The organism is Klebsiella sp. K-3, assembly GCF_051207495.1.
GTDB lineage: Bacteria > Pseudomonadota > Gammaproteobacteria > Enterobacterales > Enterobacteriaceae > Klebsiella > Klebsiella aerogenes.
In genome coordinates this window covers 1-57,671 of sequence record NZ_JBPNXF010000012.1, presented here as the reverse complement: position 1 = coordinate 57,671, position 57,671 = coordinate 1, and the positions used below count along the sequence as shown (strand labels likewise).

The 57,671-nt window shown below is 53.6% G+C and carries 45 protein-coding genes and 2 pseudogenes; 16 read left to right on the top strand and 31 right to left on the bottom strand.

Annotated features, from left to right (window positions below; all coding sequences use genetic code 11):
- Nucleotides 1–162 precede the first annotated feature (162 nt).
- The 3 genes from ACSEMK_RS19715 to hslJ all read left to right on the top strand — a co-directional run bounded on the left by ACSEMK_RS19715 (nucleotide 163) and on the right by hslJ (nucleotide 2,347).
- Entirely contained in the window at nucleotides 163–663 is a 501-nt protein-coding gene (locus tag ACSEMK_RS19715) for a DedA family protein (protein WP_316424025.1), read from the top strand.
- A gap of 146 nt (nucleotides 664–809) precedes the next feature.
- Entirely contained in the window at nucleotides 810–1,799 is a 990-nt protein-coding gene (locus ACSEMK_RS19710) for a 2-hydroxyacid dehydrogenase (protein WP_015366323.1), read from the top strand.
- Between the two features lie 125 nt (nucleotides 1,800–1,924).
- Complete coding sequence (gene hslJ / locus ACSEMK_RS19705) at nucleotides 1,925–2,347, top strand: heat shock protein HslJ (protein WP_087859451.1); 423 nt, start codon at nucleotides 1,925–1,927, stop codon at nucleotides 2,345–2,347.
- A 16-nt stretch (nucleotides 2,348–2,363) separates the two neighbouring features.
- Here hslJ and ACSEMK_RS19700 read toward each other — a convergent pair whose 3' ends face one another.
- A complete protein-coding gene (locus ACSEMK_RS19700) occupies nucleotides 2,364–2,630 on the bottom strand; it encodes a putative hemolysin (protein ID WP_032711780.1) in 267 nt (88 codons plus the stop codon).
- A 655-nt stretch (nucleotides 2,631–3,285) separates the two neighbouring features.
- On the opposite strand from ACSEMK_RS19700, the gene nifJ reads away from it, so the two are divergent.
- The 4 genes from nifJ to ttcA all read left to right on the top strand — a co-directional run bounded on the left by nifJ (nucleotide 3,286) and on the right by ttcA (nucleotide 10,044).
- Nucleotides 3,286–6,813 carry a pyruvate:ferredoxin (flavodoxin) oxidoreductase gene (gene nifJ, locus ACSEMK_RS19695; RefSeq protein ID WP_316424026.1) on the top strand — a complete coding sequence of 1,176 codons (3,528 nt, stop codon included), beginning with the start codon at nucleotides 3,286–3,288 and terminating at the stop codon, nucleotides 6,811–6,813.
- Between the two features lie 360 nt (nucleotides 6,814–7,173).
- Nucleotides 7,174–8,316 carry a porin OmpC gene (gene ompC / locus ACSEMK_RS19690; RefSeq protein WP_087859449.1) on the top strand — a complete coding sequence of 381 codons (1,143 nt, stop codon included), beginning with the start codon at nucleotides 7,174–7,176 and terminating at the stop codon, nucleotides 8,314–8,316.
- Between the two features lie 144 nt (nucleotides 8,317–8,460).
- On the top strand, nucleotides 8,461–8,895 hold the full coding sequence (gene uspF / locus ACSEMK_RS19685; protein WP_316424027.1) for a universal stress protein UspF: 435 nt from the start codon (nucleotides 8,461–8,463) through the stop codon (nucleotides 8,893–8,895).
- Nucleotides 8,896–9,108: 213 nt separating this feature from the next.
- Nucleotides 9,109–10,044, top strand: coding sequence for a tRNA 2-thiocytidine(32) synthetase TtcA (ttcA, locus tag ACSEMK_RS19680; RefSeq protein ID WP_015366315.1), 936 nt, complete (start codon nucleotides 9,109–9,111; stop codon nucleotides 10,042–10,044).
- A 47-nt stretch (nucleotides 10,045–10,091) separates the two neighbouring features.
- On the opposite strand, the gene dbpA is transcribed toward ttcA, so the two are convergent.
- From dbpA to zntB, 3 genes are all read right to left on the bottom strand, one after another.
- Nucleotides 10,092–11,465 (bottom strand): ATP-dependent RNA helicase DbpA, encoded by a 1,374-nt coding sequence (gene dbpA / locus ACSEMK_RS19675; protein ID WP_087859635.1) that lies wholly within the window; start codon nucleotides 11,463–11,465, stop codon nucleotides 10,092–10,094.
- 14 nt (nucleotides 11,466–11,479) lie between these two features.
- Nucleotides 11,480–11,671, bottom strand: coding sequence for a proline-rich small protein YnaL (gene ynaL, locus ACSEMK_RS19670; RefSeq protein WP_087859447.1), 192 nt, complete (start codon nucleotides 11,669–11,671; stop codon nucleotides 11,480–11,482).
- 278 nt (nucleotides 11,672–11,949) lie between these two features.
- Nucleotides 11,950–12,933 carry a zinc transporter ZntB gene (zntB, locus tag ACSEMK_RS19665; protein ID WP_045397470.1) on the bottom strand — a complete coding sequence of 328 codons (984 nt, stop codon included), beginning with the start codon at nucleotides 12,931–12,933 and terminating at the stop codon, nucleotides 11,950–11,952.
- A 180-nt stretch (nucleotides 12,934–13,113) separates the two neighbouring features.
- Here zntB and ACSEMK_RS19660 point away from each other — a divergent pair, with 180 nt between their 5' ends.
- Entirely contained in the window at nucleotides 13,114–13,557 is a 444-nt protein-coding gene (locus ACSEMK_RS19660) for a GNAT family N-acetyltransferase (protein WP_435336631.1), read from the top strand.
- Between the two features lie 403 nt (nucleotides 13,558–13,960).
- On the opposite strand, the gene ACSEMK_RS19655 is transcribed toward ACSEMK_RS19660, so the two are convergent.
- From ACSEMK_RS19655 to ACSEMK_RS19640, 4 genes are read right to left on the bottom strand one after another with little or no spacing between them, the layout of a single operon-like run.
- Nucleotides 13,961–14,878 carry an ROK family protein gene (locus ACSEMK_RS19655; protein WP_430915373.1) on the bottom strand — a complete coding sequence of 306 codons (918 nt, stop codon included), beginning with the start codon at nucleotides 14,876–14,878 and terminating at the stop codon, nucleotides 13,961–13,963.
- Entirely contained in the window at nucleotides 14,875–15,735 is an 861-nt protein-coding gene (locus ACSEMK_RS19650; protein WP_087859443.1) for an ABC transporter permease, read from the bottom strand. The genes ACSEMK_RS19655 and ACSEMK_RS19650 overlap by 4 nt, the downstream gene beginning before the upstream one ends.
- Nucleotide 15,736: 1 nt before the next feature.
- Nucleotides 15,737–16,657, bottom strand: coding sequence for an ABC transporter permease (locus tag ACSEMK_RS19645; protein WP_430915372.1), 921 nt, complete (start codon nucleotides 16,655–16,657; stop codon nucleotides 15,737–15,739).
- Between the two features lie 24 nt (nucleotides 16,658–16,681).
- The gene (locus tag ACSEMK_RS19640; RefSeq protein ID WP_430915371.1) at nucleotides 16,682–18,214 is read right to left on the bottom strand and encodes an ABC transporter substrate-binding protein; all 1,533 of its coding nucleotides are present in this window, start codon (nucleotides 18,212–18,214) and stop codon (nucleotides 16,682–16,684) included.
- A 232-nt stretch (nucleotides 18,215–18,446) separates the two neighbouring features.
- Between ACSEMK_RS19640 and ACSEMK_RS19635 the strand changes: the two genes are divergently transcribed.
- From ACSEMK_RS19635 to ACSEMK_RS19615, 5 genes are all read left to right on the top strand, one after another.
- The gene (locus ACSEMK_RS19635; RefSeq protein ID WP_213316221.1) at nucleotides 18,447–19,580 is read left to right on the top strand and encodes an ROK family transcriptional regulator; all 1,134 of its coding nucleotides are present in this window, start codon (nucleotides 18,447–18,449) and stop codon (nucleotides 19,578–19,580) included.
- Between the two features lie 13 nt (nucleotides 19,581–19,593).
- Entirely contained in the window at nucleotides 19,594–21,045 is a 1,452-nt protein-coding gene (locus tag ACSEMK_RS19630; RefSeq protein ID WP_087859441.1) for a M81 family metallopeptidase, read from the top strand.
- Between the two features lie 3 nt (nucleotides 21,046–21,048).
- Nucleotides 21,049–22,866: an ABC transporter ATP-binding protein gene (locus tag ACSEMK_RS19625; protein WP_430915370.1), complete on the top strand. Its 1,818-nt coding sequence runs from the start codon at nucleotides 21,049–21,051 to the stop codon at nucleotides 22,864–22,866.
- A gap of 187 nt (nucleotides 22,867–23,053) precedes the next feature.
- The gene (locus tag ACSEMK_RS19620; protein ID WP_271032671.1) at nucleotides 23,054–23,800 is read left to right on the top strand and encodes a DeoR/GlpR family DNA-binding transcription regulator; all 747 of its coding nucleotides are present in this window, start codon (nucleotides 23,054–23,056) and stop codon (nucleotides 23,798–23,800) included.
- A 13-nt stretch (nucleotides 23,801–23,813) separates the two neighbouring features.
- Nucleotides 23,814–24,896, top strand: coding sequence for an oxidoreductase (locus ACSEMK_RS19615; RefSeq protein WP_271032672.1), 1,083 nt, complete (start codon nucleotides 23,814–23,816; stop codon nucleotides 24,894–24,896).
- Between the two features lie 39 nt (nucleotides 24,897–24,935).
- Here ACSEMK_RS19615 and ACSEMK_RS19610 read toward each other — a convergent pair whose 3' ends face one another.
- The gene (locus ACSEMK_RS19610; RefSeq protein WP_316424033.1) at nucleotides 24,936–25,568 is read right to left on the bottom strand and encodes a helix-turn-helix transcriptional regulator; all 633 of its coding nucleotides are present in this window, start codon (nucleotides 25,566–25,568) and stop codon (nucleotides 24,936–24,938) included.
- On the bottom strand, nucleotides 25,565–26,542 hold the full coding sequence (locus ACSEMK_RS19605; RefSeq protein ID WP_087859436.1) for a threo-3-hydroxy-L-aspartate ammonia-lyase: 978 nt from the start codon (nucleotides 26,540–26,542) through the stop codon (nucleotides 25,565–25,567). Before ACSEMK_RS19605 ends, ACSEMK_RS19610 begins: the two co-directional genes overlap by 4 nt.
- 248 nt (nucleotides 26,543–26,790) lie before the next feature.
- Here ACSEMK_RS19605 and ACSEMK_RS19600 point away from each other — a divergent pair, with 248 nt between their 5' ends.
- Complete coding sequence (locus ACSEMK_RS19600) at nucleotides 26,791–26,985, top strand: hypothetical protein (RefSeq protein ID WP_015366303.1); 195 nt, start codon at nucleotides 26,791–26,793, stop codon at nucleotides 26,983–26,985.
- An 80-nt stretch (nucleotides 26,986–27,065) separates the two neighbouring features.
- Here ACSEMK_RS19600 and ACSEMK_RS19595 read toward each other — a convergent pair whose 3' ends face one another.
- Nucleotides 27,066–27,824, bottom strand: coding sequence for a hypothetical protein (locus ACSEMK_RS19595; protein ID WP_435336630.1), 759 nt, complete (start codon nucleotides 27,822–27,824; stop codon nucleotides 27,066–27,068).
- Between the two features lie 461 nt (nucleotides 27,825–28,285).
- On the opposite strand from ACSEMK_RS19595, the gene ACSEMK_RS19590 reads away from it, so the two are divergent.
- Both ACSEMK_RS19590 and bdcA read left to right on the top strand, forming a co-directional pair.
- Nucleotides 28,286–28,852, top strand: a complete 567-nt coding sequence (locus ACSEMK_RS19590; protein WP_113373199.1) for a DJ-1/PfpI family protein — start codon at nucleotides 28,286–28,288, stop codon at nucleotides 28,850–28,852.
- Between the two features lie 162 nt (nucleotides 28,853–29,014).
- Nucleotides 29,015–29,728: an SDR family oxidoreductase gene (bdcA, locus tag ACSEMK_RS19585; protein ID WP_316424038.1), complete on the top strand. Its 714-nt coding sequence runs from the start codon at nucleotides 29,015–29,017 to the stop codon at nucleotides 29,726–29,728.
- Nucleotides 29,729–29,778: 50 nt separating this feature from the next.
- Here bdcA and ACSEMK_RS19580 read toward each other — a convergent pair whose 3' ends face one another.
- From ACSEMK_RS19580 to ACSEMK_RS19485, 20 genes and pseudogenes are all read right to left on the bottom strand, one after another.
- Nucleotides 29,779–31,125 carry a VasL domain-containing protein gene (locus tag ACSEMK_RS19580; protein ID WP_087859432.1) on the bottom strand — a complete coding sequence of 449 codons (1,347 nt, stop codon included), beginning with the start codon at nucleotides 31,123–31,125 and terminating at the stop codon, nucleotides 29,779–29,781.
- Nucleotides 31,126–31,146: 21 nt separating this feature from the next.
- A complete protein-coding gene (tssE, locus tag ACSEMK_RS19575) occupies nucleotides 31,147–31,590 on the bottom strand; it encodes a type VI secretion system baseplate subunit TssE (RefSeq protein WP_430915368.1) in 444 nt (147 codons plus the stop codon).
- A gap of 1 nt (nucleotide 31,591) precedes the next feature.
- Entirely contained in the window at nucleotides 31,592–32,128 is a 537-nt protein-coding gene (tssJ, locus tag ACSEMK_RS19570) for a type VI secretion system lipoprotein TssJ (RefSeq protein ID WP_430915367.1), read from the bottom strand.
- Nucleotides 32,109–33,134: a type VI secretion system baseplate subunit TssG gene (gene tssG, locus ACSEMK_RS19565; RefSeq protein ID WP_395226337.1), complete on the bottom strand. Its 1,026-nt coding sequence runs from the start codon at nucleotides 33,132–33,134 to the stop codon at nucleotides 32,109–32,111. The genes tssJ and tssG overlap by 20 nt, the downstream gene beginning before the upstream one ends.
- Before the next feature lie 29 nt (nucleotides 33,135–33,163).
- Nucleotides 33,164–34,927, bottom strand: a complete 1,764-nt coding sequence (tssF, locus tag ACSEMK_RS19560; protein WP_213793906.1) for a type VI secretion system baseplate subunit TssF — start codon at nucleotides 34,925–34,927, stop codon at nucleotides 33,164–33,166.
- Nucleotides 34,928–34,965: 38 nt separating this feature from the next.
- Nucleotides 34,966–36,537, bottom strand: a complete 1,572-nt coding sequence (tssA, locus tag ACSEMK_RS19555) for a type VI secretion system protein TssA (protein ID WP_430915366.1) — start codon at nucleotides 36,535–36,537, stop codon at nucleotides 34,966–34,968.
- The gene (locus tag ACSEMK_RS19550; RefSeq protein ID WP_430915365.1) at nucleotides 36,537–39,983 is read right to left on the bottom strand and encodes an ImcF-related family protein; all 3,447 of its coding nucleotides are present in this window, start codon (nucleotides 39,981–39,983) and stop codon (nucleotides 36,537–36,539) included. Before ACSEMK_RS19550 ends, tssA begins: the two co-directional genes overlap by 1 nt.
- A complete protein-coding gene (locus ACSEMK_RS19545) occupies nucleotides 39,970–41,139 on the bottom strand; it encodes a hypothetical protein (RefSeq protein WP_435336629.1) in 1,170 nt (389 codons plus the stop codon). Before ACSEMK_RS19545 ends, ACSEMK_RS19550 begins: the two co-directional genes overlap by 14 nt.
- Nucleotides 41,140–41,143: 4 nt before the next feature.
- Nucleotides 41,144–41,410, bottom strand: coding sequence for a PAAR domain-containing protein (locus ACSEMK_RS19540; protein ID WP_087859424.1), 267 nt, complete (start codon nucleotides 41,408–41,410; stop codon nucleotides 41,144–41,146).
- A 167-nt stretch (nucleotides 41,411–41,577) separates the two neighbouring features.
- Nucleotides 41,578–44,466, bottom strand: coding sequence for a T6SS effector BTH_I2691 family protein (locus ACSEMK_RS19535; protein ID WP_411325007.1), 2,889 nt, complete (start codon nucleotides 44,464–44,466; stop codon nucleotides 41,578–41,580).
- Nucleotides 44,467–44,479: 13 nt separating this feature from the next.
- Nucleotides 44,480–45,475: a DUF4123 domain-containing protein gene (locus tag ACSEMK_RS19530; protein ID WP_430915363.1), complete on the bottom strand. Its 996-nt coding sequence runs from the start codon at nucleotides 45,473–45,475 to the stop codon at nucleotides 44,480–44,482.
- 10 nt (nucleotides 45,476–45,485) lie between these two features.
- A complete protein-coding gene (locus ACSEMK_RS19525; protein WP_430915362.1) occupies nucleotides 45,486–47,864 on the bottom strand; it encodes a type VI secretion system Vgr family protein in 2,379 nt (792 codons plus the stop codon).
- A 104-nt stretch (nucleotides 47,865–47,968) separates the two neighbouring features.
- A pseudogene (gene tssH / locus ACSEMK_RS19520) lies at nucleotides 47,969–50,599 on the bottom strand (type VI secretion system ATPase TssH).
- A 171-nt stretch (nucleotides 50,600–50,770) separates the two neighbouring features.
- Nucleotides 50,771–51,262, bottom strand: coding sequence for a type VI secretion system effector Hcp (hcp, locus tag ACSEMK_RS19515; protein ID WP_047067878.1), 492 nt, complete (start codon nucleotides 51,260–51,262; stop codon nucleotides 50,771–50,773).
- 5 nt (nucleotides 51,263–51,267) lie between these two features.
- Entirely contained in the window at nucleotides 51,268–52,977 is a 1,710-nt protein-coding gene (locus ACSEMK_RS19510; protein WP_316424047.1) for an OmpA family protein, read from the bottom strand.
- 3 nt (nucleotides 52,978–52,980) lie between these two features.
- Nucleotides 52,981–53,634, bottom strand: coding sequence for a type VI secretion system protein TssL, short form (gene tssL / locus ACSEMK_RS19505; RefSeq protein ID WP_430915361.1), 654 nt, complete (start codon nucleotides 53,632–53,634; stop codon nucleotides 52,981–52,983).
- Nucleotides 53,631–54,971, bottom strand: a complete 1,341-nt coding sequence (tssK, locus tag ACSEMK_RS19500; RefSeq protein WP_087859418.1) for a type VI secretion system baseplate subunit TssK — start codon at nucleotides 54,969–54,971, stop codon at nucleotides 53,631–53,633. The genes tssL and tssK overlap by 4 nt, the downstream gene beginning before the upstream one ends.
- A 15-nt stretch (nucleotides 54,972–54,986) precedes the next feature.
- The gene (tssC, locus tag ACSEMK_RS19495; protein ID WP_087859632.1) at nucleotides 54,987–56,522 is read right to left on the bottom strand and encodes a type VI secretion system contractile sheath large subunit; all 1,536 of its coding nucleotides are present in this window, start codon (nucleotides 56,520–56,522) and stop codon (nucleotides 54,987–54,989) included.
- 41 nt (nucleotides 56,523–56,563) lie between these two features.
- Nucleotides 56,564–57,055 carry a type VI secretion system contractile sheath small subunit gene (tssB, locus tag ACSEMK_RS19490; protein WP_087859417.1) on the bottom strand — a complete coding sequence of 164 codons (492 nt, stop codon included), beginning with the start codon at nucleotides 57,053–57,055 and terminating at the stop codon, nucleotides 56,564–56,566.
- Nucleotides 57,056–57,581: 526 nt separating this feature from the next.
- A pseudogene (locus ACSEMK_RS19485) lies at nucleotides 57,582–57,671 on the bottom strand (carbohydrate porin); the annotation flags it as partial.

The window sequence follows — 57,671 nt, the reverse complement described above, 5'->3', positions numbered from 1 at the left end:
TATAAGCCGATAGGCGCCTATTGTGGCACGTTCGACCCGCGAGTGAAAGTTAACGTTCTGATTAAGGATAGTCGCACTCATTTCTGCTGAATAACTATTTAGTCTTCGTTTAAATTGTGCCTGCGACACTTGGAAAAACAGGTAATAAGGAGCCGTTATTTCGTGGAGCTCATTATCTCGCTGATCGAACGCGCGCAGAGCCACTATTCATTGGTATTACTGATTGTTTTTCTACTGACGTTCAGTAAATCCTGCGCCCTCATCTCTTTTGTGATCCCCGGCACCTCCGGTTTGCTGGTGCTCGGGGCGCTGGCGTCAACCAGCATCGGTCATTTCCTGCTAATGTGGCTAAGCGCCAGCCTGGGCGCAATCGGCGGATTCTGGCTCTCATGGCAAATTGGCCGTCGCTATCAGCATCATCTGCCGCGTCTGCGCTGGCTCAGTGCCGAGCGAGTACTGCGCAGCCAGCTATTCCTGCGCCGTCACGGCGGTTGGGCAGTATTCTTTGGCCGCTTTCTGTCGCCGCTGCGCGCAACGTTACCGCTGGTCACCGGCGCCAGCGGTACCTCGCTATGGCGTTTCCAGGTTGCCAATGTGGCATCGGGTTTACTCTGGCCATTTATCCTGCTGGCGCCGGGGGCATTCAGCCTCAGTTTTTGGTGAAACGTATTGTCTTTTAAAGAGATTTCTTAAGACTGCGATATGCTCTAGAATTAATATCATAACCTGATGATTAAACTAATTTTTAATATTTGTAAGATTATTTTAATTATGCTACCGTGACGGTATTATCACTAGAGGAAAGCCTTATGAAAATCGCTGTTTATAGTACCAAGCAGTACGATAAAAAGTATCTGCAGCATGTTAACGACGCATACGGCTTTGAACTGGAATTTTTTGACTTCCTGCTGACCGAAAAGACCGCGAAAACGGCCAACGGTTGTGAAGCGGTATGTATCTTCGTTAACGACGACGGCAGCCGCCCGGTGCTGGAAGAGCTGAAAGCCCACGGCGTGAAATACATCGCGCTGCGCTGCGCCGGGTTTAACAACGTCGATCTTGACGCGGCTAAAGAGCTGGGCCTGCGCGTCGTGCGCGTTCCGGCCTACTCGCCGGAAGCCGTTGCTGAACACGCCATCGGTATGATGATGTCGCTAAACCGTCGCATCCACCGCGCCTATCAACGTACCCGCGATGCCAACTTCTCGCTGGAAGGGCTGACCGGCTTCACCATGTACGGTAAAACCGCAGGGGTGATCGGCACCGGCAAAATTGGCGTCGCAACGCTGCGGATCCTCAAAGGTTTCGGTATGCGCCTGCTGGCGTTTGATCCCTATCCGAGCGCGGCGGCGCTGGATCTTGGCGTTGAATATGTCGACCTGCCGACGCTGTACGCGCAGTCCGACGTCATCTCTCTGCACTGCCCGCTTACCAACGAAAACTATCACCTGCTCAATCAGGCGGCGTTTGATCAGATGAAAGACGGCGTGATGGTCATTAATACCAGCCGCGGCGCGCTTATCGATTCACAAGCGGCTATCGACGCGCTGAAGCATCAGAAAATCGGCGCGCTGGGAATGGACGTGTATGAAAATGAACGCGATCTGTTCTTTGAAGATAAATCGAATGATGTCATCCAGGATGACGTGTTCCGCCGGCTCTCCGCCTGCCACAACGTGTTGTTTACCGGTCACCAGGCGTTCCTGACCGCTGAAGCGCTGATCGGTATTTCCGAAACAACGTTGGGTAATCTGCAACAGGTTGCTAAAGGCGAAACCTGCCCGAACGCGCTGGTCTAAGTATCTTTCCCCTTTTGTGCTCCCCGCTAGCGGGGGGCACATTCAGACAATCCCCACAGATCCTGCCTGCATTACAGTTACACTGTTTTTCGTTTTATTGATATGACAAATGTTTTGGAGTACGAATGAATAAGTTTGCTGCACTGCTGGCGGCGGGCATGCTGCTATCGGGCTGCGTATACAACAGCAAAGTTTCTACCAACGCCGAACAACTACAACATCATCGTTTTGTGCTGACCAGCGTTAACGGCCAGGCGCTACCGGCAAGCCAGACGCCGCCGCCGGAAATTAGCTTCGGCGAAAAAATGTATGTGTCAGGCACGATGTGCAACGGCTTCAGCGGCCAGGGCAAACTGTCAGACGGCGAGCTAAAAGTTGAACAGCTGGCGATGACGCGTAAGTTGTGCGCGGATCCACAGCGGAACGCGCTGGATAATACCCTCAGCAAAATGCTGCGCGATGGCGCGCAGGTCGATCTGACGGAGAATCAGCTCACGCTGGCGACCGCCGACCAATCGCTGGTGTATAAACTCGCCGATTTAATGTAGCGAGACGCCTTGCGTACTAGTAGTTTCCGCAGCTTCCGCCCGCTAATGCCTGCTCGCTGCAGCGTTTACCATTCGGTAGCGCGCACATACCAATAGCGCTGCCATCAAGCTGGCGGGCAACGGATAATGAACCGCCAACCATCGCGCAATTCGCCTGGCCGCTGTCGCTCATCGCCGCGCGCATGCCGGGCGGTACGTGTGCCGCAGTGGCTTGTTGCACCGGCTCGTTGCTACAAGCCGACAGTAATAACGCAGCGCACCCCACTAAAAACGCAGCTCGCATTCTCTCCCCCTTTCAGAAACATCTTAGAATAAACAAACTCAAGAATAATAGGCAGCGCAGCGCCTGCCGTCGAGAGGCGAAATACGTATTTATGCGCCTCATTAACATTTTCTAGCAAATTTTCCGCTTAAAGCTTGATCTCGTCAGGCAAAGCGCAGCCCCCGCGCGGCTTTTATCCCAGCCCGAAATATTTTCCCGACGAAAAAATCACGCTTGCAGCGACCGGGCGGCATAGTTTGCGGGTGGTGATTGCGGTGCCGGGTGCCTCCCGGTGAATTAGCCAGTTCGAACTAATTCGCGTGCTAATTTTCGCCAACAGGAGACTGAACTGAACGCTCCGCCGCAGAGGGGAATTCACCGCAGCAAATAAATATCATGCGATTGCCGGTTGGCTAAAAGCTATTAAATTTAAAAATATATTTTGCTTTATTTAAGTGGTGCATCGCCGGTATCCGTCACTACCTTTTGAGCCCTCTGGCCAGACACTTTTCTGTTTTTCCGCCAAAAAATTGATCCAAACATAGATAAGGACATTCCCAAGGACACAAATGCGAAAATGGTCGCGGCGGGCGTTTGCTAAAATATGGAGATAACAACAGGACTCGTCGCCGTTTCACGAGTCCCTTCTTTTTGCGCAATGTAAGGGTGTCTTCTTATGATTACGATTGACGGTAATGGCGCGGTCGCTTCAGTCGCGTTTCGCACGAGTGAAGTTATCGCCATCTACCCGATTACGCCCAGTTCAACGATGGCGGAGCAGGCCGATGCCTGGTCTGGCGATGGGCTGAAAAACGTCTGGGGCGACGTCCCCCGCGTGGTCGAAATGCAGTCGGAAGCCGGGGCTATCGGCGCCGTGCACGGCGCGCTGCAGACCGGCGCCCTTTCCACTTCCTTTACGTCATCGCAGGGCCTGCTGCTGATGATCCCAACGCTATACAAGCTGGCCGGCCAGTTGATGCCCTTTGTCCTGCACGTCGCCGCCCGTACCGTCGCCACTCACGCACTATCAATTTTCGGCGATCATTCCGACGTGATGGCCGTGCGCCAGACCGGCTGCGCGATGCTGTGCGCCAGCAGCGTCCAGGAAGCGCAGGACTTCGCGCTGATTTCCCATATCGCCACGCTGCAAAGCCGGGTGCCGTTTATTCATTTCTTCGATGGTTTCCGCACCTCGCACGAAATCAACAAAATCGCGCCGCTGGCGGATGACACCATTCGCTCCCTGCTGCCGCAGGATAAAATCGCCGAGCATCGCCAACGCGCCCTTAACCCGGAGCATCCGGTCATTCGCGGTACATCAGCCAACCCGGACACTTATTTCCAGTCCCGTGAAGCGACCAACCCTTGGTACGACGCGGTATATGAGCACGTAGAAACGGCGATGAATGATTTCGCCGCCGCAACCGGTCGTCAGTACAAACCGTTCGAATTTTACGGCCACCCGCAGGCGGAACGGGTTATTGTCATCATGGGGTCCGCTATCGGTACCTGTGAAGAGGTTGTTGATGAACTGCTGAGCCGTGGGGAAAAAGTCGGCGTGCTGAAAGTTCGCCTCTATCGGCCGTTCTCCGCCGCGCATCTGCTGCAGGCCTTGCCGGAGAGCGCCCGCGCGGTTGCCGTACTGGATCGCACCAAAGAACCCGGCGCGCTTGCCGAACCGCTGTACCTCGACGTGATGACCGCGCTGGCGGAAGCCTTCAACCGCGGCGAGCGCGAAACGCTACCGCGTACTATTGGCGGCCGCTATGGCCTCTCCTCCAAAGAGTTTGGCCCGGAATGCGTGCTGGCTATCTTTAATGAATTACAGGCCGCACAGCCAAAACCCCGCTTTACCGTTGGCATTTACGATGATGTGACGAACCTTTCGCTGCCGCTGGCGGAAAATACGCTACCGGCAGAAGCGAAGCTGGAAGCGCTGTTTTACGGCCTCGGCAGCGACGGTAGCGTCTCTGCGACCAAAAACAATATCAAGATTATTGGCAATTCCACGCCGTGGTTCTCACAGGGCTATTTTGTCTATGACTCGAAGAAGGCCGGCGGCCTGACCGTCTCGCATCTACGCGTCAGTGAAAAACCGATCCGTTCGTCGTACCTTATCTCGCAGGCCGATTTCGTCGGCTGCCACCAGCTGCAATTTATCGACAAATATCAGATGGTCGAACGGTTGAAGCCCGGCGGCATTTTCTTGCTCAATACGCCCTACAGCGCTGATGAGGTATGGTCGCGCCTGCCACAGGAAGTACAGGCCGCGCTGAATCAAAAGCAAGCACGTTTTTATGTGGTCAACGCGGCGAAAATCGCCCGCGAGTGCAGCCTTGGCGCGCGCATCAACACCGTTATGCAGATGGCTTTTTTCCATTTAACCCAAATCCTGCCGGGCGACAGCGCGCTGGCCGAGCTACAGGGCGCGATTGCCAAAAGCTACAGTAGCAAAGGCCAGGAGCTGGTGGAACGCAACTGGCAGGCGCTGGCTCTGGCCCGCGAATCGCTGGCGGAAGTGCCGCTGCAGCCGGTTAACGCCAGTAGCCCCAACCGTCCGCCAGTGGTCTCCGATGCCGCGCCGGACTTTGTCAAAACCGTCACCGCAGCGATGCTTGCCGGTCTTGGCGATGCGCTGCCGGTCTCCGCGCTGCCGCCAGATGGTACCTGGCCCATGGGCACCACCCGTTGGGAAAAACGCAACATTGCCGAAGAGATCCCAATCTGGAAGGAAGAGCTGTGTACCCAGTGCAACCACTGCGTCGCCGCCTGTCCGCATTCGGCGATCCGCGCCAAAGTGGTCGCTCCGCAAGAAATGGAAAACGCGCCATCCAGCCTGCACTCGCTGGATGTGAAATCCCGCGATATGCGCGGGCAGAAATACGTTCTGCAGGTCGCGCCGGAAGATTGCACCGGCTGCAACCTGTGCGTTGAAGTGTGTCCGGCGAAAGATCGCCAGAATCCGGACATCAAGGCCATCAATATGATGTCGCGCCTTGAGCACGTTGAAGAAGAGAAAGTCAATTACGATTACTTCCTCAACCTGCCGGAAATCGATCGCACGAAACTTGAGCGTATTGATATTCGTACCTCGCAGCTGATTAGTCCGCTGTTTGAATACTCCGGCGCCTGCTCGGGCTGCGGCGAAACGCCGTATATCAAACTGTTGACCCAGCTGTATGGCGATCGGATGTTGATTGCCAACGCCACCGGTTGTTCGTCCATTTACGGCGGCAACCTCCCCTCAACGCCTTATACCACTGATGCTAACGGTCGCGGTCCGGCGTGGGCCAACTCGTTGTTTGAAGATAACGCTGAATTCGGCCTGGGCTTCCGCTTAACCGTCGACCAACACCGCCAGCGTGTGATGCGGTTGTTGAGCGAATTTGCCGATAAACTCCCGGCTGAACTAAATACCGCGCTACATGCGCAAGCGACGCCGGAAGCGCGCCGCGAACAGGTAGCCGATCTGCGTCAGGCGCTGACGGGCGTCGCCGGGGCCGAAGAGCTGCTCATCGATGCGGATGCGTTAGTCGAGAAGTCGGTCTGGCTTATCGGCGGTGATGGCTGGGCCTATGATATTGGCTTTGGCGGCCTTGACCACGTGCTGAGCCTGACGGAAAACGTCAATATCCTGGTACTCGATACCCAGTGTTACTCCAACACCGGCGGGCAGGCATCGAAGGCGACGCCGCTCGGCGCGGTCACCAAATTTGGCGAGCACGGCAAACGTAAGGCACGCAAAGATCTCGGCGTGAGCATGATGATGTACGGTCATGTCTATGTGGCGCAGATTTCGCTCGGCGCGCAGCTTAACCAAACGGTGAAAGCCATTCAGGAAGCGGAATCCTATCCGGGTCCTTCGTTGATTATCGCCTATAGCCCGTGCGAGGAGCACGGTTACGACCTGGCGCTAAGCCACGACCAGATGCGTCAGCTAACGGCCACCGGCTTCTGGCCGCTGTATCGCTTCGACCCGCGCCGCGCCGATGAAGGCAAGCTGCCGCTGGCGCTGGACTCACGCCCGCCATCAGACGCGCTGGCTGAGACGCTGCTTAACGAGCAACGCTTCCGCCGCCTTAACGCCCAGCAGCCGGAAGTAGCCGAGCAGTTGTGGAAAGACGCGGCCGCCGATCTACAAAAACGCTATGACTTCCTGGCCCAGTTGGCAGGTAAAGCGGAGAAACCGACAACCGAAAGCTAAACCGGCTGACGGAAATCTGGCGCTATAAAAAAAGCCCGAATAGTAAATCTATTCGGGCTTGTCATTTTCCGACAAATTAATCATTCAATATGAATGAGACGGCAATAATATAAATTCTCAATGACAATAAAGGCATATAACGCAGGCAGAATACGATATTCAACCTATATTGTATAATTTTTATTTTATATATATCAACCCAAAACATTCACGCTGAAAATTGTCATTACTGTATATTTATTTGCTTTAGAATTTACTTATATTGTAACAATTGATACTTATCATATCAGAATGCGCTCCTTTAGCATGGCCGTACTTCCACCCAGGAAGTTAAAACAAAAAAGTTAAAGGAATATCCAAATGAAAAGAAAAGTACTGGCATTGGTTATCCCGGCATTATTGGCTGCCGGCGCTGCTCACGCGGCAGAAATTTATAATAAAGATGGCAACAAATTAGATCTCTACGGCAAGGTAGACGGTTTACATTATTTCTCCAGCGACTCCAGTAAAGACGGCGATCAGACCTACCTGCGCTTCGGCTTTAAAGGTGAAACGCAAATTAACGATATGCTCACCGGCTATGGTCAGTGGGAATACAACGTTCAGGCTAACAACACCGAAAGCTCTGGCGATCAGGCGTGGACTCGTCTGGCGTTCGCCGGGATCAAAGCGGGTGACTACGGTTCATTCGACTATGGCCGTAACTACGGCGTCCTGTACGACGTAGAAGCCTGGACCGATATGCTGCCAGAGTTCGGCGGCGACTCTTATACCCAGTCCGACAACTTTATGACCGGCCGCGCCAACGGTGTCGCAACTTACCGTAACAGCGATTTCTTCGGCCTGGTTAACGGCCTGAACTTCGCGCTCCAGTATCAGGGTAAAAACGAAAACCAAGCCAGCCATGAATTTAATTCTTCCGCCAGCCAGGAAGGAACCGCTAACGGCGATGGCCGCAGCGTGAAAAACTCCAACGGCGACGGTTTCGGTATCTCCTCTACCTATGATTTAGGTATGGGCGTCAGCCTCGGCGCGGCCTACAGTTCTTCTGACCGCACCAACGAACAGACCCATCAGTCTACCGCGGGCGGCGATAAAGCCGATGCCTGGACCGCAGGCGTGAAATATGATGCGAACAACATCTATCTGGCGACCATGTATTCAGAAACCCGTAACATGACGCCGTACGGCAATCAGAACGGCACCATTGCTAATAAAACGCAGAACTTTGAAGTAACCGCACAGTATCAGTTCGATTTCGGCCTGCGTCCGGCAATTTCCTACCTGCAATCCAAAGGTAAAGATCTGGTTTACAAAGGTCAGTATGCCGATCAAGATCTGGTTAAATATATGGATGTCGGCGCGACCTATTACTTCAACCGTAATATGTCTACCTACGTTGATTACAAAATCAACCTGCTCGACGGCAATGACGACTTCTATAAAGACAACGGTATTTCTACCGACAATATCGTAGCACTGGGTCTGGTATATCAGTTCTAATGCTTGCGCCCGCCGTTCACGGCGGGCGCTTCACTTAAACCAACAATAAATTGCCAGTTGTCGTACCAATTTGTGATTCACGCTATAGTAGAACCTCAATCCTGATGGCATACTGTTTTGGTGGTTATTAAAACAGGAGGTTTTATGAGTAGAATGATTCTGGTACCCATCGATATTTCTGATAAAGAATTTACTCAACGTGTGATCCGCCACGTTGAATCCGAAGCACGCGTCGATGACGCGCAGGTGCATTTCCTCACCGTTATCCCTTCGCTACCCTACTACGCCTCTCTGGGTATGGCCTATACCGCTGAACTGCCGGCTATGGATGAACTGCGCGCCGAATCGGAAGCACAGTTGCGTGAGCTGGCAAAAGGCTTCGCCATTCCGGAAGACAGAATGCATTTCCATGTTGCCGAGGGCTCGCCAAAAGATAAGATTCTGGCGCTGGCTGAATCGCTGCCCGCCGACCTGGTCATTATCGCCTCGCATCGCCCGGACATCACCACTTATCTGCTCGGCTCTAACGCCGCGGCGGTGGTGCGCCATGCCGAGTGCTCGGTGCTGGTCGTCAGGTAATCGCAAGCCCGCCGCCCGGCGGGCTTTATTATCTTTACTCCTCGCGGATTAAAGTGCCGGAAAGATGCTGACATTGCCCCCCCGAATCCGTACCATACACGCCACGGTTTTCTATCAGACCTCACTCATTGCTACGCGCCAGCGGGAATTGATCCAGCGACTGGCACAACGCGTGCTCTTCTGATGCCACACTATGAATTGAGCCACTATTAAATGCTGCAAAATCAAGAAATTAGCAAAAAAGAAAAATACAATATCGACAAACTGCAGAAACGTCTGCGCCGCAATGTCGGTGAGGCGATCGCCGACTTCAACATGATTGAAGATGGCGACCGCATTATGGTCTGTCTTTCCGGCGGCAAAGACAGCTATACCATGCTGGAAATTCTGCGTAGCCTGCAGAAAAGCGCGCCTATTTCTTTCTCGCTGGTGGCCGTTAACCTCGATCAGAAACAGCCGGGCTTCCCGGAACACATTCTGCCGGCCTATCTGGAACAGCTGGGCGTTGAGTACAAGATCGTCGAAGAGAACACTTACGGCATCGTTAAAGAGAAAATCCCGGAAGGCAAAACCACTTGCTCACTGTGTTCTCGTCTGCGTCGCGGCATTCTCTACCGTACGGCGACCGAACTGGGCGCAACCAAAATCGCGCTCGGCCATCACCGCGACGATATTCTGCAGACGCTGTTCCTCAACATGTTCTACGGCGGCAAAATGAAAGGTATGCCGCCGAAACTGATGAGCGATGACGGCAAACATATCGTTATCCGCCCGCTGGCCTACTGTCGCGAAAAAGATATCGAACGCTTCTCGCAGGCCAAAGGCTTCCCGATTATTCCTTGTAACCTGTGCGGCTCCCAGCCTAACCTGCAGCGTCAGGTGATCGCCGATATGCTGCGCGATTGGGATAAACGCTATCCTGGCCGTATCGAAACCATGTTTAGCGCAATGCAGAACGTGGTGCCGTCGCACCTGAGCGACGTCAATCTGTTTGATTTTAAATCCATCACACACGGTTCTGCGGTAGTTGACGGCGGCGATCTGGCCTTTGACCGCGAAGAGATTCCGCTGCAGCCTGCGGGCTGGCAGCCGGAAGAAGAAGACGCTCAGTTAGATGAACTGCGTCTGAATGTGGTTGAAGTAAAATAATACGCAACGCGTCTCCGGCAACCGCCGGAGACCGTCACTTGCCGCCCTTACTTCAGCAAACGTACGCGGCAGGACTTGCCTTTGATCTTGCCGTTTTGCAGCTGCTTATAGGCCTTTTGCGCCACGCCCTGACGAATAGCGACATAAACATGCGCGGGATGAACGTTGATCTTACCGATATCGGCGCCATCAAACCCCATATCGCCAGTTAACGCCCCCAGCACATCGCCCGGACGCATTTTCGCCTTCTTACCGCCATCAATACACAGGGTCGCCATCTCCGCCTGCAGCGGCGCAATATTATTACCCGCCGGCGCGTTAACCCAGTTGAGTTTGATCTGCAGCATTTCAGCAAGAATGTTAGCGCGCTGCGCCTCTTCCGGCGCGCAGAAACTAATCGCCAGGCCGCTTTCACCTGCGCGAGCGGTTCGCCCGATACGGTGAACGTGAACTTCAGGATCCCACGCCAGTTCAAAGTTAACCACCAGCTCCAGCGATTTGATATCCAGGCCGCGCGCCGCAACGTCGGTCGCCACCAGTACGCGCGCGCTACCGTTGGCAAAACGCACCAACGTCTGATCGCGGTCACGCTGCTCCAGGTCGCCATGCAGCGACAGCGCGCTCTGGCCGGCAGCATTCAACGCATCGCATACCGCCTGACAGTCGCGCTTAGTATTACAAAATACCACGCAGGAAGCCGGCTGATGCTGGCTGAGCAATTTTTGCAGCAGCTTGATTTTACCGCTTTGCGAAACGTCGAAGAACTGCTGTTCAATAGACGGCAGCGCATCAACGCTATCGATTTCAATCGTCTGCGGATCCCGCTGCACCCGGCCGCTGATGGCGGCGATAGCTTCCGGCCAGGTCGCGGAGAACAGTAATGTCTGGCGCGAAGCTGGCGCATAACGAATCACTTCATCAATAGCATCGCTGAAGCCCATATCGAGCATACGATCGGCTTCATCCATAACCAGCGTCTGCAGCGCATCCAGCGATACGGTCCCCTTCTGCAGGTGGTCAAGCAGGCGGCCAGGCGTGGCGACAATAATATGCGGCGCGTGCTGTAAGGAATCGCGCTGGGCTCCGAAAGGCTGGCCGCCGCAGAGGGTTAATACTTTAATATTTGGCAAAAAGCGCGCCAGGCGACGCAGTTCGCCAGCGACCTGATCCGCCAGTTCGCGGGTCGGGCACAGCACCAGTGATTGGGTCTGGAACAGACCGGCGTCAACGTGCTGTAGCAATCCCAGACCAAAGGCCGCCGTTTTACCGCTGCCGGTTTTCGCCTGTACGCGCACATCCTTCCCGGCCAGGATAGCCGGCAATGCGGCGGCCTGCACCGGCGTCATCGCGTGGTATCCCAGTTCGTTAAGGTTGTTCAGTTGAGCTTCGGGCAAAAGGTTCAGTGTTGAAAAAGCGGTCACAATGTTTTCTCGCATTAAAGGGCGGACAATCTGCAGGCGCGTATCCTCGCAGATCTCCGCTCTTGATGCGACAATTTAATCGGATCATCGTCCGGCGGCGGGTCGGGAAGCGGGTGCGGACGGGGCCGCGGATCGGGTACGGGCACCGGGTCGTTGGGCTCAGGGCCGATGGGTATCGACTGCAAGGAAAGCGCCAGGTTACGCATAGTTTATCCCCTCTCTTTACAGGACTATTCTTTAAGCGTAGAAGTTAGCTGGCAGAGCGCAAAAAAAAAGCCGACTCAATGAAGTCGGCGTCGTACGAATCAATTGTGCTATGCAGTAATTCAAAAAAGGAAGTAAGACAATATGGAGCGCAACGCCCATCGCTTGACGTTGCATTCACCTGCGAGAGAGATATTGCCCTGAATGGGTAGATGGTTTATTGATTTCGCTCAAATATTGCCGGGGTTTCAGCGGCAAAATCGCCTGAAAAGACAATTTCTTACAACCATTTACTACGATGTAACCACCAGGTAACACCACCGATTAGAACGACTAACATTACGCAAAATATCGAAAAACCAAGATGCCAGCTGTTACCCGGGATACCGCCAAGGTTGACGCCAAACAGTCCGGTCAGGAAGGTGCTGGGCAAAAAAACCATCGCCATCAACGACATCGTGTAAGTCCGTCGCGACAGCGACTCCTGCATAATCTGCGCGATTTCATCGCTCATGATTGCCGTACGGGCAATACAGCTGTCAATCTCATCAAGACCGCGGCCAAGGCGGTCGGCAATATCCTGCATCCGGCGACGGTGATCGTCACTCATCCACGGCAAGCGCTCACTGGCAAGACGGGCGTAGACATCGCGCTGGGGAGCCATATAGCGGCGCATCACGATGAGCTGCTTACGCAGCAGCGCCAGAAATCCGCGCGGCGGCACCTGCTGGTCGAGCAGGTCATCTTCAAGGTCGATAATCCGGTCATGCAGCTGTTCGATAAACTCGCTGGCGTGATCGGTCAACGCATCGCAGATTTCCACCAGCCAGCTGCCGCAATCCGTCGGCCCGTTGCCCTCCTGCAGATCGCCCAGCACGTCATCCAGCGCCAGCACCTTGCGCTGACGGGTAGAGACAATCAGCCGCTCGTCCATATACAGACGCATCGCCACCAGTTGATCGGGGCGTTCATCGGTGCTGCCGTTGATACAACGCAAGGTAATCAGCGCGCCATCGCCGATGCGCGTCACCCGCGGACGAGTGCTTTCCCCGGCCAGCGCGTCACGAACGTTATTCGGCAACAGCGGCGTGGCGGCTAACCAGTCGGCGCTGTCGGTATGGGTATAATTGAGATGTAGCCAGCAGGGATTGCTCTTATCGATATTATCGTTATCAGCCAGCGGCTTTACGCCGCCCTGCCCGTCGAGCACCCATGCAAAGATGGCGTCCGGCACTTTCAGCTCCGAGCCCTTAATCGCGTCCACTGAACCTCCATTAATGCATGCCTGTAAAAAGCGTGAATAATCCATAAGGTACGCTATTCGGCTGAATTTCGCCTCCCGCAATCGTCGCAATCGCCTAACAAATACGCAGCATAGCGCGTTTGGCGACAGCTGATCATATTTGTATTACAATTACATCCGTAATTGTAATGAGGTTTTAGTATGAATATTTATCAAGCCCAGCCCCAGGATGTCGATACCGTCCTGCCGCTGTATCTCGCCTATCGTCGTTTCTATCAGGTCGAAGAAAATCTCGTTCAGGCGCGGGAGTTCATCCTTAAGCGCCTGCAACTGAATGAGTCGGTCATTTTCTTCGCAGAAGTGGACGGCAAAGCGGTGGGCTTTACCCAGCTCTATCCCCTGTTCTGCTCGCTGGAAATGAAGCGCATCTGGCTGCTTTACGATCTGTACGTTGATGAGTCTGCCCGCCAGCACGGCGTGGCGCAGCAACTGATTGCCCGTGCCGAACAACTGGCAAAAGAGAGTGATTCCGCATTTATTATGCTCAGCACGGCAACCGATAATACTAAAGCGCAGGCGTTATACGAGCGTAGCGGCTTCGTACGTGATATGGATTTTTACGTCTATAACAAAATGCTCAAGTAAGTTGTTCAGGCCATCAGAAAGGGAGAACCCGCCATTGGCGGGTTCTTATTAGTTCGTATCAGTCGTCGGCTAATCCACAGTATTAACCCTTGCCATCGTCTGGGCGGGCGCAGGGCAGGATTAGCAGGAAGCGTTCATTTTTTCTCTTCCGCATAGCGGCGGGCGTTATCGTGTAAATTGGTGCACATGGTTATTACTCCATTTTTATAAGCAGACTAAGAGCCTATCCCATTAGGGCTATTTTACTTGCCATTTTGAACCAGGGCAGTGCTCGAAATCCTCACGTACTACGTGTACGCTCCGGTTTCTGCGCGCTGTCCGTGTTCAAACTGGCTGCGCCAATTACGCCTACTGGGATAGGCTCTAATCCTAGAAGCTTCCGTCAGATTTGCCACATTCCTGGCTAAAATTTTTCCCAGCCCAGCACCGATGCCCCCAGTAATCCCCCTTCGCGACTAAATTGCCCGGCGACCAGTAGTGGCTCAGCGCTCTTCAGCAGAATCTTTGCCCGCAACGCTGTATCAAGGCGCGCCAGCAACGCCGTTTCACCCGCCAGCCCGCCGCCAGCGACGATTTTATGCGGCCCGAGAATGTTCACCGTATGGGCCAACGGTTCGCTTACCAGATCGAGCCATACTTCGAGGGTCAACACCGCAGTCTCTTCCCCCGCCTTGCCTCGCGTTACAATCTCGACACTGCTTAGCGTCTGGCCGCTAAGTAGTTGGTGCAGCCGCTGCATCCCTTTTGCTCCGCCAAGGGTATCAAGACACCCCTGCTGTCCGCAGCCGCAGGTTAACCGCGGTAACTCAATTCCCCGTAGATGAGTACGCGTAATGGGTCCGTGCCCCCACTCGGCGCCGATTCCCTGATTGCCGTAGAGGATGTTACCGTTGATGGCAATCCCACCGCCGATCCCGCTGCCGAGGATCACGCCCAACACCACCGGCAGATCTTTTGCCGCGCCGAAACGCGCCTCGGCTAAGGTAAAACAGTCCGCATCGTTGGCCATCGTCACCGGACGCCCAAACTCAGCCTGCAGCGATTGGGTAATATCAATACCGGCGAACGGCGGAATGTTGCTCGACAGAATACGGTCATTGGCGACATCCACCACTCCGGCGCAGGAGAGCGCCAGTGGACTCTGTTCACTAATCGCATCGCCATATTGCGCGATAATCTCCTGCACGGCGCAAACGAAGTCGGGCCAGGAGCTTAGCGGCATCGCCCGCTGGCGCGGCATAACCAGTTTCCCCGGCGCTTGAGAAACCGCGCTTTTAATAAAGGAGCCGCCAATATCCAGACACAGCACGCTGTTACTCATAGGCGCGAATCCATTAAATCACGCAGGCCATCTCCCAACAGGTTGAAGCCCAATACCGAAAAGACAATAGCCAGTCCCGGCCATAGCGAAATTCCCAGGCTGATGCCAAGGAAGTTACGCCCGTCGCTCATCATTGTCCCCCACTCCGGCATCGGCGGTTGCACGCCCATGCCGAGGAAGGACAGCGAAGCCGCGGCGAGGATCACCGAGCCGCCGGTCAATGTCGCCTGCACGGTAATCGGCCCCAGGGTATTACGCAGAATGTAGTGAATTATCTGTCGGCGGTAGCCAATCCCCAGCGCCCGCGCCGCTTCCATGTACTCCATATTCTTGATGCCCAAGGTAAGGTTACGGCTGAGACGCGCGTAAACCGGCACCGAGAAGATAGCGATCGCCAACAGCATATTCATCAACCCTGCGCCGAGGACGCTGACCAGCAGGATAGCCAGCACGATGCCGGGAAAAGCGAAAATGACATCCATCACCCACATAATCAGGTGGTCGACACTTTTACCGCACAGGGCGGCGATAATGCCCAGAGGCAGCCCCATCAGTAGCGACAGCGCCACGCTGACCACCACTTCAATCAGCGAGATCCTGGCGCCGTAAATGGTGCGGGAAAAGATATCGCGGCCATAGTCATCGGTGCCCAGCCAGTGGTCGGCCGACGGCGCGGAGAGAATATTCAGCAGGTCCTGCGCATAGGGATCGTAGTGGCTTAACCACGGCGCGAAGAGCGCACATACCAGGATTAAGGCGACGATGATGCCGCCAAGGGTCAGCGAGGGATGCTCCATCCCCCAACGCAGGCCGCTGAGAACGCCGCTGCGCGATTTGGCGAGTGAAATTTCCGACATATCAGTCAAACCTTATTTTCGGATTGATTCTGGCGATAATCATCTCGCCAACCAGGTTCATCACCACCACGCTTGTCACCGTAATCATCGTCACTCCCTGGATGACGGGGTAATCGCGATAGCGTACCGAATCCACCAGATAGCGGCCTATCCCAGGCCAGTTAAACACCGACTCGGTCACCACCGCGCCGCCGATCAGGCTGCCGAAGTTCAGTGCGATAATCGTCACGATGGGGATCAGCGCATTGCGCAGCGCATGCTTGAAATAGACCTGAAACGGCGCCAGCCCTTTGGCCCGCGCGGTGCGGATGTAATCCTCTCCTAATACGTCAACCATACTCGAGCGGGTCATCCGCGACATCACCGCCATCGGGAAAATCCCCAGGCAAACCGACGGCAGGATATAGCTTTTCCAGCCTTCGGCGCCCAGTAGCGGCAGCCAACCCAGCTTCACGGAAAAGGTATCCATGGCGATCAGCGCTAGCCAGAAATTGGCTATCGACGCGCCGGCAATCGCCACCAGCATCAGCACATGGTCGGCCACATGATTGCGGTAAATCGCCGCGCACATTCCCATTGGAATGCCGAGGATCACCGCCATCATCCACGCCAGCAATGCCAGGCCTAAAGTATAAGGAACCCGTTCGCTCATTTCGGCGGAGACCGGCTGGCCGGACTTCAACGAAGTGCCAAAATCCCCCTTCAGCATTCCGCTAACGAAATGGCCATACTGCACCGCCAGCGGATCGTCCAGACCGAGGCGCGTATGCATCCGGCTGACATCATCCTGGGTGGCCTGCGGCCCGGCCATCAGGCGGGCCGGGTCACCGGGGAGCATTCTGATCGCCATAAAGACAATCAGCGATGCCCCCAGTAGGATCAGCGGCAAAGAAAGCAGTTTTTTAATCACATAAGCTTTCATAACAACTCCACGCTGGCCCCAGCGTTATGGTTTTTGCGCTTCGGTAACGATAATTTCGCCGCCCGGTTCCATTCGCACGCCTTTAATGGTGGCGCGGGTGGCGTACAAATCGTCCTGGAAGTAGAGCATCACATGCGGCGCGTCCTGCATAATGGCCTTTTGCGCCGCCACATATTCGGCGATACGCGCGTTGTCATCCATGGTGGTCGCCGCTTTGTCTAACAGCTCATCCACCTGCGGGTTGCGGTAGAATCCGAGATTGGCCCCAGCCGGCGCGGCGCTCTGCGAATAGTAAAGCGGGCGCAACTGCAAATCAGATCCATTAAGCCCGGAAGACCAGGAAGCCAGCACCGCATCGGTACGGTTGGCCAACTTTTCCGCCGCCGGGGCAAACGCCGCTTTGCTCCAGACGCCGCTCTCCATCTGCTGGATATTGAGCTTGACGCCAACTTTAGCCCACATCGCCTGCAGGATTTGCGCGGTACGCGCATCTGGTCCCTGCACGGCGATGTTCATCTCAAAGCCCTGCGGATAACCGGCCTCTTTTAATAGCGCTTTCGCTTTATTGAGATCCCACGGATAGTCGTTGAGGGTTTTATCATATCCTTCGTTCACCGGGGCCAGCGGTGAGTTGGCGGCAGAAGCAAACCCAAACATCACCGCCTTCAGCAGCGCTTCTTTGTCGGTCGCCAGGTTCAGCGCCTGACGCACGCGGACATCATTTAGCGGTTTTTGCTCAACGTTGAGCGCCACCCAGAATACGGATGCACCCTGCCCCTGCTCCAGCTTCACCTGTGGGTTGCTTTTCAACTGCAGACCAAACTGCGGCGGTACCGGGTTAATCACATCGACCTGACCGGAAAGCAGCGCCATGTTCATCACCGACGGCTCAGCGCTCCAGGTCCACTTAATCTCATCCGGGCCGTGATTCTCGCCCCAGTATTTCGGGTTTTTCTTCTCCAGCACGTATTCACCGGTTTTATACTCCTGCAGCATATATGGGCCGGTACCGTCCGCTTTCCGGCCAATGGTACCAGCTTTCGCCGCCGCAGGGCTCACCATCTTCGCCGAGCCGCCGGTCAACAGATTGAGGAAAGAGGGATAGACCTTTTTCAGCGTAATCTCGACGTTGTCATCATCGAGCTTCTTCACGAATGCGATCACGTTGCGCATCCGCGAACTGGCTGCCAGTCCGCCTTTCGGGTCGATATGTCGTTCGATATTGGCGACTACCGCATCGGCATTGAACGGCGAGCCGTCATGGAAAGTGACGTTTTTACGCAGGGTAAAAGTCCAGACTTTACCGTCATCGCTGACCTTCCAGGCGGTAGCCAGCGCCGGGGCGATTTTGAAATCCGGCGACAAATCCACCAGACCTTCATACATCGGTTTTAATACGGTATCGGTAAAGGTCGCGGTTTGGTCGCCCGGATCCATGCTACGCGGAGGTTCGTTTTGCATCACGTTCAGCGTTGCCGCCTGCAGCGCCGTCGCTCCGCCGGCTGCCAGTAAGCCTGCCAGAATGGCAAGTCGATATTTATTCATAATTGCCTTCATCCGTTAACCCCTACCTGTCTGTTATGTCGCCAGTTGTGGCTGTTATGTTGCGATTAGGTTTTCTTTTTACCCAAAACAGAGTCCCATAAATGTGATATTAGCCATGATTAACGCTTAATTAGGTAATAAATTTAACTTATATGTGATGGTTTAGTTATTTTTGAAAATAAACTGATTGCTAAAGCGCCAGTCCGCGATTATGTTCAGAAAAAAGCGTTATGGCTGAGTAACTATGCTGAACAAACTCCACCAACAATTGATTCATCTGGTCTGCAGCGAGGAAGGCGCCAGCCGCGCAGATCTCGCCCGCCTGACGGGTATGAGTAAGGCGGCCATTGGCGCACTGGTAAAAGAGATGCTGGCTGATGGTCTGCTACAGGAGAGCGATATGGCCGCTTCCGGCGGTCAGGGACGCCCCTCCGTCACCCTTTCGCTGGCGCCGGACGCCGCTTACGCCATCGGCATCTCGCTGATTGATAACCAGTTGGTGTTGGTACTGATGAATGCCAGCGGTGAGAAAATCGCCGAGCGCCTGCTCACGCCGCAGCTTGAAATTCCCGACGTAATCCAGCAACTGGCGGGTGAAATCCGCAGTTTGTTAAACGATACGCTCATTGAGCGCCAACGGCTGGTCGGCATCGGTTTTGCCCTGTCTGCCTTTGTCGACGCTGCGCAATCGGTCTGCGTACAGTCGGCGTTGCTCGGCTGGCATCAGGTGCCGCTGGCTGAACTGTTAAGCCGCGCGACCGGCGGGATCCCGGTATTTATTGAAAACGACACCCGGGCGCTGGCGAACTGGGAGAAAACGTTTGGCCATCTACGCAAGCTGGAGAGCGCAGTGGTGATATCGCACGGCAGCGGCATCGGCAGCGCGGCGGTTATCTATAACCGAATCTGGCGCGGCGCCCACGGCGGCGCAGGCGAAATAGCCCACTGCACCATCGTGCCGGCGGGCACGCCTTGTCGCTGCGGGAAGCGTGGCTGTCTCGACACCATCGCGTCTCTCACCGCCATCTTTGAACAGGCGCGCATGGCTGGTATCGACACCGACCACCTGGATGAACTGGAGGCCATGGCGCGTAAGGGCCACACCGCCGCCATCCAGATCCTGCATCGGGCCGGCGACGCCTTAGGATTGGCTATTTCACATCAGATCCAGACCCACGATCCGGCGGCGATCATGCTTGCCCACCAGCCGGATAGCTTTAACGGTTTACTGAATACCGTGATGCAACAAGCCATTGAAACCAACCTGCTGCCGGGGATGGCGGGGAAAACGCCGCTTATCTATCGCCCGCTGGCTCCAGATAGCTGGGCGCTCGCCGCGGCGAGCGTCGCTCTGACTCACGTTCTCTTTCCAGGATAATTTCGAGGTCCCTATGCGCATTGCCGTTGGTGGAATACATATTGAATGCAGCACGTTTAACCCGGTACTGACTCATGAAGCAGAGTTTCGCACCGTCAGAGGCGATGCCCTGCTGCAGGCGCCCCACTTTCAGTTTTTACGTGAGTATCCGGCGACGTTTCTGCCGACGCTGCACACCCGGGCGATTCCCGGCGGCCCGGTAGCACGGGAAACTTACGAACAGTTCAAGGCCGAATTCTTAAGCCGTCTGCAGGCGCAACTGCCGATCGACGGCCTGTACCTCGCGATGCACGGCGCAATGTACGTTGAAGGTATGGAAGACGCTGAAGGCGACTGGATCGCTGCTGCCCGCGCCTGCGTCGGCGATGACTGCCCGATTGCCGTCAGCTACGATCTACACGGTAACGTGACCCAGCGCATTATCGACGCCATCGACATGTTCTCAACCTATCGCACCGCGCCGCATATCGATATTGAAGAGACCATGCGCCGTTCGGTCAGTATGCTGGTAGATAGTCTGCAAAGCGGCGTGCGCCCGGGCATAGTGTGGGCTCCCATCCCGGTATTACTCCCTGGCGAGCGGACCAGTACGGAAGATGAGCCAGCGAAAAGTCTCTATGCCATGCTGCCAAACAGCGACCAGATAGACGGCGTACTCGATAGCTCATTAATGGTCGGCTACGTGTGGGCCGACGAACCGCGCGCCACCGCCGCGGCCATTTTTACCGGCACCGATCGCGCGGTGCTGGAGCAACAGGCCGCGAAACTGGCGCAGGCCTATTGGGACGTGCGGGAAGATTTTGTTTTCGGCTGCCGGACGGGCAGCGTCGCCGAATGCGTCGCTCAGGCTATCGCCAGCGCCACGGGCCCGGTTATCCTGGCGGATTCGGGCGATAATCCCACCGGCGGCGGCGTCGGCGATCGCGGCGACGTGCTCGCTGAACTGCTACGTCAGCAGGCGCAAAATACCCTTGTCGCCGGCATTACCGACGCGCCGGCAACACGTTCGGCGTTTGAAGCCGGCATCGGCGCAGAACTGCAGTTAACGGTCGGCGCCAGCCTCGATCCGACGGGCGTCAGCGCGAGCGCGCGTTTTACCGTCACTGGTCTGCTGGCGGCGGATCCGCAGCGCCCGGCCAATCAGGCGGTGCTACAGACAGATGGGATTACCGTAGTGGTGGCCGACCGTCGTCGTCCGTATCACGATATCGCTGACTTTAGCGCGCTGGGACTCGACCCGCGGCAGGTGAAAATTCTGGTGGTCAAATCCGGCTATTTATCGCCGGAACTGGCGCCGCTGGCCAATCCGAATCTGATGGCGCTCTCGGAAGGGGTGGTCGATCAGGATATTGAACGGGTGGCGCGCCTGCGAATGCTGACCCCCACCTGGCCGTTTAAGCGTGACCTCGAATTCACTCCACTGGTGCGGGTTTCCGCCCGCGCGCCCTTTGCCAGGGAGTCCTGAGTCATGAACCGTGAAACGCCTGCGCCAGTGCTGGCCGTCGACAATCTGAGCGTCTCATTCCGCCACGGCGAGAGCTGGCAGAAGGTGGTGCGTAATATTAGTTTTAGCCTTTATCCTGGTAAGACGCTGGCGATTGTTGGCGAATCCGGCTCAGGCAAAAGCGTGACGGCGATGGCCATTATGCGCCTGCTTTCTACCCGCCATAGCCGTACCGAGGGACAGGTGCTGCTCGGCGGTAAATCACTGCTCGAGATTCCTGAAGAGGAAATGCGTCGCGTACGCGGCGCCGAGGTAGCGATGATTTTTCAGGAGCCGATGACCAGTCTCAATCCGGCATTTACCATTGGCAACCAAATAGCGGAAGTCTTTATTCGCCATCAAGGTTTATCGGCGCGCCAGGCGAAACAGGAGGCCATCGCCCTGCTGGATAAAGTCCGCATTCCGCATGCTGCGCAGCGTTTCGATGAATATCCGCATCAGTTTTCCGGCGGTATGCGCCAGCGCGCGATGATCGCGATGGCGCTGGCCCTGAAGCCTAAACTGCTGATCGCCGATGAACCCACGACCGCGCTGGACGTCACTATCCAGGGGCAAATCCTTGATCTGATCAAAACCCTGCAGGCAGAAAACAATACCGCGGTGCTGTTTATTACCCATGATATGGGCGTAGTCGCGGAAACCGCCGACGATACGCTGGTGATGTTCCGCGGCGATGCCATCGAATGCGAGCGCACGCCGACGCTATTCGCCGCCCCGCAGCAGCCCTATACCCGCGCGCTGCTGGCCTCGGTACCCGCGGCAGGTGAAATGGATATGAGCTCGACACCCTGTAAGTTCCCATCGGTGAACCTACAAACGGGGGACATTCGTCGTTTTCCGCCAGAGCCAGACCTTAGCCTGACCAGCAACGAACCGGTGTTATCCGTCAAAAACCTGGTCACCCGGTTTCCGGTTAAAAAAGGTTTTTTTAATCAGTTAGCCGGGCATATTCACGCCGTAGAAAACGTCAGCTTTGATTTATGGCCCGGCGAAACGCTATCGCTGGTGGGCGAATCAGGTTGCGGTAAATCGACCACCGGTCGCAGTCTCATTCGTCTGGTCCAGGCGCAATCCGGTCATGTTCGCCTGAATGGCTATGACGTCCTGCAAGCCGGGCGCCAGCAGCAAAAGCGGATGCGCCAGGATATCCAGATGATTTTTCAGGATCCGTTCGCCAGTCTGAATCCACGGCTGAAAATCCAGGAAACGCTGATTGAACCGCTGCTGGAAAATGGCCTTGCCACCCGCCAGCAGGCGCTGGCGCGCGCCCATGAATTAATTGAGAAAGTGGGTCTCAGCGTCGCGGTGCTTAACCGCTATCCACATGAATTCTCCGGTGGTCAGCGCCAGCGCATCTGCATTGCTCGCGCGCTGGCGATGAATCCCAAGGTGATTATCGCCGACGAGTCGGTGTCGGCGCTGGATGTATCGGTCAAGGCGCAGGTGGTCAATCTGATTATCGAACTGCAGCGAACGATGAAAATCGCGTTTCTGTTCATCTCGCATGATATGGCGGTGATTGAACGCATCAGCCACCGGGTGGCGGTGATGTATCTTGGTGAAATCGTCGAAATTGGCCCACGGCAGGCCATTTTCGCTAATCCGCAGCACCCGTATACGCAAAAGCTGATTGCGGCGATCCCGAAAACCGATCCGTCTCGTCGCCATCTGTTGCGTGAAGTCAATAACGATGAACTGCCCTCGCCGTTTCGCGATAAAGACTGGCAGCCGCCGACCCGCCGCTACGAACAAGTCGGTAATCAGCACTGGGTAATGCGCTGAGCGCATTATATTTAAATAGACCGGTTGAACGCGTCTCAGGCTGCGCTAAGCCGGTCCCCCTTCCCAAAAAGCGATGCACAATCACCCTTTTAACTGGTAACGCATTTTTTGCTGTTTATTGCGATTCACATTCCCACATCATGCTGTATTATGCAGGTTATTGCAGTATTTTGCAGGAAAAGCGATTATGCATAAAACCGCACGACAACAGTTTTTGCTCGAACTACTGAGCGAAAACGGTCAAATTAGCATCAGTGAACTGGTTGAACGATTGCAGGTCTCGCCCGATACCGTCCGCCGCGATCTTGGTGACCTGGAAAAACGCGGACTGGTGCAGAAAAACCATGGCGGCGCTATCGCTCTCGATCTTCCGGCCATGAATCGCCAGGGGCGCAATGCGCTGCTGCCCGAGACTAAACAGCGCCTCGGCGCGCTGGTCGCCCGTGAAGTTCCACCGGGAGCAACACTATTTTTAGACGCCGGCAGCACGGTACTTGCCGTCGCCGCTCATCTAAAAGGGCCGCTGACGGTCATCACCCCTTCGCTGGATATTGCACAACTATTTAGCGAACGGCCCGATATCGAGTTGGTTTTACTCGGCGGTAAATGGGATATGCGGCAGCGGTTGTTTGCCGGTAGCGCTACGCTTACGCTGCTTTCCCGTTACCGCGCGGATATCGCCATTCTGGGCGCCTGCGCGATCCATGCGCGGCAAGGGCTTAGCGCCAGCCAGGAAGCAGATGCGGAAGTAAAACGCGCCATGCTGGCAGCCAGCATCGAGCACTGGCTGGTGGCTGACCATCTAAAACTTGATCGCTGCGAGCCTTACCTGGTCGCCGAACTGAAACACATCGATCGTCTGTTCCTCGACAAGCCGTGGCACGCGCTTGGCGAAGACAATTCAATGCAGGTCAGCATTGCTGACGCTGAATAACGTGGAGAAAGTCATGCATAAAGTTATCACCGGCGCAGGTAAACCCATTAATATTGCGCTGATCGGCTATGGATTTGTCGGCAAAACGTTTCACGCGCCGCTCATTAACTCGGTCGAAGGGTTAAAGCTTGCCGTCGTCGCCTCCCGCGATGAAGCCAAAGTGAAGCAGGACCTGCCGGATGTCACGGTAATCGCTTCGCCGGAAGAGGCCATTCAGCATCCGGACGTTGACCTGGTGGTACTCGCTTCGCCAAACGCCACCCACGCCCCGCTGGCTCGCCTGGCGCTCAATGCCGGTAAGCACGTAGTGGTAGATAAACCTTTTACTCTCGATATGCAGGAAGCGCGCGAGCTGATCGCGCTGGCTGAAGAAAAGCAACGCCTGCTTTCAGTATTCCATAACCGCCGTTGGGATAGCGATTATCTTGGCATTAAGCAAACCATCGAGCAGGGGCTAATCGGCAAGGTTAAGCATTTCGAGTCGCATATCGATCGCTTCCGCCCGGAAGTACGCGTCCGCTGGCGCGAGCAGAACGTGCCCGGCAGCGGCCTGTGGTTTGATATTGGCCCCCATCTGATCGACCAGACGCTACAACTTTTCGGCCTGCCGCAAACTGTACAGGGCAATATCGCCACCCTGCGACAGGGTGCGGAGATCAACGATTGGGCGCACGTGGTACTGAACTATCCGCAGCACAAAGTGATTCTGCACTGTAGTATGCTGGTTGCCGGCGGCGTCTCGCGTTTTACGGTCCACGGCGATAGCGGCAGCGTTGTGAAACTGAAAGCAGACCAGCAGGAGAGCCAGCTGCTGGCTGGGGTCATCCCAGGGAGCGAAAGCTGGGGCCAGGATGACGACAGCATGACGCTGTTCGATGCCAGCCTGCAGACGCACACGCTCGCCACGCCGAAAGGCGATCAGCGCCAGTACTATATTCAGGTTCGCGATGCCCTGTTGGGCAAAATCGCCAACCCGGTGCCGCCGCTACAGGCGCTGGCGGTAATGGCGGTGCTGGAAGCCGCCGTTGCCTCATCAGAAAGCGGCAGCGTGCAAAAGCTGGCGTTAACCGCCGACGAACTGGCCGGGCTTCAGTAAATATCCAGATGGAATAGCGGCTGCACCTCCTCGCGGCCGCTAGGCTTCTCTCTCCTGCCGGGCGTATAAATAAGCTGTCGCACGCGAAATACCAAGATGCTGCGCAACCATTTCCATCGACTTGCGCAGATCTAATAGCCCCTCTTTACGCAACTGTTGAATGACCATTTTACGATCCGCTGCGCTCAGCGCCCTGGCTGTCGTCGCCCGCTCGGCGGCAAATGCATCAATTCGTTGGCGAATGGCCGCCGCACCGCCGGGTTCAAGATGTTCGGTCACCGCGGCGCTTTCCGTAGCGGTAAAACGCGTTAACGCGCTTTGCATACCGCGAAACAACGTGATATCGACGTTAAGACAAAGCGCGGCTACATATTCACCACTCTCCCCTTTAATACCGATAGAGGTACTTTTCACCGCACGACCGTCAGCAAACTGATTAGCATAGTTGGCGACAACGGCCGGGAACTCGGCGCTGGCAATCCGCGCTAACCCCATCTCGGTCGCCGCTTGACCAACCTCTCTGCCCGAGAGGTTATTGTGAATTGATAAAATGGCGTGCTGAGGATGCGTGAGGTCATGCACGACCACTTCGCAAAACGGCGCAAAGGTTTCGCTTAACCCCTGAGCGAGGATATCAAGCTGCGCCAGCAAGGGTGACAACTCACTACTCATAAGCCGTTCCCGGTGCCTAATAAGGCGCTATAACGGCTCATATCCACATTACCGCCGCTGATGATAATGCCGACTTTTTTACCCCGCAGCTGCGCCATAGCGTTCCGGGCGGCAGCAAAACCCAGACAACCTGTCGGTTCAACCACCATTTTCATTCGCTCAGCGAGAAATTTCATCGACGCGACTAATTCATCGTCACTCACGGTCAGGATATCGTCGACGTGTTGCTGTATTAGCGGAAAAGTATATTGCCCCAGATGCTGGGTTTGCGCGCCGTCGGCGATGGTTTTCGGCGTCTCAATGTGCACAATGCTTCCGCAACGAAACGACTGCTGGCCGTCATTGCCAGCTTCAGGCTCTACGCCATAGACTTTACACCCCGGAGACAGATGACGTGCCGCCAGCGCCGAGCCTGACAGCAGACCACCGCCGCCGAGGCAGACAAACAGCGCATCGAGCGGACCGACCTCTTCTATTAACTCTTTCGCCGCTGTCCCCTGCCCGGCAATCACGTGCGGATGATCGTAAGGAGGGATAAGCGTAAACCCATGCTGCTGCGACAGGTCACGTCCGATCTGTTCGCGATCCTCCGTGTAACGGTCATAAAAAACCACTTTGCCGCCGTAGTCCCGGGTGGCGGCGACTTTCGCCGCTGGCGCATCATGTGGCATCACGATGGTTGCCGGAATGCCCAGCAGTTTGGCCGCCAGCGCGATGGCCTGCGCATGATTGCCAGAAGAAAACGCCACTACCCCGGCCCGTTTTTGCGCTGGGCTAAACTGTTGCAACGCGTTCATTGCGCCGCGAAATTTAAACGCCCCCATGCGCTGAAAGTTTTCACACTTTAAAAACAGCTGCGCTGAGTATCGTTCATCCAGGGTACGCGAGGTCATCACAGGCGTTCGGTTGGCGTAGTCGGCAATGCGCTGCGCGGCTGCCGCCACGTCGCGATAATCGGGGAGTTGTAGAGTCATTGTTTCGCCTTGTTGATCAATGGATAGCCATCTTTAATACATTTAGTCTAATTAAATACATTATGTATGATCAACAATCAATCGCAAATGGTATAGATCGCAACCAGAGGAAAATGTGCCCCGCCGGGCTATTGCCTGCTGGAAATTTCCCACATTTGGGAGCAGGATATAATCAAATACCTGATTATTGTGGTAACGCCCCATTAGCTTCTGCGGACGCAGCCCGACACACTGGACAGGAGAATGTCATGTATTACACGTTAGGAGAAAAGACCCTCCACTTTTATCGCTATCAGTGCCGTTACTACGTCGCCCATTGGGACGGCGGCCACGTGATGACCGAGCAGTTCAAGCCTTTTATCGCCGGGATCAGCGAAAAGACCGGCCTGGAAGCAAAGCGTGTGGAAGCGGTCGCTCGCGATTACTTTACCAACGTGGATTAACGCAACGCTTCAGTATCACCAGAAAATACTAAAACGGCACCTTAAAGGTGCCGTTCTACATTCACTTCACTGATAAATAATCACGCTACGGGGATTTTTGAAATAATATATTCTAATGATTCATCAATATTCTCACCTGCCAGCATTTTCTTGCGCACGTCAAACACCCGTCCGGTACGCAAGAATTTTAAAGAAACCTTATCATTATTCACCCCTTTATCGGTTAATACGACTTCACTCAACGGAACGATAAAGGTATCTGAGTACAACTTTGGTTTAACTATCAATTTATCGCCAGAAAGACCGATTATAACGCGCTCCTTGAGGCGTACCCCATTCCAGATATTGAGAACTCCTACTGCGACCAATAAGTAGCCAATTCCCACGCCCATCACCAGAACAATAACCCCCATGCATAAAGCAATAGCTCCGGTAGGAACAAATCGGGATGTATCGCATGTTAATTTATAACTTTTGTCTTCAGGCTTCGATATATCAACCGCAGTTTTAGTGCTGTAAATATCAAGACCTGCGTTGCAGTATCGTTCGTAGCTAAAAAGATAACCGATTAAAAACACCAAACCAATCGGCACCATAGTAATTCCACCGATATAAGCAAACACAATACCAACACGCGGAGCTTTCGGTAATAACAGAACGCTTGCAACCTGAGCAACTATAGCAAGGGGAAGTACTATTGTGACCAAATCTTTAATCAAACGCAGCGTTCGATCGTAGCCATAATAATCTGAAAGCGAGTTAACCTCATTGAGCACCAAAAGAAACATGGCTAAGTTAATAATAATACCAATCAATGTCAGGCGGTGAATTTTATTCATTCATGCTCCATTATGCTTACTCATCGTAAAATATTACTTTAAATAATAAATTTACACTATATCGGCAATATTAAATCCATTATTAACGCCCACCAACGCTCAACCACTCGAGATACCCGAATATATTCACAGGTGTGAAAAATGGAAAGCATATATACGGCAGACAGTATATCCCAACGGATTACCCCCCAATTAAATAGAGAACAAGCCGATATTAACAAATACATTGCACCCGTCAACCAAAAAGCAAAACTTAGAAAATAGAAGTTATTTATTTATCGATAAATTTTTTGCCACTCCATTTAATTCATATTTTAAATTTATTAGACATTATCCAATACACCCAAACTATATTTTATCGCTATTGTCGCTATCCTGTCTTATTCATACGTTAACTGTTGGCATTGTTCATTTTACCAGGCTATACCTTAGGCATCATTATTCATCAAGGAGCTGTCGCAATGGGCAAGAAAATATTGATGCTGGTGGGCGATTACGCCGAAGATTACGAAACCATGGTACCGTTTCAGGCGCTACAGATGATCGGCTATCAGGTTGATGCCGTTTGTCCTGATAAAAGCAAAGGCGACTATATTTTGACGGCGATTCATGATTTTGACGGCGCGCAAACCTACAGCGAAAAACCCGGTCATCGCTTTGTGCTGAACGCCGACTTCGAAAGCGCAGAAGAGCAAGACTACGACGCGCTGCTCATCCCCGGCGGCCGTGCGCCCGAATATTTACGCCTGAATGAGCAGGTAATTAAGCTGGTACAGGCTTTTGACGCTGCGCAAAAGCCGATTGCCGCCGTCTGCCACGGCCCGCAAATTCTCGCCGCGGCGGGGATTCTCAAAGGCCGTACCTGTAGCGCTTATCCGGCTTGTGCCCCGGAAGTGCGGCTGAGCGGAGGCCAGTATGCGGATATCGGCATCGACCAGGCGCACGTTGACGGTAATCTGGTCACCGCCCCCGCCTGGCCCGCGCACCCACAGTGGCTGGCTAAATTCATCGAATTACTCCCGCAGTAAGGTTCTGGTCTTATCAGGGACTGGCATTCATTATCGCGTATCTGCTGTAGTGCCAGTCCTGCTAATCACGGACATTTTGTATCACTCACTATATTATTTCTTGACAGCTTTCACCGCTGAACAATATTGTATCGATCACTACAATATAGTGAGGCAAAGGTCATGGCTGTATTTGATAACAAATCGGTACTGGTATTGGGCGGGAGTCGCGGCATTGGCGCGGCGATTGTACGGCGCTTTCGTGCCGACGGCGCGTCGGTGGCTTTCAGCTACGCGGGTTCAGGGCAAGCGGCACAGCAGTTGGCTGGCGAAACCGGCAGTACCGCGGTATTTACCGATAGCGCCGATCGCGATGAAGTGATCAAGCTAGTTCGCGATAGCGGGCCGTTGGATGTACTGGTCGTTAATGCCGGTATAGCCCTCTTTGGCGATGCGCTGGAGCAAGATAGCGATGCGATCGACCGTCTGTTCCGCATCAACATTCATGCCCCCTACCATGCGGCCGTCGAGGCGGCGCGCACGATGCCGGAAGGCGGTAGAATTATCATAATTGGTTCGGTGAATGGGGATCGCATGCCGATGCCTGGCATGGCGGCTTACGCGTTAAGCAAGTCCGCGTTGCAGGGACTGGCGCGCGGGCTGGCGCGAGATTTTGGCCCCCGCGGTATTACGGTGAATATCGTGCAGCCGGGCCCTATTGATACCGATGCCAACCCGGAGAACGGCCCTATGAAAGAACTGATGCACAGTTTTATGGCGATTAAGCGGCATGGCCGCCCGGAAGAAGTTGCGGCAATGGTTGCCTGGCTGGCAGGCCCGGAATCATCGTTTGTGACGGGGGCAATGCACACCATAGATGGCGCATTTGGCGCCTGATATACAGGAGGGCTAGATTAGCTAGCCCTTTATCGCAGCAACCATAACGACTATTCCTTCATGTCTAATTTCAGCAAGGCATAACGAGTAATCAACTGCTGCAAATGCTGTTCTGCCTGATGTTGCTGCGCTGAACTTTGGGCCTGCTCTTGCGGCATCTCCGCCAGCTGACGCAGTTGTTCTTCGACCGGAACAGTACGATTAAACGACTGGGTCATTGCGAACACCGCTGATTTCAGCTCGCTTACGGTTAGATATTTTCCCTTTTGTTCATCCAGCGCATCAAGGCGCTGGGCCAATTGCTGCAACTGCTTCATTCCTTGATGCCATCCATTGAGATTTTCAACCGGCAGCGCGGCGGCGGCGAGCTGTTGCCGCCACTGCCGGGAGAGCGTTTGAGCCTGCTCAGGCCACAGCGTTAGCGCCTGCTGCACCAATCGCTCTCCATCATCGATAGCCCAATCCGGATTGAGCTCAGCCAGCCGCGCCAGCTGCTGCTGGGTCTGTAGTATCCCCTTATCAGCTGACGGCGAGCGCGGCTGAAAGGAACGCAGCTGCTCAGCCGAAAGCGCCACGGGCAATGGCGCCAGGCTGGCGGCGAATTGCACTTGCTCCTGGTCTGATGAATAGAGAACCCGCCATCCCCATATCGTCGCCACCGTTAACAACAGCATGGTGATCATACCGGCAGCAAAGGGGCGCCAGCGCTGTACCGCCGACGGAAGGTCACAACCTGTCGCCATCTCCGCAGTGGTATCCGCGGGGGCAATGTACACCCGTTTTATCCGTTCAACCGACTCATCAACCTCAATAATTGCGTTCCCCGGCACGGTCACGCCGGCGTGCTGCGAATTATCGGCGCGGGCTATGCCATCGCTGTTTTCCAGCCGCACGGCGGCGTTATGTATCAGAGCGACCAGGACATCCAACTGACCGGCATGCTTTAGCTCGAGCCGTTGCAGGGCTGCATCGAGCGCTTTTAGATGTGTTTCCGCTTGATATAATTCGCTGAGGTCGGCATATGCCAGGGTTAACGTGCGCAGCGCCTGCTGTAACCGCTTGCTCAACCCGCAGACGATTTCCATCCGCGCATGCACCGGCTGCGGCCACAAAGCGCCCCATTGACGTGTAATCAATGTTTCAAGAATAGCGAGACCTTCATTGAGGCCAAATAATCCAGCCAACTGCGTGCGGGCCAGCGTGTACCAGGCTGCTGTCTGAAGATCCACACCGTTACGATCAAACAGCGACAGGCATAACTGTTCCGCATATCGCCAGTTAACGTCCGGGCGCGCCGGGTGGCTGAGCTTTTGCATTTCTTCACGCAGCTTTGCGTAGTCCGCCTGCGTGCGCGGGTCCCCCCCGGTAGTGAGGTGGCGTTCAGAATGTGTCGTCATAAGGTTTAACCAAAGTGAGTACTAAATGGCGGTACTGGCATCCAGGTACTGTTGCTGTTTGAGATGGCGAATTAGCACCCTGCCCTCAGGCATAAACTCCGTGCCGTAACGTACCAGACCAATTTCCTTCAGTTCCGCGTCAATGGCATAACGCAGTTCGCCAGGCTGTGTCTGTTCCAACATCTCAACACGGATGCTGCTTAGACGCGGCTCGTATTTGAGTAGTACTGCAGACAGCGTGGTCATAAGCTGGTGCGCGGTGCCCGGCATCCCCTGGAGGATTTTTGTCATATCCGGCAGCCCGTAGTCCGGGAGATGCGCCAATGCTCCCGCCCGGCAATTAAGAATACGCTGCATGTTATCGAGCACCGAAAGAATGACCTGATTTTCTTCGCTGACCTGATGCAGGTCGAGACCGCCGGAAAAATTACCGAACAACGTGTCGTAAAGCGAGAGGCGCGGCATCTTAGTTATCCTTCAACGGTTGCAAGGTTAAACGGTTATGGCCGGCCTCAATAACCCGCGGTTTGTCCGCGTCAAGATCGTCGCGAGTCAACACCAGCCGCCAGCTGTTCCCAGCCAGGTCAGGCGCCATAAACATCCCCGCGATCGCGACGTATTGCGTTGCCGCCTCCAGCGGCATATCAACAGCCACGGATTCTCCGGGGCGCAGACGAATATCTTTCTCGGCAAGCCAATCGCCTTGGATCGCCTGGCTATCCTCAGCAAGCAGCGAAGGATAATCTGTATCATCAAACACCTTACGATCTTTGAGCTGGTATATACGTACTACGGTCGCCAGCGAGGCCCCTTGCGCGTTATTATTCACCCCTTCCCGGGCGCGAATATCCAGATGCAGTGTTTTCACCTGCTTATAAAAAATAGACCTGGTCACTGAGACCGCCCCGTCCTTCACACTCTGCGTCAAGCCGCAACCGGCCAAGGCCGTCGAGAAAATCATCGCCAATAACGCAGCGGAATATTTACCAGCGATAGTCGCCATCTTCATCGTGCTCCCTTCGGTGAATATTTTCCTGGACGCGCTGATAACGCCCTGGATGAATGGTGATAATGTCATTCGAACTGCGATGTGGATTTAGCGGGCGCAGCACTGCAGTACGCCCTAACCGCACCGCTTTTGTTAACTGGCAGGTAAGCTGCGCTTCCGGCAATAAATGACGAGCGACGCATAGTTGAATGCGCACATCCAGGTGTGTGCCGAGCCAAACATGCAGCAACGCCATGAGGTCCTGGAGTCGTTCCCCCCCGGGCAACCATCCCTGCGCTTCCTCATGGTTGCTGGTCGTTAAACGTAACAACACCTGACCATTAACATCCGTGCCGTGGGTTCCCATGACCGGCCTGGCCGCCAGGCTAACGGGATGCCTCACGCTCATGGTCAGCGCCTTTTTCAGCGGAATACGACAGCGGTCGTGATGAAAGATCTCGGCACGAGTTTCCGGCGCCAGCAGTTCAACCAACGCCCTCATTCCTTCCTCCGTTCGTCCCGGAAGAAGCATCAATGGCAGCAGCGCCAAAAAGCGTGATAACGGTATATCCACCGCGGCCGCGCACCCCGTAATCCCCAACCCGGCTAACCCCAATAGGTACTGCGAGGTATTGTCTGTGCCGCCAGCCTGAAATGTCGCCGGGTATGAATATTTACGCCAGATGCGGTAATACTGGCTAATCAACCGATGGTTGAAAATATCCAGAAAATCCGCTGCGGCGGCATACCCCTCGCGGCGCTGCGCGATATCATCAATATAGTGCGTCGGCAGCGGCGACTCGACTCCGTACAATCCCATAAACGTGACGCGAAGCGAGGGCGGTAAGTGCGAAACATCCGCTTCAGGCATTTCAAGTTGCCGAATTTCACTGGCCGGGAATCCCATTCCCGGATGTGGTCGAAAGCGTATCGGTTCATGCCGTATTTGCCAGCCTCCACCGGTCAACGGCGCCTCTGGCTGGCTCTGTTCAAGCAGCTGACTGAAGCGATAAAAATTCATGTACGGCAACCGCTCCCGAGCCTTCGCTATCAACCGGGCAGGCGCGGATTGTGATTCTCTTTCCACCGAATATATTTCCCTTCTGGCTGAACAATAAGCGTAAGCTGGTTGAATTGATTCATATCGGCATAGAGGGCAAAAAAGCGATTCAGCATTTCGCCGAACAGATGAATATCCCCTTCGCCGGTGAACCCTCGGCTGTCGAGGGTCACTTCAATTTCCAACCCTCGTAACAGGAACCCATCTTCAAAACGCTGAAGACGATGATGCTTGACCGACTGGATTGCCTCAAGACGGCGGTAATTCAGCTCATCATCACGCCAGTTATAGAGTGACAGCGTGCCGCGAAGTACCTCGGCGTTACTCATCATATTTAAAAAACGAGTACCCAGATGGCTCATAACCCGCCAGTGAAAGCGATCCTCTGCGGGCGGATAAGCAGGCAACGTCGGCTTACACAGATTCCGCACGCTCAGCTGCGTTTCTGAAACCTGGTCACAGCGGTCAAGCACGGTGCTTTGCAACGCCCGGCGCGGTAATTGCCCGTTGGTGCCAGTGATACGTAGCGATACGGTTTCTCTTTCAAAACCCCGATCGGCTTCCCAGCGCTGGCCGCCCAGGATTAACCAGGTGTCGTGCATTCCGCTGACGCCGCGCTTCACGCGCGTATGGTAATACCGCTCCGGCGCATGGCGGCGCATCATTCCTCCCCGATGTCGGAAACTGGTAAAAGGGACATATCGCGCCTCGCCCGATCGCCCTGAGCCGGTGACGCTATCAACGGAATAAATCTCAGTATGTCCGTCCTGCAAACGTTTCGGCCGCAGCAGGTATTCGCTCTCCAGGCCGCTGATAGTTAACGGATCCGCTTCCAGGGTGAACAGGTTAATCACCGGTACGCAGTGCAGGCGTAGGCAGTCTTCGGTTATGGGTAAATCGCTTTGCCAAAGTTGGTTGAACACCACCTCGATATCAAAATGAGTTATCCCAGCAGGAAAGGTGTAATTGTCCAGACCCTGCAGCTGGACAAACATAAATTTTTCGCGGAAGGAAAAATATTCCAGCAATAGCTGATAACCGCTAAAAGCACTCTCTCCCTTCGGCCACAGGCCGTCCTCCTCGCCGAATCCACCCGGTGAGAAATAGCCGTTAATCTTTATCCGCTCAGCTTGCGTTGGCAGGCGCAGATACATCGCGGCCTGGCGTTTGGTAAGCCACAAATGCAGGGCGCTGCCGGTTACAGCGTCTTCTCCGAGATAAAGCGGCAGGCGGCGCAGATCGGCGTGGGACCAGTCAGCCTGGCCACTGCAGGCAAAACGAATCCTCAGGAGCGAACGCCCGTCCGGCTCGCTGACCATGGCAATTTTCGCCACCGTTATCGGATTCAGCGTCACATCGCGAGTGGTACGGTAGCGGCAAAGGGTATTTTTCGGCCCCACCGGGCGGGACGTTATCTCAAGACCAGCAGGTACCGTTTCCGCCATTTTCATCGCCGTAAGTTCCGGCATGAGAGCCACTATCGATAATGACGGAATAGTGCGCAGGTAATGTGGCCACAGCATACTGACCAACCCTTCGGTGAGCTCCGGTAGATCATCGTCGATCTTTTCACGCAGGCGGCCCATCGAAAACGCAAAGCCTTCAAGCAGCCGCTCCACGTAGGGATCCGGCGTACCGGCTTTGTCGAGATCCAACATTGCCGCCCGATCGGGGTGCGTTTGGGCGAACTCTTTTGCCGCTTCGCGCAGATAACGCATTTCAGCGTCAAAATAGCGTAGGGTTAAATCTTCCATCGTAGGTTTTCCGTTATTCATCCATGACGATCGGGCTTTTAAACACAGAGTACCGCCGCTCGGGCGGGATTAATGGCGATCAATTCCGCCAGTAAGCGGTCCATCAGCGGCTGCAAACGATTTTTGTCCGTTTCACTGCGCCCGGCATTACCCCGCAAAAGTCGAAGATGGCGGGCCCAGACCTCAAACAGCAGCTCTGGTTCCCATTGCGCCAGAGAAAGTGTGGCGGCCTGCGCGTTCAGATCCGCCAACAAATGCTGCGCCAGTTCATTTTTTCCAGTCTGTTCGGCAACCCTCGCCATCAATAATCGCAGCAGCCAACGGCTTCGCGGAGTCGTTATTCCTGGACGATGCTGTAACCAGGACAGCGCCGCATCGGCTCCCTCGCTGTCGGCTAGCGCCAGCGCTTCGGGCTCCAGTTGAAGGATAGGGTCATCGCCGGAAGCCGTTACAGCGCCAGACACGGCATCGTCCCGGAAGGCGGCATTATCCAGCACCAGTTGCTGAATCCAGTTTTGAGTCACCTCATCGGCAAACGGCGTGCCGTCGTTGAACGCCAGCTCCTCCAGGCCAATTAAGCGAGCCAGAAGTCCTTGTAGGTCATGTTGAATAATATTGGCTTCCGCCTCACGTCCGGATTTCAGCAACGCCTGGTGAACATACCACTGCAAATCCAGCCACAGATGATTCGCTGCGCGGGAAAACATCTCGCTGGCCTGCTCCAGCAGCTCCAGCCAGCTCTGCTGCAGATACAAGCGCTTCAGCAACGCCCGCTGATCCGGTTTTGGCGGATCGATACGGGTCCTGCCGTCCGCCAACAGAGGGGGTAATTGGTGCAGCGTGTCATGGCGGATACTTCGTATCAGGTGATAGGCAGAGAGCCAACCGTCCGGTCGATCGCTGAGATATTTTGCCAGCACCCGCGCCTGTGTCAGAAGTTCCTGACCAGACGTAATCGTACCTGTCTGCGGCGCACTACTGACTGCTGCCGTTAGCGGTGTATCGCTGATATTCTGCGGTACTACGGCCTCCGGGCCGCCGGATTTCATCAACCGGGTTTCGAGGACGCCGCACAGCGCGCCGGGGACGGCCCCCTCCTCTGCCTGCTCGATAAGCAACAAGGCTCCGGTAATGCGCATCGCGACGCTATTATTCACTTCGGGGAATAGCGAGAGGCTGTCGAGCATTCGCTGGCTGGCCAGCCAGTCAAGAGCCGCTTTTCTGCTGCGCTCCCGCTGCGGGTGCAGATGAAGGCCAAAACGCTGCATTAACCCCGCCAGCAATTCCAGCCCATCGGCCAGGCCGGCTTCGCCATCGCGATGCAGGCGAGCCCAGGCGTAGTAGGAAGCGACGCGGATATCACGAGTCACGGTCGTTAACAGTTTTTCCGCAAGCTGGCAAATGAGATCGGTATCCGCTCCCGAAAGCTTATTCACCTCTTCGCGCATCAGCTGGAAATCATCGTTATAGCCAGGGTCGTTACCGGTCGGCGAATCGGCTGCGACTGGCTGCAGCCAGCTTTCCCATAGCAGCAGACGTTGCTGCGTTTGGGCAACCAGCGTTTCAGGCACGGCCTGGCAAGCATTAATCAATGTAAGAACCGATGCCATTAATAAATATCCTCCCCTCGGCTTTCACTCTCCAGGTCACTGTCTGTCGTTTCTGCGCTGACCATAAAAATGGTCTCTGGCAGGGTAAAGTTGCGCAGCGCCAACAGCGCCAGCGGCCCTTCGCCGGCTTCGGTACGGAGCGTATAGTTCAGCATCAGTCCATCCGGCGCTTTCCAGCTCAGGCTCCAGCTACTGCCTGTGCCCGGATAAGCTCTCACCGCGGCTTTATCCAGTAGCCGGATCCAGCCCCACGCCCCGGTCAGGTCAGCGTACTGGCGGGTTCCCGCCCGGGTGCTGATCCAACTTAAACTGGCCCCCGGCGCTTCGGTGTCCGCCGGCCAGCTAAAGCGACGCCAGGTCGGCATCTGGTTCATGTAATTCAGTTTTTGACGATCGACCTCCAGCATTGTTTGCATCACGCCTTCCGCGGTTCCCGGACGCAGTTCGAAGTGCATTCCAGCCTCGCCGTTGGTAAATGCCACATCCGCAATATGGCTCAGGGTATTCATCGCGCGCAGGAAGGCTGGGTTAAATGTCAGCCCCTGGGCATTGATGCTGTCCGCCACCCAACGGCTTCCTTCTTTATGCAGCACCCCATTAAGCCGGGTCTGCAGGAAATGACTGATGCGGCCACTCTCTGCATTGAGATACTTCGCCAGCAGAGGTAAAGAGACCTCGCTGCTCACATTTTTGAAGGGATAGCGCCCACCGAATGCCCGGTTCCAGTCATCGAACACCGCGCTACGCCAGCGGGCATTGAGGCTTTCTGCCGCCGGAGTCAGCACCTGCTGCCAGGCTTGCTCCATCGGGCGGACAAACACCGTTTGGCCGAAGCCACGCCACTCCTGCCCTAGCCCTGCCGCCACCAGGCTACCGTAGTCTCGGGTGTCGGTAAGATCCACCGCGCGACCTTCAAAAACCGTCTGCGCCAGCGCCAGCGTCATCGCCTGCGGATCGGCCGCATTAGTCACCTGCTGCAGACGCAAACGAACCTGTGTCACGCGGGTCAGAAACGTTTGTAGATTCAAACGACTACCCGACATGCTGCCATCGCGATTATCCATCAGGACGAGCACCGGGCCGAAAGTCGCATCCAGTGGCCCCCGCAGGCCGCCTTGCTGATCGATAAGCGGCTGATCTTCTCGGTTAAACAAATTTTTCGCTGATTTGACCAGCGAATCGGTTATCGCCTCGCCGCGCTGTCCGGTTCGTCCCTGTACATTCAAGGTATTCATCAACGCAATCAGCGGCGACTGACGCACATCCGCCATCAGAGTCAGCTGATCGATGGCATCCGACAGCGTGGCGGCGCGCTGCCAACGTAGACTATTGAGAAAGTTCAGCCAGGCGCCGCTGAAATCGGCAAAATAGCGTTCCGCCAGGCGTTCGCGAAGCGCTTCCGGCGTCGCCGCCTGCGCTACCGGAAGCTGGTTATCGCTGAGCACCCAGTCGATTTCATCGCGGCGCGCGTTAACCACTTTTTCAATAGCCGGCTGCACGGCATGCTCCCAGGCGTTGCGGGTGAACATACCCGGGACTACCGCATCGGTGGTATACAGGCGTGAGGCGTCGGTGTCACCGGTCATATCCGCCAGATGCATATCAGCATACTGGTTCGCCACCTGCGCCAACATTTGCTGATAGAGGGTGGATTCGCTATTACGTTTACCTAACTGGCGAATTAACAGTGTACGGGCCTGGCTGACCAGCGTGGGATCGGCCGGCAACCGCCACTGCGGATGTAACGCCAGGCTGGCTGCGTAAAATCTCAGTAGAGACGTTCCGCGGCCCTGCCAGAAGCCGTCCGTCACGCCATCCCGCTGCGGCCAGTTGCGCATCAACTCGCGAGCAAACCAGCCTGCATCCATTTTTTCCGGGCGGGCGAGCATGAGATAGAGCTTCAATTGGTTATAGGCGGTTTTAGCCAGCCGTTCACGTAGCGGACTTTCCGGCGGCAATTGCACGAAAGCCTGTAACTGCTGCTGAAGATGTTCCGCCGCCGCATCACGAACCAGCGGTAGCGCCATGACGCCGTAGCGTGGGTAGAGCGCCGCCAGCAAATCATCATTCTGGCTTAATCCGGCGCGCGCGTACCAAGGCGCCCCGTGCGCTTTGCGGTATGTCAGTTGAGCCAGCGTTTTCTGCACGGCGGCCAGCGCATGCAGGCGTTCGGCAAGTGGCGGTTTTTGCGCTGCGGCTCGTTGCACCTGCTCCTGCGCTGTGACCAGCAAATGGCGGTTGGCCGCAAAAGAGACGAACATAGCGCCTCCCCACAACAACATCAGCACCGCGCTGATAACGGTCATGATTTTTGCTAGAGAATAACCCGTTTTATGGGCCTTCAGTCCCGCGGGTAACGTCGCAAGCGACTCAAGCAGAACATCCCAGCGGTTATCCTTCCGCCAGTAATGATCCGCGCCATGGGAGAGCTCCTGGACCTGAGATCCGAACATGATACCGGCCAACGGCAAAGGCCGCGCGGGTGACAAGAATGCGGATAAGGGACCAACAATAGATTCAGGAAACCGGGTCAATTGATCGGCAAGGCGCAATAAAAATGCGTCTTCATGGCTGTCACTTACTGAGTGTATTCCACGAGCGATCAGCTGCCCGGCCAGATTATCCACCAACTGACGGAATTGCTCTGGCGTGCAGTTGGCAGGCAACAGGCAACCTATTGATTGTGTTATTTGTCCTCGTCGTTCCCCAGCTCGCGGGTGTAGGGACCAGACGTATAGCGGTAGACGCCTGCGCTGCTGAACATAACGGGCATTCAGGGTATGGGCGATGCTATCTATATCCATAGTGGATAAAGCCGGAGTTATTGCATCCCCACTCAGCACGGTCAGCTGGTCGAAGGCCGATGTTATCCATATGACGCCATCGGGTTGGCGGCGAAGCTTACAAACCGCATTACGCTTGGTGCGATCGCCCTGTTTTGTCAACTCAGCGTCCCACAGCAAAACGGTTCCATTCGCCTCAAGCCAGTATTGATCGATCAGGCCAGGAATAGCTTGCTCCACATCAGCGCTTTTACCCGTCACCATCAGGATACGAACTTTCGACGGCCAGAAATAACTATACTGCTGTTTCAGGTAGTCGTTTAATTCAGCGTAATACCTATTTTCTTCGCCATTGGTTTCATCATTTTCAGGCGTGCGGTAGGTATGTAGCGCTGAAAAGCGTTTCGCCAGGTATGATGTCGATGGATTTGCTTTGGTTGCATAAGCGTAGCGTTTGAATACTGAAAAATAGGAATTTAATCTAAGGAGTTTAAATGCGCATAAAAAAACAAACATAAAAGCAAACCAGCAAGATACTTTCCCCGCCTTACCTGTCAGTCCAAAATCATCTCCCCATAAATGTATTGCTATTGCAGCCAAAATGCCAATCACGCCGACCAATATGGCAACACCCAGTAATCTTAGTAAACTATATTTTTGCATCGCGCTTCCCCAGGATCTTTATTTTAGATAGCACGATCCCAGCCTCATCCTCTGACACAATAAGATTTACAGAACCGTTATCACCTGATGATGCCAGTGATAGAGATAACGCTGCCCACATATTATTTCTTCCCTGCCTACCCAGTATAAATTCCGTGAAATGATGTCTGACTTTTTCTTCACCATTTTTAGCATTGAGAATTTTAATAGCTTGACCTAATGCTGCTTGATTCTTAAGTTTACCAATCCTTATTTTTTCGATAATACCCGTACACGATTGAAAGTTGAGAACATCTGCCAGGTCTTGAGTTAACTCAGCGGAATTTGTCGCCATCGCACGATAAATTCTGATTTTTTCCTTTAGCTGTTCATTCTTATCTGTTGCAGGAGGCGCGCAAAGCCACGCGCAAACACCATCGCTGGCACTATTTGCCCCATTACCGACAAGCGAAACCAGGGGGTCAAAAGTGATAATTAAGCGAAAGTTATTATCGGTATAATTAAGCCATTCATCAATTTGCTCAGCATAATGAGTCATCATCCACGCAGGTGTTTGAATGCTCTCCTCCTGCATCCCTAATTTTCGCCATGCCAGCGTGAAGGATTGCCATGCGGCAGTATCAAGAGGCATCCCCATAGGGAAGACAATTTTCAATTTATTCTTTTTTGCTAATGTAATTAAAACAGAACGTAGTGGTGAAAGCAGTTCGTAAAATAATGTATTATAATCAACGTTAACAGGAAACATCACCGGTTGTTGCCCGATAATGTGTATCTCACCGCCTTGTTTCAGGTTCTCAACTTGCACCTGCTCCGGGAACATGAAGTGATAATCTACAATACTGATATATTCCGACGCCCACGCAGAGTAAATCTTGTCCAATGCAGCATTCTCTGCCTTAATTACTGCATTTTTTTCAAGACAAATACCAAGCTGAAATGAACGCCATCCGGCGAACAGCAAAAGTATCGCCAGACTGCTTGCACATAATATAAGCGCATACAGGACAGAATTCGCATCATGCGTAAAATAATACCATGAGACACATGCAACCGCGATCGAAATTAGAGAGACAATGAAGAATAGTGTCATTTTTCCCCATGCGACTGGTGACACATCAATTAATTTTTGTTTCTCCGGTATATTCCAGGCCATTATATTATCCTATTCCCGTATCGGAAAGACTAGAGATAACATAACAACCGCACAGGCATGCACAGCGATCAACGGCAACGGGTTTGTTATCGGATATCCACTGAAGACAACCCTCAATAATATAATTCTCACCATGGCCATCTAGCGGACATATTACTTTATCACCCAACAAAGCAACTGGTTGTCCGTCAACGATCGTTGTTGACGATGCCGAAATGACACGCCCACCACTATTTAGCCGATCATTTAACCTCACAACACCTGTTAACATAAGCTTTCAATAATCCTTTACAAACAGTTTCCGTTAATATTACTCAATTACTGCGTAAGGTCGCCACAATAAGCTGAAGAGAGATAGATGGTTGAATAGTTCAGGTTTATACGCCCTGTTACTTCATCAATCCATCAATCAATACCTGTTGCCAGTACAGAAACAACTTAACCCTTATAAACAGGGTATGGTGATCTCTTTTTCCATTCATCCTGTTTGGTTTTTTCCTCTAGTTTAGAAACTAGCGGATCTTTATAAAGTGGATAAGATGACTCCTGAATTATTACATCTTGTTTAATCTCTTCTTGCGGCTCCGCCATTTTATTTAGCGCATATTCTAATGACTGCTGGCAGCGAGCTATTTCAGTACTGATGTCCTCTGCAGTAAAATCATCGGTATTTTTTTCACATGCATTGCCAAAGATGCCTTGTTCAAACCACTTTTGCAGCTCATCGCGAGAATAGTATTGCGTCGCGACATAATCAACGAGCATGATCAGCAGCGACACTTGCCAGGAGGAAAGTAATCCTACCCATTCGATAGCTATTAGTGGACTGAGTGCCGGCTTTACCAGTCTTCCCAGCCATGTTCCGCGCGAAGCAACGGCGGTTTCCCAGCCAAAGCGGGCAATCAGCGCTTCCAGCAGCTTACCATTCGCTTTAAATATCGCTGCGAGATCGCTCAGGACTTTTACACTATAAAGACCAAGGAATAATTCTCGTTGTTCTGTATTATATTCTTGATACACCTTAGCTACATCCAGGCCAAGCAAAATGGCCGACGCAATCATCGTGCAACCGGCGCCCGACATTTTCAGATACTGCAAACCATTTTTCCCCTGCCAGGCCTTTTCCATTGCAGGCATAGCTACATCGATGATTCCGCTGGTCGTCACAAGGGCGGAGCTGGCGATTTTCGCCTGGCTGGCGGCATCGCCCTTGCTGTGACGATACAGATTGCCAAGTTCATAAATATTCAAGAAAGTTACCAGGATTCTGATACTGGTCGTCTTGAATACCGCTGCGCCTTCCTGTTCCTGGCCATATTCGGCAAAAGTTTCATTCAGTTTGTCAAAACGACCTTTGGCCAAATTAACATTAGCCTTCGCGAGTGGTTTATCCGGATTATAAAAAACGCTGCCGGAAATATAGGTATGGCGCTCATACATCCAGCCGAAATACCGGCTGGCAAAGGCTTTGGTTTGCGCTACGGATTTTCCTGCAGAAAGAGAAAATATCGCATGGATAATAACGCCGCGAATATTATCCAGTATGCGGCCGATTCCCGTAGCCGAAAAAATTCGTGCGCCGACGGTCGCCATATATTGGTCCATACTGTAAAGCACTTTTTGCGATAGTACGGAATTCTTAGCTAAATTACTTTTCAGGGCATCCGTGGCTTTTTCAAAGCCTTTAAAAATCTTAATCAGCTTAACACTATTAGCGTCAAAGAATTCAAGCACCTGTTCCGGCAATACCGCATTAGTTTTTGCCTGCCTGGCAAGGGTAAGTAATGCCTCCGCTTCGGCCATAATTTCGGGATTATTATAAAAGTGCGTTCGCCAGACTAAATTATTCGCACTCCTGGTACTATATTCGGCTATCCAGCGATCCAGTAGTAGTTGGCCGTTGGGATTGATATCAATACCCGAGATTGCGAAAGCGACTATTTCACGGTAGCTAAGATTGTCTACCGGATCGTTTGAATAGAAATCCTGCGTCTCGGCAATAAAAATGGGAGTCTGTAACCACTCAATACGGAACTCAATTAACCAGGTCAACAGGTTACTCACCCGCGTAGTCAGTAAATCGACGGTTTCATTAAACGAACCCAACCGCGTTGGATTCAACATCCAGTCGTATTTCTCAAGTTCGTCAGCGGCGATACTGAATGCCATGGAGTCTATATAACCACGCGTATTCCAGGTTTCAAAATCCTCACGACTACGAATATCGCGTACATCAGTACCATCCTTTTTTTTATCCTCAAGATACCGTCGATATGTCTCATCCATTGCGGCTTGACCCAGCTGCGTTTTTTCAAGGCGTTCGGTTAACCGTGGATAATTACTATTGATAATAAGCTGCCTTACACCATTAATAAGATTCAGGGTCGATAACTCTACTTGCCGCTCGTCGGCAAATTTCTGCTGTAGCGCCAAAATACCGTTAGCCCAACCGGTGAGTTCATGGATTATACCCGTGGCATCATGTAATGCCATCATCAATGGCTTAACCGGGGTACCCTCAGCGCTGACCCCTCGTTGCTGCATTTGCTGCAGCGTACTTCCTACCGCGCGATTAGGCCGCCAGGGGTATAAGGTCCACTGCGGCTTTATCGCAGAGCCCGCTTTTATCTCCTCTCCCCATAACGAGGCTCGCCAGCGCCGCCATTGCGGCAGCGTTTCATCGCACAGATGATATTCATATTTGGAAAAATAACTCACTTGATCAACAACCCCTTCATAAGGAAGTAGTTGGGCCGGACTTAATTGATTTCCCCGCATAGAGATATAATCAAGCACCGCCGATAAACTGTCTTCCGTCGCATCCGTTACTGGTGCTGTTGATGTTGGCCTATCCCAGTGCGATTGGCTCAGGCATTGCATTCTGGCCTCGCGGCGATCGCTGTCGTTTTGATAACTATCCAGCGTTGTCTTGCTCCATTGACGCTGGCTGAACGCTATCCAGATATCATTTTCCAGCACATGCGCAGGCAGGGTTATGAAATCTTTGCCGCCCTGATTGTAGGACCCTTTAATACAATCAGGTTGCGATTTCGGCTGCACGTTTTCAGCGGAAAGTTGTTTCCATAAGCTGCCATCATCGCTTACCGACCAGGCCTCCCATGAAGGTATATGCGGGTAGTAGATATAAATAAATCCCCGACGCATAGCACGTAACGCATAATGATAGCCGTCGTGATGCGGATAATCACTCGTCGCCGGCCGCGCCCACTGTGGTAATTCCCCTTCGATACTGTCTGGCACCACAGCATAACGTACCGGTAATAATGCCGGCCCCTGCGCCTTACAATCACATTGATGATTAGACATCCTTGTACTCCTCTTATTGTTCGCCCTGGTATTGATATTGCGTGCACTCTTCCTTTATTCGCTGCCATTGGCGCTCACTGAAATTTGCCACCCTTGCACGATATGTTTGATTGCTTTCTATTGGGCCTTTCTGAAGCGCCTGCAATAAATCTATATGGCGATCAAAATCGGGAGATATGGTTAAAGCATGCGTGCCATAAAGGGTCAAATCTTGTGGGTGATGAAATGGAAATTCCCATGCACGGCGGAGCGCCGGAATAATCCGGGTAAATACCTGCTGCTCGGAAAACCTCAACTCATTAATATATGAATAGCGATATTGGCACATAATGCGATTTACAATGCCGATAAACTGAATATCGCGCCAATTATCTTCACTCAATGACAGAGAATAAGATAATCTAATATTCTGTTGTTCCGCCCCCTTCCTTTGAACCCATTGACCATCTCCATCAATAGAAAACCAGGCTGCTAATGGTCCAAATAAACGTTGCTGCTGCCAGTTATCTAATAATGACCATAACGGCAGCGCGACGGCAGGATCATAAAAGCGTAGCAGCGTATCCTGCCCTTCACGCTCCTGCAGCGCGCTTTTCGCTAAATGAAGTGCTAATGCCTCCGGCGAAGTCGAACAAGAAAGCCAGCCACATATTAACCGGCCATATCCTTGAGTGATACGTTGCGGATGAATTTCATTACAAGCCAGCTCTGCGCTCATCTCCAGCAACAGCACATCATCAGCAATGGATAAATCGAGGGGAATTAAACGTGGTTCGAACTCCGCTGACAGATAACGAGGCGCAACAGGAACTCTGATATATTCTCTTGCCAGTAGAGGCGTATATAGCGAATGTTCTTGCTGGCGAAATCTGGCGATCGCGGCGTCGATCATTAAAACACACAACTGATTTTTGGTGACAAAGCTATTATGAAGTTGCTGCTTGGTATTTTTAATCTTCAAGTGCAAGACATCTTCAGCATAATTATAATTTACTGACGCTTTCATCATTTATTGTTCTTTAATTAAAGGTTACCGTTGGACTTTGAGTTCCGCCAGCGGTATCCATGGCTGAAGCACAGGGTGCAGGGAGATCTATGCTGGAATGCAAGGACGCAGCCGCCATTTTTTGCAGGTTTGTACATTTCAGGCGAAGACTGCCTGGAGCGCCGATTTCAACATCGCCATTTTTCAAGCGAATATAGGCGCCGCCGCAGTTCAGCAACAGTTCTGTCGCCGCCGAAATAATCACTTGTTCGTCTTTGCTGGCAATAGTGAGCGTTTTTTGGGCCAGAAGATCCAGTGCATCATTTTGAGCCTGAATGTCGACTTTACCTTTACCGGCATAAATTTTTATTCCCATCAATTGCGCAAATAAACTAATCGTTTCTTTCACCCCGAGACGGAATTTCTTGCCAATGCTGATATCCGCATTCGAGCCGGAAGTAACAATTAAATTATCGCCTGATGACAGCTGCATAGTGGCGGGAGTAACCTGCGCAATCCCGGCAGGGGCTGACAGTAACAGCGCCTGTTGTTTTAATTCCGCTAATGTTTCGGTCAGTAGTTGTTTTTGCTTTTCAATATCCGCCAGTTCAGCTTTTGCTTTCTCGGCGGCAGCACGAATTCCCTCCACGTCCTGAAGCGCAGCCTGCAACGCATCCTTCGCAGCCTGCATATCCAGCTGTAACCCTCCGGCTTTTGGTTGCAGATCGGCGCTAATAAACAGGCCTTTCCCCGCACGTATCGCCCCCCACGAATCGGTACGTAGTTCAAAGCCTTCCCCGCGTAGCGCGCGCTCGGCATTCACCTGATGCCCCAGATTCAGCTGTGTTTTACCGCCATATTCGGTACTGAGTTTGATATGCTCTTCACCGCGCTTATCCTCCATCCGCAGCTTGTTGTTGGTCGGCGTGCGGATCACGTTGCGCGTACTGTTCTTTTCCGTCACCAGATCAACATGGCGGGAATCGTGTAAGGCATGTGCGATATATGGGCGGTCCGGGTCGCCTTCATGGAAGGCGATTGCCACTTCCGTTCCCTGGATCAGTGGGAAATGAAAACCGTACTCGTCACCACCGTAAGGTTTGGCGAGGCGCACCAGCATACTTTCCCGTCCCGGCGACTTTCCGTCCCGATCGGCATCAAATTTCACCCGATACAATCCGCAGGCGTCCTGCCAGGCATAGATATCACCGGTTTTAGCGCTGGTCACTCGTGCCGTCATCGTGCCGGTCACCAATGGACGCGGTAGCAGCGGCGGACGCCAACAGATTGTCTCACGGTATGGTACCGCCTGCAGGCTGACCTGCAGCGCGTCTTTGCGGCTGGCACTTAGCGCAACGCCGGTGATCAACAGAGGGTCTTGCAATAATGCAGGTAAAGCCGGCGGCAGATTATCAATGAGAGTCAGGACTTGTGCCGGCGCTAGCCATGGCGCCGTGCTAACGCCAGTGACTAACGTTTGACTGGCCAGAAAACGCTCATGGTCGAGACGCGCGTAAAAGTTGGCGGTTTCCACCTGCGGCTCGATTTTGTCTCCGCGCGCCAGATGACGCGGCTGGTAGTGATACACTTCGCCATAGGTGTTGCCTTCGCCATCCCCGCGAGTCATGTCCGCAGGCGCTGACTGAAGGATGCTCTGCGCGTCTCGGTGGTTATAATCCCGGGTGATAACACTCGCTTCCACCACGTTATGCGTCGAACTCAGTCCCCAAATCGATTCTTCTCCGCTGTCGTTCATCCCTGATGGGCTATTAACCGGAAGTGTTTTACCAAAGATCAACGCGCGCTGCGCATCAGCAAAATGCACAACTTCGCTCTGCGCCTCCTGCTGCAAAGTGAAGTAATAAAATATGCCTACTTCGGCCAGCAAGCGCTGAATGAATGCCAGATCGCTTTCCTGATATTGGTTTATCTGCTCACGTTTTGGATAATTATGTTTGAGATTAAACTCATACTCCCAGCCGTGTAGGTTATGTTCCTGCAGGATCTGCACGACCACTTCCGGCACCGACTGGTTAACGAAAAACCGGTGGCTGCGAAATTGTTTATCGAGCAGGGATAAGTACGGTTCCAGGGTGATCTGATAGGCAGCCTGATCGGCAGAGCTACTGATGCGGCTGAAGGCGGTGATAACGCCGTGAACCCGCCGACTTTGCGCCAGGCTTCGTAGAATACCGCCTCCCATAGTCAGCGAGGCGGGTTTGCTCAGCATATGCGCGACATCAATATCTTTATCCGCGCTGGTAAAGCTGATGCTGTAATGATAAAGCTGGCTTAACATTTCTGTGCCGCTAAACGATTCCACATCAAGCGGCGATGGGCATGAGGGTATATCCAACTGATAGCGATTCAGGGCAATTGTACGTTCACCGATCAGCGCATCCATCAAACTCATTCTCTTCTCTCCATGAAGGCCTCAACGCCCTGCAAGTTTAGTTTTGCTTTCTCATCTCCCGCGCCATAACGTTTATTACCGTCACTGGCGCGGCAAAATAACCATCAGGCCTCGCGGAACTCTATAACCACTCCGCCGTCTTCATCGACCCCAAGGAACAGATGCTGAGGTTTTTGACCTGCCGCTATATGGCTTAACAGTTGCTGACTCAGGACCGGAAGGATTTGCTGATTAAGCAGACTATCTACGTTCCGTGCGCCGGTATCAGGCAGCAGGCAGGCATCCGTCAATGCGTCATAGAGGCCTTCAGCTACCTCAGTTGTCATACCGTAATGACGATGCAAACGCTGACAGACCTGCTCGAGCTTCATGCCGACAATCCTGCGCATTGCTGGCTGGCTGAGCGGCTGATATATCACCGTCTGAAAACGAGCGAGTAAGGCGGGCTGAAAATGATCGCGCAACACGGGTCGCAACAGCTCATGCAATTCGGGACCCGTCGCTTGCGGCGCCTCCTCCAGCATTTGCATTAGCAGATCGCTACCGAGGTTTGAAGTCATCAGGATCACCGTATTGCGAAAGTCGATTTCCCGGCCTTCGCCGTCGCGCATAAAGCCGCGGTCAAACACCTGATAGAATAGATTCATCACATCTCGGTGGGCTTTTTCGACTTCATCAAGCAGCACCACGCTGTACGGCCGCTTACGTACCGCCTCGGTGAGAATACCGCCCTGCCCGTAACCGACATATCCCGGAGGGGAGCCCTTCAACTGAGAAACGGTGTGCGGTTCCTGGTACTCGGAAAGATTGATGGTAATAAGCGATTTCTCACCACCGAAAAGCTCATCAGCCAGCGCCAGCGCGGTTTCCGTTTTGCCGGTGCCGCTCGGCCCCACCAGCAGAAATACGCCCTGCGGGCCGTGTTCAGACGCGAGCCCGGTTTTGGCGGCCCGCAGTCTCTGGGCGATGGCGCTCAGCGCATTATCCTGCCCCACAACCCGTTTACCGAGATTCAACTCGAGGCTTAAAAGTTCGCTCTACTCGTCCTTCAGTAATGAAGAGAGCGGAACCCCCGTCCAGTCGGCAATTACCGTCGCCACGGTGCGTACATCCACATCCAGTCCCAGCAGCGGGCTATTACGTTGTACATCGGCGAGCTGGCGCTGTAATTCGCCGATCTCTCCCCGGCGTGAGGGATCGGCCCGGCAAACCAGCAATTGCTCTGTCAGCTTCAATTCCTGGCCGTACTGTGTTTCCAGTTCGTCGAGCTGCAAAATGATGCGCACTTCTTCCTGCTCAATTGTCGCCAGCCGTCCATTGTCGCTATCGTTACCGAGTATGGCATCTTCCAACAGCGCCTGTTTTTCCAGTTCCAGCGCCGTGATTTGCCCCTTCATCCGCGTCAGCGGTTCCGGTACGGTATCGATACCCATGCGAATACGGGCGGATGCGGTATCCAGCAGATCCACCGCCTTATCTGGTAACTGTCGGCCGGTAAGGTAACGGCGGGAGAGCGTAACGGCCGCGCATATCGCTTCATCAGTGATATGCACACCATGGTGTTCGGCGTAGCGGGATTTCAGCCCGCGCAACATCAGGCAGGCGGTATCGTCGTCCGGTTCATCAACTTTGACCATCTGAAAACGACGCTCCAGCGCAGCGTCGCGCTCGAAGTACTGCTTGTATTCACTCCAGGTTGTCGCAGCGATAGTGCGCAGTTCGCCACGGGCCAGCGCGGGCTTCAGCAGATTGGCGGCATCCGCGCCTCCAGCCTGGTTACCTGCGCCGATAATGGTATGGGCTTCATCGATGAACAGCAGCACCGGTACGGGCGACTGCTGTACCGCTGCGATAATATTCTTCAGCCGCTGTTCGAACTCGCCTTTAACGCCCGCCCCGGCCTGCAACAAGCCAAGATCCAGCGTGCGTACCGTAACTGGCTTCAGGCTGTCCGGAACGTTACCCTCCGCGATACGTAACGCCAGCCCTTCCACCAGCGCGGTCTTGCCGACGCCCGGCTCGCCTACCAGTATTGGATTGTTTTTTCTCCTGCGTGACAGGATGTCTACCATTTGGCGAATTTCACTGTCGCGGCCAAATACCGGGTCGATCTTGCCCTCACGAGCACGGGTGGTGACATCAAGAGTGAATTTATCCAGCGCGTTCTGTAGCGCAGGATTCAGCTCGCCGGCTTTTTCAACGGTTTCTGCCGGGCGGCCGACAAACTCGACGTCGCCAGCATGATTCAGTTCTTCTGATTGTAATTCCGGACGTTCATCTGATTGCGTATCCAGTAGCGGGCGCAGATGCTCAAGCTGCTTTTGTCCCAGAGTTAATAGCGGCCATAGACTATCGCAACGCACCCGGGCAGGATTATTGACCAGCGCCATCAGCAGATGAACGCTGCGAATAGACGTTTCTCCCGCCAGCGAAGCTCTCAGCCACGCCTCCTGCATCAGACTCTGAATGCTGCCGGATAGTTGCGGCCGACTATGCACCGAACGCGGTAGTTTTTCCAAAAAAGAGAGCAGGTCTTGCCAGATAGCATCCATATCCCACTCATAACGCCGCGCCAGCACCGTCAGGTCGCCCTCGCCCTGCTCTAACAGTTTCAACAGCCAGTGTTCGGGAAGAATTTGTGCATGCGCGCGGGCCTGACACAGCGAGGCTGCGCCTTCCAACGCACGGGCGCAGTAAGGATTTAAACGGCGTAACAGGATGGCTGGATTTTCCATGAGACTCTCTCTTTATCGATTCCGGACACGCTACCGCCCATCGCTGTTTCCCGTTATACAGGAGACCAAAGCGCACGAGGTCGAGCAGGCAAATTGTGTTTTCTTTGCTAAGCACCTGCGATAACAGAGGCTTAGCAAAGAAAAGCAGACGGAAACCGTCTGCTTACGGGATTAGGCAGTCGTACGTTCATTCCATGAATCGGAATGAATGATGTTGCCGTCTTTATAGGTCCAGGTGATTTTTTCGTAGCGCAGTTCAATCTGCTCCAGATGATTGTGCTTCTCGTAGGCTGGATTCTTAATGTCGTGCATCATTGGATTAACTTTCACCACCTTCACGTTTTCCAGTTTGGTGTTGAAGTACTCGACTTCCTGACCGGCATCGTTGATTTTGTACCACTTGAACTCGGCAGATTTCAGGGTCTGGCCGGTGGTGACCGCCTTGTACAGGTACGGGCTGGAGGAGTCGATTTCCTTGGTAAACAGGAACGGCGTATGGATACGCGTGCCGGTCAGTTTGCCGGTGTTGTTATCGGTCGGGATGTACAGGTTATGTTCCTGTGCGACAACTTCAATGCTGCCTTCGCGATCTTTCACATCCACGGAACCTTTGATGTCCGCGCCGCCATCATCCTTGAGCCAGAGATAGACTGGTATTGCCATGTTAATTACTCCATTTCATTTTTTGACGCGCCATCATCCTGAGATGGCGCAGGTGTGTTGTCTGACGCCAGACAGGCGGTCGCCTGTGGTACCAGACTGATTTCGACACGACGGTTCAGCGCCCGGCCTTGCGGCGTGTCGTTGCTGGCGACAGGACGGCTTTCGCCATAACCCTGCACCGCAAAACAGCTCTCCGGCACATCGCCGGTGTCACGCATCCAGTTGCGCACAGATTCCGCACGTTTCAAGGACAACGCCCGGTTTGCAGCATCATGTCCGACGCTATCGGTATGTCCGGCAACTACGATTAGCCAGCCAGGTTTTGCCTTAATATTCACCAGTGAATTCACCAGCAACCTGGTGGAGCCGGGTTTCAGCGTCCATTTGCCAATGTCAAACAACGACATGCTATTGAGACGGATAGTTTGTGGCCCTTGTATAATCTTTTTGATTACTGGCCGGGGCGGCGGCGGCGGCGTCCAGTTATTAATCGCGGTTTCAAGCAGCGGTATCAGCCGTGCCCCAGGATAGAGTCCGAGCCCGTAACGCAGCGGCTCGCCGCGCCGCTGCCAATCGTCCAGTAAACGGCTGTCGGCCTGCAGACGCTGTTGCGCCAACAGCTTGGGCGCAGGTGGTGTTCCACTAAGCTGCTGATACGCAGCCAGATGGTCGCCAATGCTATCCAGCAGCCGCCGGTTATTAATAAAAGATGCCAGCATTGCCAGCGCCAGAAAGAGGAAACATGCCCCCCCAAACAGGCGCGCGTCCTGCATGCGGCGACCGATCCCGTGATTGCGGGGTAAATAAGAAAGAAGGAGATCCGGAAGCGGTAATATTCCGCTTGTTTTAGCGCATGCCGGGGAGAGCGAGGTCACCTCAGCAAGCTGCTGTTGCCACATATTCCCGGCGCATGCCGCTACCGGCGTAAGGCAGATACCAACGGCGGAGAAGCCCAGGGGAGGAAGCTCTCCCTGCCGGACGGACAAAGGTTGAAATATATGCTTCGCCATTAGCGCCAGGATACTGTCTAACCAGAGTACGTGCCCAAGAGCTGACGCGTCATGTCCGTTTGCCCGCTGCCATTCGGCAATCGGTACCGCCACATCGTCATTCTGTCGCACCTGCATTCCCGCTAGTTCAGGCGTTACCGTGAACCAGCGGTGCTCGTCTGCGTTCTCGAGGCTTGGCGGCGAAACCCAGGACACGCACCAGACCGGCGGTTTGCCATTCAACCATGTCCGACACAGCCCAATACTACGACGCCATCCCTGCAAGAACTGCGTAAAGCGCTCAGCGCAGTCGTGAGATTCCGGGGTGATTGCCAGTAGTACGGAAACCTGCGATACCAACGCAGGGCGCGCCGCTGACAGACGCTGCGCCAGCAGGGGGAGCTGTTCCGTATTTGCCGCCCGTAAATACCAGGCTTTTTGAGTTTCGCGGTAAGCCGTGTTAGCTGGAAATAAAGTGAGGTTATCGCCGCAAACCAGCACCACCGCCCCCAGGAAATTCTCCGGCGGCAGGTCAACTACGCAGATCTGTCCCGCTAGCAAATGACGTCGACGATGCTGGCGCCAGAGCTCGGCGCCGCATATCAATAAAATACCGGCGCAGAGCGCCGCTCGATTACCGGCGGAAAATGAGCAGAAACCCAGCACCAGCCACAGCGCCAGTATGGCGGCAACGACCGTGAGTAGACCACGGAATCCAATGCGCATGCCTTAACCTCGCCCTGCTATCTGTAATACCATTTGCGATAACACAGACGAGAAGGTGAACCATAACCCAGCCAGTACAACGATGCCCGCTACCCAGCCCAGCCAATAGCGGCGGCGACCGCTGCGTAGCCTCGCGGCCCGAACCACTACCGGCGCCTCCTGCGTCAGTGAGAATGGCGGTACCCGCTGGCTGAGCATCCGTACCACATCCTCCCGCCGTTCGTCGTCAACGGCGCGATATGCTCCGACAAAACCGAGTTGTAGCGTTCTGAACAAGCAGGTTAGCACCATGACATCAGCGGCTGGTTCACGCAAAATCGCACGAATGCGATCCCACAATTCTTCTCCGGCATTCAGAGTCCCGAAGAATTGCGCCTGCAGAGGGTCCTTGCGCCAACGGCGATAGCCGTTATCCTGTAGGTCGCGGTTCAACACGCTTTCATCAAGCAGTGCGCAGTAGGCATAGAGCATCCGTTCGCTGTTTGTCGTGCTGACCCCGGCCTTCGTCAGAGACTCGCGAGCCTCAGATATCCACCGACAGGCGCGGCGATACAGCGCATCGCCGTCTTTAATCTGCTGACCGTTACGTAACTGGCTAACCATCAACCAGCCTGGATAAAAGACTCTATTGATCATATCGATATCAGGCGTTTTCATGAGCGCAGCACCGCAAACAGTTCAAGTTTCACTTCACCGAGAGACTCCGGGGTATAAAACGTACAGTTTCCAGCTTCCAGCATGGTGCGAGCCGCATCTGTCGACAGATCCAACGCAAAGTATTGGTTTTCCAGCCGTAAGGGAATTGCAGCAGGCACATGACTCAACGGTTTTATGACTATGCCGCTGAGAGCAACATTCACGACTTCTGACACATCGTCATGGCTACCAGCCTTACACAGCTGCGGAAAACGATTCTGCAACTGGTAATTAGGCATCGAAGAGCGTACGGACAGATAGAAGTCCGCGCCTTCGCGCAGCCGCGGATCGTGTAATTTCCCACGCCAAATCTCCCTGTCCGCGCCCTGCTCCAGCGCGATGGCGATGACACGGGACGGCAGGCTGGCCTCAAGTAAGCTATCCAGTAGCGCAAACAAAGGCGGGAAAACTAGCTCCGGAGATTGGTGCTGGTAAAGGGGAATATCCTCCACGTGGTGTTCGAGGGAAAATGTCAGCAAACTCCCCGCAAGCCTTACTAGTTCACGGTATAACAACTCCGGATGACGCGAGGGCGTTTGGTGTAATTCGGTCAGCACCGGCGCCATGCTATTCAGCGCGTTAAGCAACCAGAACAAAGCGACGTCCGCTACCGCAAAATCAGCCATCCGTTCGTTACTTTCCCGGCGCATAGCCATCAGGCGCCCACGCCGTATCTGCAGGCGATGCAGTAAATCGCCAAGTTCGCCGACCAAGGTTGGGCAAGCGGATAGCGCCAGCATCGGCGGAATAAATCGCCGATCGAGAGTCCATACTCCCTGCGCATTGCGGATGAGCCTCGCGACCGGGCATGTCAACCATGCGTCGTTTTCCTGAGTGGAAACACGTAGCGTTAGCCCATGCCGCAATACCGCCAGTTCGCTACGTTCGTGGCCCGCAAGTTCCTGTACGATTACCCTCTCGGATCGCCAACGATACGGACGAACGCTCTCTTGTCCGTCGTCGAGATTACCGCCGCTGGCACTGAGCAGCGGTAAGCACAGTAAAACATCAACGCTTTCCTGTTGCAGACCCGAGAGATCGCAGACCGGCGGCAAGGTATCGGCCAGATCGGTGTCAATCAGCGTACCGTCCGTAAAACGAACCACCAGACGAGTGGCATTGAGTCGGGATAACGCCAGCGCACCTTCATCAAACTCAGCCGCCAGTACCCCCCAGGGAAAACCTAGCGCCATCTTTGAGACCGTATCCGCAACATGAGCTTCCCAACGAGACTGCTGCTGGAACTGTTGCGGCGTCAGAAAGGCGCCATCACTCCATAACGGACGGTAAATCTTCATCACACCTCCTGTACGTTACGCTTTTGCCTTCGGCATCTGGCTAACCAGCGACAAATTGACGTCCATACCTTCAACCTGGAAGTGCGGTACCGCATACAGCTTCACGCGGAAGAAACCAGGATTATCCTCAATATCTTCCACTACCACTTTCGCGTCTCGCAGCGGGTGAGAAGCCTGCAGTTCATCGCCCGGATCGGTCATCTCAGTCACCAGGCCACGAATCCAGGTGTTGAGCTCGAGCTCAAGCAGGCGTCGGTCCTTAGTGGTACCGATGTTTTCACGTTGAATCAGCTTCAGGTAATGCGCGATGCGAGACAGCAAGAAAATATACGGCAGGCGCGCGTTGATACGGCTGTTGGCGGTCGCATCAGCGGTGTCATACAGCGCTGGTTTTTGAGTAGAGTTAGCCGAGAAGAAACAGGCGTAGTCGCGGTTCTTGTAATAAGACAGCGGAATGAAGCCCAAATTAGCGAATTCGAATTCGCGAGTTTCCGGGATCATCACCTCAGAGGGGATTTTCACCTGGTTGCCCGTGCCGAGGTCGTAGAGGTGAATAGGCAGATCTTTCACCGCGCCGCCCGCCTGCGGGCCACGGATTTGTACGCACCATCCGTTCTGGATGAAGCTGCGGACCATATTGGAGGCAAAGGCGAATGATGCGCTGGTCCAAAGGTATTTTTCGTGATCCGGACCTTTAACCTGTTCTACGTAGTTAAAACTGCGTACCGGTACGGTATCCGGACCATATGGTAGTCGACCCAATACGCGCGGCATCACCAGCCCGATATAGCGGGCATCATCAGTTTCGCGGAACGATTTCCACTTTATATATTCGGCACGATCGAAGTAGTTGCCGATATCTTTAATCGCCGCTACTTCTTCCATGGTATCTTTCATAAAGAACGCAGGCCCAACTGCGCCGATAAACGGCATATGGGCAGCCGCGGAGACTTTAGAAATATTGCGCAGCAGCGTCATATCCTGCGGGCTGGCATCAAACTCATATGCCGAGATGACCGAACCGATTGGCTCGCCGCCCGGGGTGTCATATTCCGCCGTGTAGGTATGCCAGTACAGACCACTCTGAATCAGCTCAGGCGCGTCTTCGAAGTCCTGGCGGAGATCATCCTTTGAAACATCCAGAATTTCGGTTTTTACGTTCTGACGATAATCAGTGTTGTCCACCAGCTGTTTTAATCCCCGCCACAGAGATTCCACTTTCTGGAATTCCTGATGATGCATGACGACATCAAGCTGACGGCTAATTTGATAATCCAGTTCGGCGATATGGTGGTCTATCAGCGTTTTGTCGAGCTTTTCCACCTGTTTGCCAGATTGGCGGATGCAGTCCATAAAGACCTGCATCGCAGCCGTCAGGCGTTCGCCTGCCGTCGCATCTGACAGCACGGTATCATCTAAAAAGGCATTAATATCTCCCAGGCTTGATGCTGGGCTCAGATTAATTTTTTCAAACAGGGAAGCATATACCCCCTCTTTGTTCAGTACGGTCGTCTGCCCCTGAACGAGGCTTGTTTCAGTATTTACAGACATCAGCATATTCCCGGTTAATCCATTAAAAGAGACGATCCAGATTATTTCTCGGCAAGCGCATTCATTTCAGCGCGCAATTCGTCGGACAGTGCCGGATCTTTAAGAATTCGCTCAAGCTCTTTTCTGAAAGTTACGTTATCAAGTAGGTTTGATTTGAGATCACGCAATAAATTACGCATCGCCAGCATGGCACGGAGTTGAGGTATTTGCCGGGCCACCTGCTCTGGTTCAAAATCTTTTATATTGGAAAAGCTCAGTTTAATGCCTTCCTCTGAACCGTCTCCCGATAGCGTATTTGCAACAGTGAGGTTGACCTCCGGGTTTAATTCCGAAAGTACATTGTTAAAATTATTTTTGTTGATATCTAGCTTCTGGCGCTCAGCTAGTGGCCGATGTTCTTTGCCATTGCTGAAATCGCCAACGGTCAGGAGTTTAAGCGGCAGCTCAACTTTCTTCTGCGCCCCTCCGGTATGTAACGCCAATTTTAAATTGATACGTGCCTTTGGCACCTCATTCTGGAATGAATCAGCCATAACGCTCCCTTTTCCTTAAGGAATGAATGTGGAGGAAATCTCATTTGGTCAAAAGTCATGTTTGAAAAAACCCGCACAATATAACAAGCGCGTCATTCTAAAATCCAGCGCAAATAAGATTACCAGTAATTTAACACAAACACTCACAGCACCAGACGCTATAAAGTAGCGACACTTCACAAAAGAATGTTGACGAATAAAATAAAGACAACATAAAAACCCAAAACAATAGTGAAAGGCAGTTTTTTATATAAACTCATTGTTTTTATTGGCACAGATCAATATTCCCATTGAGAAATAATCATGATCAATGCATTAAGTCATCACAATCTTTAAATCAATAAACATCGCAGAAAATATATAATTAAGGAAATTATTAAAACGCAGAGTTATAAAATTATTCGATGGAAACGGATTGGTTGAATTGGAGTCAGAAAAAGAACGGCCATCTAGTCCGTATAAGATAAAAGAATTAATGAACAGGCTGGCATAGGCCAGCCTGATTTTTTGTTAAATCCATCAATTTTTAGAACCAGGCCTCAAACATACCGCCGATGTTCAGCGAATCCAGCCGCTCGTCGCTGGTGCCGTCTACTTTCGCGGTGTGCTCGTTATT

Coding starts and splice junctions, on each gene's coding strand:
- ACSEMK_RS19710 (WP_015366323.1), top strand. CDS start 810: ATGAAAATCGCTGTTTATAGTACCAAGCAGTACGATAAAAAGTATCTG.
- hslJ (WP_087859451.1), top strand. CDS start 1,925: ATGAATAAGTTTGCTGCACTGCTGGCGGCGGGCATGCTGCTATCGGGC.
- ACSEMK_RS19700 (WP_032711780.1), bottom strand. CDS start 2,630: ATGCGAGCTGCGTTTTTAGTGGGGTGCGCTGCGTTATTACTGTCGGCT.
- nifJ (WP_316424026.1), top strand. CDS start 3,286: ATGATTACGATTGACGGTAATGGCGCGGTCGCTTCAGTCGCGTTTCGC.
- ompC (WP_087859449.1), top strand. CDS start 7,174: ATGAAAAGAAAAGTACTGGCATTGGTTATCCCGGCATTATTGGCTGCC.
- uspF (WP_316424027.1), top strand. CDS start 8,461: ATGAGTAGAATGATTCTGGTACCCATCGATATTTCTGATAAAGAATTT.
- ttcA (WP_015366315.1), top strand. CDS start 9,109: ATGCTGCAAAATCAAGAAATTAGCAAAAAAGAAAAATACAATATCGAC.
- ynaL (WP_087859447.1), bottom strand. CDS start 11,671: ATGCGTAACCTGGCGCTTTCCTTGCAGTCGATACCCATCGGCCCTGAG.
- ACSEMK_RS19660 (WP_435336631.1), top strand. CDS start 13,114: ATGAATATTTATCAAGCCCAGCCCCAGGATGTCGATACCGTCCTGCCG.
- ACSEMK_RS19655 (WP_430915373.1), bottom strand. CDS start 14,878: ATGAGTAACAGCGTGCTGTGTCTGGATATTGGCGGCTCCTTTATTAAA.
- ACSEMK_RS19650 (WP_087859443.1), bottom strand. CDS start 15,735: ATGTCGGAAATTTCACTCGCCAAATCGCGCAGCGGCGTTCTCAGCGGC.
- ACSEMK_RS19645 (WP_430915372.1), bottom strand. CDS start 16,657: ATGAAAGCTTATGTGATTAAAAAACTGCTTTCTTTGCCGCTGATCCTA.
- ACSEMK_RS19640 (WP_430915371.1), bottom strand. CDS start 18,214: ATGAAGGCAATTATGAATAAATATCGACTTGCCATTCTGGCAGGCTTA.
- ACSEMK_RS19635 (WP_213316221.1), top strand. CDS start 18,447: ATGCTGAACAAACTCCACCAACAATTGATTCATCTGGTCTGCAGCGAG.
- ACSEMK_RS19630 (WP_087859441.1), top strand. CDS start 19,594: ATGCGCATTGCCGTTGGTGGAATACATATTGAATGCAGCACGTTTAAC.
- ACSEMK_RS19625 (WP_430915370.1), top strand. CDS start 21,049: ATGAACCGTGAAACGCCTGCGCCAGTGCTGGCCGTCGACAATCTGAGC.
- ACSEMK_RS19620 (WP_271032671.1), top strand. CDS start 23,054: ATGCATAAAACCGCACGACAACAGTTTTTGCTCGAACTACTGAGCGAA.
- ACSEMK_RS19615 (WP_271032672.1), top strand. CDS start 23,814: ATGCATAAAGTTATCACCGGCGCAGGTAAACCCATTAATATTGCGCTG.
- ACSEMK_RS19610 (WP_316424033.1), bottom strand. CDS start 25,568: ATGAGTAGTGAGTTGTCACCCTTGCTGGCGCAGCTTGATATCCTCGCT.
- ACSEMK_RS19605 (WP_087859436.1), bottom strand. CDS start 26,542: ATGACTCTACAACTCCCCGATTATCGCGACGTGGCGGCAGCCGCGCAG.
- ACSEMK_RS19600 (WP_015366303.1), top strand. CDS start 26,791: ATGTATTACACGTTAGGAGAAAAGACCCTCCACTTTTATCGCTATCAG.
- ACSEMK_RS19595 (WP_435336630.1), bottom strand. CDS start 27,824: ATGAATAAAATTCACCGCCTGACATTGATTGGTATTATTATTAACTTA.
- ACSEMK_RS19590 (WP_113373199.1), top strand. CDS start 28,286: ATGGGCAAGAAAATATTGATGCTGGTGGGCGATTACGCCGAAGATTAC.
- bdcA (WP_316424038.1), top strand. CDS start 29,015: ATGGCTGTATTTGATAACAAATCGGTACTGGTATTGGGCGGGAGTCGC.
- ACSEMK_RS19580 (WP_087859432.1), bottom strand. CDS start 31,125: ATGACGACACATTCTGAACGCCACCTCACTACCGGGGGGGACCCGCGC.
- tssE (WP_430915368.1), bottom strand. CDS start 31,590: ATGCCGCGCCTCTCGCTTTACGACACGTTGTTCGGTAATTTTTCCGGC.
- tssJ (WP_430915367.1), bottom strand. CDS start 32,128: ATGGCGACTATCGCTGGTAAATATTCCGCTGCGTTATTGGCGATGATT.
- tssG (WP_395226337.1), bottom strand. CDS start 33,134: ATGAATTTTTATCGCTTCAGTCAGCTGCTTGAACAGAGCCAGCCAGAG.
- tssF (WP_213793906.1), bottom strand. CDS start 34,927: ATGGAAGATTTAACCCTACGCTATTTTGACGCTGAAATGCGTTATCTG.
- tssA (WP_430915366.1), bottom strand. CDS start 36,537: ATGGCATCGGTTCTTACATTGATTAATGCTTGCCAGGCCGTGCCTGAA.
- ACSEMK_RS19550 (WP_430915365.1), bottom strand. CDS start 39,983: ATGCAAAAATATAGTTTACTAAGATTACTGGGTGTTGCCATATTGGTC.
- ACSEMK_RS19545 (WP_435336629.1), bottom strand. CDS start 41,139: ATGGCCTGGAATATACCGGAGAAACAAAAATTAATTGATGTGTCACCA.
- ACSEMK_RS19540 (WP_087859424.1), bottom strand. CDS start 41,410: ATGTTAACAGGTGTTGTGAGGTTAAATGATCGGCTAAATAGTGGTGGG.
- ACSEMK_RS19535 (WP_411325007.1), bottom strand. CDS start 44,466: ATGTCTAATCATCAATGTGATTGTAAGGCGCAGGGGCCGGCATTATTA.
- ACSEMK_RS19530 (WP_430915363.1), bottom strand. CDS start 45,475: ATGATGAAAGCGTCAGTAAATTATAATTATGCTGAAGATGTCTTGCAC.
- ACSEMK_RS19525 (WP_430915362.1), bottom strand. CDS start 47,864: ATGAGTTTGATGGATGCGCTGATCGGTGAACGTACAATTGCCCTGAAT.
- hcp (WP_047067878.1), bottom strand. CDS start 51,262: ATGGCAATACCAGTCTATCTCTGGCTCAAGGATGATGGCGGCGCGGAC.
- ACSEMK_RS19510 (WP_316424047.1), bottom strand. CDS start 52,977: ATGCGCATTGGATTCCGTGGTCTACTCACGGTCGTTGCCGCCATACTG.
- tssL (WP_430915361.1), bottom strand. CDS start 53,634: ATGAAAACGCCTGATATCGATATGATCAATAGAGTCTTTTATCCAGGC.
- tssK (WP_087859418.1), bottom strand. CDS start 54,971: ATGAAGATTTACCGTCCGTTATGGAGTGATGGCGCCTTTCTGACGCCG.
- tssC (WP_087859632.1), bottom strand. CDS start 56,522: ATGTCTGTAAATACTGAAACAAGCCTCGTTCAGGGGCAGACGACCGTA.
- tssB (WP_087859417.1), bottom strand. CDS start 57,055: ATGGCTGATTCATTCCAGAATGAGGTGCCAAAGGCACGTATCAATTTA.